Origin of the sequence: Devosia sp., from assembly GCF_024707125.1 — a bacterium.
GTDB lineage: Bacteria > Pseudomonadota > Alphaproteobacteria > Rhizobiales > Devosiaceae > Devosia.
On the sequence record NZ_JANQAH010000002.1, the window covers coordinates 55,886 to 99,779 of the forward strand.

Genomic DNA, 43,894 nt, shown 5'->3' on the forward strand with positions numbered 1-43,894 from the left:
GATCGACGCGGCTGACGGCATGGTGCGGCGACCAGATCTTGTTCTGCACGCGATCGACAGCCGCCTCGAGCTCCGCCGCAGCCGAAGCCTGCACTGGCCGGGCCGAGAGGAACTGCACCTTGCCGCGATGGATGGCGACGAGGCAGGCCATGTGCCGCCCGGCCTTGGCATCGAGCAGCGAAATCAGCGAGCCGATGGATTCGGGCAGGCGCGGCAAAGCAGCACCGTTGAGCGGCGCCGGCCCCAACGCGCCCGTCGCCGCATTGCGGGTCAGAAACTGCTCAAGCTCACCCTCTGCCGTCGCCTGAATCAGCACGATCTGCCGGGCGCGGTCATCTTCGCCGCGGAAATTCGCCCAACCACCCTGCGAAAAACCATAGCTTTCAAAGGCCTGCTTGATGGCCTTGGCCAGCGGCCTTGTCGGGTCGACGGAATCCTCGGGCGCCGTCGGCGCGGCTATGCCGGTGCGCGCCGGCTGCAACCCGCTATTGTGGCTGGCGGCCGACGTGCGCACAACTAGCATGGGCGCCTTGCCATCCTTGGCCACGAGCTTGAAGAGGCAAGCGATCCAATGGGTCCGCAGTCGCGCATCGAGCCGGGTCCGCTCGGCCTGCAGTGCCTCCCAGGCGGCACGCGTGATCGCGATGGTCGGAACCGTCGGAAAACCGGCCTCGCCGACGCGGAAAATCCAGCGGGCCTTGCCGGCCAGCAGCTTCAATTGGGCGGCGGTGAGGTTTGCCTTCCCCTCGGCAGGGGCAATCGCAAACATTTCCTGCGCAAGACTCACCGTAAAACCGTCCCTGACATCATTGTGACCTCATACTGCCTCAGGCTTCGGTGCGGCTGCAACAGCACTTGACTTGGCCCGAAGCGGAAAGCATCTGATCTCTCATGGAAAAACGGCCACACCTCGACATTCTGTTATGCGCGCCGCGCGGATTCTGCGCAGGCGTCGATCGCGCCATCCAGATCGTGGAGCTGGCGCTGCAGAAATACGGCGCTCCCGTCTATGTGCGCCATGCCATCGTGCATAATAAATACGTGGTGGAAGGGCTTAAGGCCAAGGGCGCGGTCTTTGTCGAAGAGCTCGACGAGATCCCCGAGACCGAAGCCCCGGTGGTGTTTTCGGCCCATGGCGTGCCCAAAAGCGTGCCGGCCGATGCCAAATCGCGAAATATGTTCTTCCTCGATGCCACCTGCCCGCTCGTGAGCAAGGTGCATGTGGAAGCCTCGCGCCACTTCGACGAAGGCCACGAAATCGTTCTTATTGGTCATGCCGGTCACCCCGAAGTGATCGGCACGATGGGCCAGTTGCCCGAAGGCGCCGTCACGCTCATCGAGACCGTGGCCGACGCCAATGTCTTCACGCCCAAAAAACCCGAGACGCTCGCTTTCGTGACGCAGACAACGCTCAGCGTCGATGACACGCGCGAAATCGTCGCGGCGCTGCGTGCGCGCTTCCCGTCCATCAACGGACCGCACAAGGAAGACATCTGCTACGCCACCACCAATCGCCAGGAATCGATCAAGGCCGTGGCGCCGCTGGTGGACGCGATGATCGTTGTCGGTTCGCCGCATTCGTCCAATTCGCAGCGCCTTGTCGAAGTGGCCCTCCGCAGCGGCTGCAAGGTCGCGACCCTCGTCGACCGCGCCAGCGAAATCGACTGGTCGCTCTATGGCGATATCAAGTCCCTCGGCGTCAGCGCCGGTGCCTCGGCGCCGGAAAGCCTCGTCGAAGAAGTGATCGACGCCTTTGCCGCACGTTATGACGTTGCGGTCGAGACCAAGACCACGGCCGAAGAAAACATCGCCTTCAACATCCCCAAAGTGCTGCGCAATCTCGAAGTGGCCTCGGGGCGATGATCCCACTCCACGCGCTGGAGACTGACCGGCTGCGGCTCGTGCCCTGGCGCGACGACCTTGTCGATCCGCTCTGGGCCATGCATGCCAATCCCGAGGTCGCGCGCTATCTCGATGCGCAGGGCCGCGTCTATGACAGAGCCAAGGCCGTCGAGCGTATCGCCGGCTGGCGCCTCGAATATGCCGATCACGGCATCGGCAAGTTTGCCATCGAGCGAAAGAGCGACGGCGCCTTTATCGGGCGCGCCGGCTTTTCGCCCTTCGAAGGCGAGCCGGAAATCGGCTATTCGCTGGCCCCAGAGCACTGGAACCAGGGCTATGCCAGCGAGATCGCGCTGGGCCTCCGCAACTGGTTCTTCGCCAATCGCCCCGAAAACCATTTCATCGGTTTTGCCCATATGCAAAACGCTGCCTCGCGGCGCGTGCTTGAAAAGATCGGCATGATCGAGACACATCAGGGAAACGTGGCCGACATGCCGCATCAGTTCTACATCCTGCGCCGGGGGCCAAGCGCATGAGCACTTCCGTCATCATCCACACCGACGGCGCCTGTTCGGGCAATCCCGGCCCCGGCGGCTGGGGCGCCATTTTGCAGTTCGGCCAGCACCGCAAGGAGCTCAAGGGCGGCGAGGCGCTGACCACGAACAACAAGATGGAGCTGACCGCCGCCATCGAGGCGCTCAACGCCCTCTCCCGCCCCTGCGCGGTCGAACTTCACACCGACAGCCAATATGTGAAGAACGGCGTCCAGAGCTGGATTCACGGCTGGAAGAAAAACGGCTGGAAAACAGCCGACAAGAAGCCGGTGAAAAATGTCGAACTCTGGCAGGCGCTCGACGAAGCCACCAAGCGCCACCAGATTTCCTGGCACTGGGTCAAGGGCCACGCCGGCGACGAACTTAACGAACGCGCCGACGAACTGGCCCGCGAAGGCATGGCGCCCTTCAAGCAGAAGAAGGCGCCCGAGAGCTTTGCGCCGCCGTTCTGACGGCCACACCCGCCTCAAAAGCTCGATGTCATCCCCGCGAAAGCGGGGATCTCTGTTTCGGGCGCATGAAGAGAGATTCCCGCTTTCGCGGGAATGACGTCGTGACTGGCGAGACGCCTAAGCCCGCTTCGGCAGCAAGCCCTTGATCGCCTTCAAGCTCGGCGCAATGACATAGCCCGCCACCGGGATCAGCAGCGCGCCGAGGATCAGGCCGATAAAGAAGTCCACGAAGGCCGTCGCGAACCAGCCGGCAAACCCGGCAATGGCCGGGAAAGTGTGCTCAGCCCAATGAGCCGCCGTTTCGATGACGATTTCCGGTCCGGTAAAGCCGAACTCATAGAGACCATGCGCCACGATTGAGCCACCAACCCAGGTCATCGCCGCGGTACCGACAATGCTCAACACCTGCATGAAATAGGGCATGCCGACCACAAGTCCGCGGCCAAAGCCACGACCGACCGGCGTGCGGCCATTGCGGGCCATGAACACCCCGAAATCGTCGCCTTTGACGATCAGCGCCACGGCCCCATAGACGATCACCGTGATACCGACACCGGCCACCGCCAAAATGGCGGCGCGGGTCCAGAAATCGGGCACTTCGATGGCCGCAAGGATAATGGTCATGATCTCGGCCGAAAGAATAAAATCGGTCTGGATCGCGCCGGCGACCTTCTTGTCCTCAAGGCTCTGCGGATTGAGCGCAGCCGGCTCCAACGAGGCCTCATGATGCTCGGCTTCATGCGGGGCGAGCATATGGAAAATCTTCTCGGCGCCTTCATAGCAAAGGTAGGCACCGCCGATCATCAGCAGCGGCGTGATCAGCCAGGGCGCAAAAAAGCTCAGCAGCAGCGCCGCCGGCAGCAGGAACAGCAGCTTGTTCTTGACCGAGCCCCAGGCAATCTTGCCCACGATGGGCAATTCGCGATCGGCGGTAAAACCCTGCACGTAGTTCGGGGTCACCGCCGCATCGTCGATGACAGCCCCAGCCGCCTTGACCCCGGCCTTGGCCGCCTGTCCGGCCACGTCATCCAGCGACGCGGCCGCGACCTTCACGAGGCCGGCCACATCATCAAGCAAAGCAAGAAGGCCGACGCTCATCTTTTGTTTCCTTAACCGGCGACTTTGCCGAAATCGGCCACGAGATGCATGGTGTCGCGCAGCCGCGCGAGCAGGTTCAGGCGATTGGTACGCACGGCCGGATCGGCATCGTTGACGAGCACGGCCGTAAAGAACGCATCCACCGGCGCGCGGAGCGTGGCCAACTCGCCCATGGCGCCCTTGTAGTCGTCCTTGCCAACGTGGCTCGCGACAGAAGCGTGGACAGCATCAACGGCAAATGCCAACGCCTCTTCCTCGGCCAGCTTCAGCGCCGCCTGATCGACCGCGCCGGCATAGGATTTTCCATCCTTCTTCTCTTCGGCCGCCAGGATATTGGCAGCACGGCGATAGCCGGCGAGAAGGTTCTTGCCATCGTCGCTCGACAGCAGGCTAGACAGCGCCTCGGCCCGCTGGGTGATCTGCAGGATGTCATTGCTCTCGGCGGAGATAACGGCATCGACCAGATCATGCCGCGCACCAGCATCGCGCAGCGACACCTTTAAGCGGTCATGGAAGAAAGCGAGAAGGCCACTGCAAATAGATACTGTTGAAACAAAAGTGCCAATGACATCGGCATCTGCGACGCTGCTCTTGAACCCCACGGTGCCGGACGTATCGTGTTTCTCGTCGTCTCGGACCACATAGAAGTCTGCGGAATCCGGAACGGAGGTTTTGAACCGACCGTCTTCAGTAAAAGCGGCGGTGATGGTCACAAGTCCCACATCCCCGTCGTCAAAATACACGAGAAGATTGCCTCGCTGCATGCCAAGAATAGTCAGATGATATGCTTTGCGCAGTAGATCTGTTAGAGACAAACTGAGCCCGTTCTCGGTGACGATACGGATCACACCAAGCGCCGCACGACGCAGCGCGAAGGGGTCACGCGAGCCGGTCGGCTTTTCGTCGATCGACCAGAAACTCGACAGCACGTTGAGCTTGTCGGCCAGCGCCACGGCGATGGAAACGGGCTCGGTCGGCACGCGGTCCGAGGGACCGACGGGCTTATAGTGCAGCTCCAGCGCATTAGCGATTTCCGCCGGCTCGCCCTGCGCCGTCGCGTAGTAGCGCCCCATCAGCCCCTGCAATTCCGGGAATTCGCCGACCATGCCGGTGACGAGATCGGCCTTGGCGAGCATGGCGGCACGCTTGGTCTTTTCGACATCGGCGCCCACGAGCGGCGCGATTTCGGCCGCGAGTTTCACCAGCCGTTCGACCATGGCGAACTGCGTGCCGAGCTTGGCGTGGAACACCATGTCTTCGAGCTTGGGCAGGCCGTGCTCGAGAGGAATGGCGAGGTCGCCCTGATAGAAGAAGGCGGCGTCCGACAGGCGCGCGCGGATAACACGCTCATTGCCGGCCACAACCACCGCGCCGCCATCAGACGGAATGGTGTTGGCGGTGATGATGAAATTCGGCGCCAGTTTCCCAGAGGCATCGCGCAGGCAGAAACACTTCTGGTTGGCGCGAATGGTGGCAATGATGACTTCTTCGGGAAGCTTCAGGAATTCGGGATCGAACGACCCCACCATCACATTGGGCCACTCGACGAGACCGGCCACCTCTTCCAGCAGGCCCTCGTCATGAATGACGGTCAGCCCCTGCGCGAAGGCAAGCTGGTCGGCATCGCCGCGGATGATGTCCTTGCGGCGATCGATATCGAGCACGACCTTGGCGCGCTCAAGCGCAGTCACATAGTCGTCGAAGCGCTTTACGCGGATGGCAGCGGGCGCCAGGAAGCGATGGCCGAACGTCGTCTGGCCCGCTTCGATCTGGTTGGATGCGAAGGGCACGACGACCGGCTCATCATTGTCGGTGCCAAAAGTCGCGGTGATGGCGCGCAGCGGACGCACCCAGTTGAAATTGCCCGAGCCCCAGCGCATCGACTTGGCCCAGGGGAAATCCGTCAGAATTTTCGGCAGGATGCCCGAAAGCAGTTCCACCGCATCGGCGCCCGGCTTGTTGATCACGGCGACATAAAAGTCGCCCTTCTTGGGATCGCTCTCGACCTTGGCCTCTTCGAGCGAAGAGAGCCCCGCCGAACGCAGGAAGCCATCGATGGCCGGTTGCGGCGCACCAACCTTGGGGCCCTTCTTTTCCTCGCGCGTATCGGGCGAGCGCACCGGCAGGCCCGATACGGTCAGCGCCAGGCGGCGCGGCGTCGCAAAGGCGCGGGCGCCCTCATAGACGAGACCCGCATCGACCAGGGCATTGGTCACGGCTTTCTTGAGGTCTTCGGCAGCGCGCCGCTGGAAGCGGGCGGGAATTTCCTCGGAGAAGAGTTCGAGCAGGAGTTCGGGCATGAGGGGCAACCGGATTTCGAAGGCGTAGGGGTGATTAGCGTGGCGCGGCGGGCCTGTCCACATGGACGAGGCAGAGGAGCGGAAGAATTGGCACTACCAGCCGCCGCCACCGCCACCGCCGCCGCCACCGCCCGATGAGCCGCCGCCCGATGAGCCCGAGGAACTCGCCTGCACTGGCTGGGCCGCAACCATGGCCGCGGCCATGCCGGAACTGGCCGCTGCCACGGCCGATGTCAGCGAACCAGACGAAAAACTGCGGCCCGAATACCAGTTGGGACGATAGTCACTACCGACATCGCTGACGGCATTGCGCGCCAGCTCACCTTCAAAATGCTCGGTCCAGGGCTTTTCCACGCCCATGGCGATGGCATAGGGCAGAATGCGCTCAAAGCGCTCCACCGTCATCGGCGGCTCGCCCGACATGTTGAGCCGGTTCTTCTCCGCCGTTTCGAGATAGAGCTTGAACCCTTCGATCTCGTCCATGACTTTGCGGCCCTGAATGGTCGGCGCCCGCATCAGCGCGGCAAAGATCAGGCTGATCAGGATCAGCGAACCCGCTGCGACGGCGGCGGAGTTGATGGTGACCGAGGAAAAGCTCTCGATCAGCCCGCCGCCCATGTTGAAGGCGATGATGCCGCCCCACAATATCACCAGGAAAAGCCGCATCCCGCCCTGGTTCAGGAAGCTGAAGACCACCGAGCCGATGATGCCGACGACGATGCCCCCAATGAAGGCACCAAAAAGCCAGACGGGCTCAAGCACGTCGAAAAACACCATGGCGCCCATCATGGCAAAGGCCAGGAAAAAGCTCAGGATCACATAGCCCGCATTGTGGTTGAACCAGACCTTTCGGTTCTCCCGCTCGATAGCCGAGGTGAATTCGCCACGCTTGGTCGCCAGCGTCGGCCCGGTCGACTTGTTGACCGTTACCCTGCCCTTCTCTGCGAAATAACGATAAAGCACTTCCTCGCCGACCGGCAGCTTTTCCTCGACCGGCTTGCCCGTCACGCTCACAGCCAGCGTATCGGCAATATTGCTGATCTTGACGAGGCCACGCACGCCCAGATTGAAGATCGCGGCGGTAAAGGCCTGCCAGCCGGATTGGGAAAAACCCCAGTTCTGCACATAGTGCGTCAGGCCCGGCGAAAAATCCTTGGGCGGGTGGAAGAGCGGAATAATCGTACCCTTGGGCGGATCGCGCCCCACGCGCCACCAGGCCGAGAGATTGTAGGCAAGCAGCAGCAGCACCGAGAGCACCGGCAGCCAGACCTCGCGCAGGTCCGACGCCGATTGCATCAGCGCATCAAACCCGGCGGGATAGGCGATGAGGCCCTTCTGGAACGAGACCGCAAAGGTCATGCCCTCCCCGGCCCCCAGCGCGCGCTGCGTCCTGAAGGTCGCTTCGGTGTCGGAATTGCGCGTGATGGTCACCGCCTGTTCGGTGGAACCGGCGACACCGGTATAGGCGGAAAGATCAGAGATCACCGCGCCGTCGGGCAAGGTCACCCGCGCCACCGATTTCAGGATCGGAAAGTCCCAATAATTGCCGGTGGCATTCCAATAGAGCTCGTCATGGTCGGCAAAGCTGCGCGCCATGCGTTCCATCACATAGGTAATCACATAGCGATGCTCGCCCACGGCAATGAGCCGCTCGGAATTGCCGATCCAGATGCGCTGGAAATTGCCCATGCGCTCGACGCGAAAATCCTCGGCCGCCCCCTGCCGCGTCACCGACTCGACCTCGAGCCCCACCCTGATCTTGTTGCCCGAAGGCCCCAGCATGACGATGGGAATATCGCGATAAATCCCGCGCCGGATCTGGTTGCCCTCGGCACGAATATCCACGGTCTCGATCACCCGCACCGACCCGTCCGTGCGCAGCGTCACGTCCGAAGCAAAGGCGCGAATTTCCTCGCGCGCCGCCGCTGGCAAGGCCAGGGCGAGCACGCAGGCAAGGGCGAGAAGCAGTCTGCCGAGGGCCTTCATGGCTATTAGAACTTTACGTTCGGAACCTGCCGGTCGGCCTCGTTCTCAAGCTCGAAGTACTGCGCCTTGATGAACTTGAAGGCATTGGCGATGAAGTTCGAGGGGAAGGATTCGACCTGGATATTGAGGTTGCGCACCGCGCCATTGTAGTAGCGGCGCGACATCTGGATTTCGTCTTCCACCGTCTGCAGCGCTTCCTGAAACTCAAGAAACGTCGTGTTCGCCTTGAGGTCGGGATAGGCCTCGGCCGTCGCAATCAGGCGACCGAGCGCGGACGACAGCTGGCCTTCGGCCGCGGCGCGTTGCTCTGGCGTGCCATTGGCAGCGGCGGTCGCCGCAGCACGGGCGTTGGTGACGGCCTCGAGCGTCTCGCGCTCGTGGGTCATATAGCCCTTAACGGTTTCGAGCATATTGGGGATAAGGTCGGTGCGGCGCTTTAATTGCACGTCGATGCCCGACCATCCCTCCTCAACCATCTGCCGGTTCTTCACCAGTCCGTTGTAGATAGCAATGGCATAGCCGGCGGCACCAACCACCAGCGCAAGAATGACCCATTCCATAGGCGCGTCCCTCAAAGCGTTCCGGCCGGACACTGGCAGTTTGCTCAAAGCCTTGCAATGGGCGCGGACAAGCCGGGCTTGACTTCCCCGGCGCAATCCCTAGCTTTGTGTTATGAGCAAATCGCGCCACATCCATAGCTGCACTATCCTTCTCGCAGAATAGACACCCTAGGCATGCGCGCGCCGGAGCCTGCTTAGGGTTCAGGCACTTTCGCCACCCGGCTCCCTCTTCTCCACATTGAACAGCGCTTCGGCTGCCGCGTCTTCACGCCGGCCGGAGCCCATCAGGACACTTACTATGAACGATATTCGCAGAGATCTTGCGCCCGCCATCACCCTTGGCCAGGCCGATCATGCCAAACTCAACGCGCTCGCCATGGCCGGCCTCGCGCGCATGCCCGATCTTGCCGACCGCCTGCTCGAAGAGCTTGAACGCGCCAAGGTGATTGCCGACGAAAAACTGCCCGAAGGCGTCGTCCGCATGGGCTCGTCGATCACCTATGTCACTAATGCTGACAAGGAACAGACGGTCACGCTGGTTTACCCAGCCGACGCCGACATCGAGGCTGGCCGCATTTCGGTGATGACGCCGATCGGCACCGCATTGATCGGCCTCAAGGCCGGCCAGTCCATCACCTGGCGCGACCGCGCCGACAAGCGCCACAAGCTGACGGTGGTCTCCGTGCTGGCGCCGCAGCCGGCATAGGCCAGGGCACGCCTCCCGTTGTTCCCACCGCGTCATTCCCGCGAAAGCGGGAATCTCCTTGCGCAGAAACAGAGATTCCCGCTTTCGCGGGAATAACACCGTGTGTTTTGAAGCGACCTGGAAGTCCGAACTGACCTATTCCGCGCCGCCGCCTGCGGTCTGCAGCCAGGCTTCGCCGCAGGCCTTGGCCAGCTCGCGAATGCGCAGGATATAGCTCTGGCGCTCGGTGACCGAGATCACGCCGCGCGCATCGAGCATGTTGAAATTGTGCGAGGCCTTGACGACCTGCTCATAGGCCGGGATGGCCATGGTCTGGCGATTGCCCTCTGCACCCTTGGCAAGGATCGCGCGGCATTCCTTTTCCGCGTCCTCGAAGTGGCGGAACAGGATTTCGGTGTCCGAAGCCTCGAAATTGTACTTCGACTGTTCCTGCTCGTTCTGCAGGAAGACGTCGCCATAGGTGACCTTCTCGTCGCCTTCACGGCCATTGAAGTTGAGGTCGTAGACGTTCTCGACGCCCTGCACATACATGGCGAGGCGTTCGAGCCCATAGGTGATTTCCCCCGGCACCGGCGAGCATTCAAAGCCGGCCACCTGCTGGAAATAGGTGAACTGGGAAACTTCCATGCCGTCGCACCAGCATTCCCAGCCCAGACCCCAGGCGCCCAGCGTCGGGCTTTCCCAATCGTCTTCGACGAAGCGGATATCGTGCAGCGAGGCATCGAGCCCGATCGCGGCCAGCGAGTCCAAATAGAGCTGCTGGATATTGTCCGGCGAGGGCTTCAGGATCACCTGGAACTGATAATAGTGCTGCAGGCGGTTGGGGTTCTCGCCATAGCGTCCGTCCTTGGGGCGGCGCGAAGGCTGCACATAGGCGGCCTTCCAGGGTTTTGGCCCAAGCGCACGCAAAGTCGTCGCGGTATGGAAGGTACCGGCGCCCATCTGCATGTCATAGGGCTGGAGAATGACACAACCCTGCTCGGCCCAGAAATTCTGGAGCGTCAGGATCAGACCCTGGAAGGAATTCTTCGGGTCCATGTGAGCGGGGCGAGAGGTCATGTCAGCGGTCCTGCAAATCTGCGGGACAAACCTCTAGTTTGACCTCTCTGCACGGTCAATGGCGCTTGGCACTCAGCGCATGCGGTAGCCGCGCATCAACTCGTCCAGCCAGCGATAGTTTTTGGCCTCTGGCCGGCCGATATCTACCCGCTGCCGAGCATCGAGACCGCTTAGCTGCCATTCCCGCCTGACGCCCATTCGCCAGAGGCGATAGTGCGCGATGAGGCGCTTTTGCCAGCGCGGGCGAACACTAGGATGGTGAGTGGGGATGGATACGAAGAGCGTTTCAACGGCCATGATAGCCTCCCGACAAATCGAACGCCGGGATGCTATGTCCATGGCTGGAAAAAGGCTGTGCCCGGATCGTGCGACATGGCGCTGTCGCCCGATCGGGTGACTAGGCGGGAATGCCGACGGAGAGCAGAACCCGCATCAGCGCGGGCTGGGTGTGTACGCCCGTCTTGTCGTAGATGCGCTGCAGGTGCGTTTTTGCCGTGTTGGCGGAAATATCCATCTCCCGGGCGGCATCGGGTAATGTCTGACCATCGGCAATGAGTCCAGCCAGACGCCGCTGGCCCGCAGACAGCCCATAGATGGCAGCTGCCAGATCAAGACGGGTTTCGGTGAGCCCCTGGCCTTCCATCAGGAAATAGATGGTGCCACCCTGGACCTGCACCCACCAGACCCGGGTCGGCAGGCCCTCGCCGGTCTCATGCACGATCGGCAAGCTGCCCCGGCCAGAATTGTAGCCACTATCCACATTGCTGGCCCAAGAAAGCGCCGCCGTCAGGCGGCGCTGACAAGCCGTGTCCCGCACCCGGAGCCGGCCATTGCGGATGACCAGATCGTCGTCCTCCTCGAGCCGTCGCACAGCCTCTGCGCTGGCCCAACGGACCGTGCCCTCGGCATTCAACTCAAGGATGGCCGCGCCATCGTGGAAGCCGTCATTGCCCATATGCCCGAGGACAGCGATCTTCCACCGCCCCTCGTGGCGCTCGAAGACGCGGAGTTCATGGGTCAGGCCCGAGCCCCTGAAGCCGGGATGGCCGCTCGGTGGATATTGCTGGTCGAACGCTGCCCAGGCCATATCCCCGTAGATGCGCAGGGTCAGGTTCTCGACCGTGGTCTTGTGGGCAAAGTCTGCGTCATAGGGCATCTCGTCGCCGGAGAACACCGACACGGCGCGACGCGCCAACTCCTCCCAGGAGCGGCGCACAAATGGTCCGCCCTGAACGTTATAGCCCCAGCGCGTGATATAGGGGGCATGAACGAAACAGGATGACCAGAGGTCGTAATTCTTGGTCCAAATGCCGATGCGATTGGCGTGGATCAGCGCCACTATCTCGGCACGGTCGTCCTCCTCGCTCACAGCGAGACCCTCCCAAGACCGCCGTCTTAAGAAGGATAGAGCGCAGCCTTGGCCCACGCAATCTCAATTGCTGCGGCCGTTATCCCTGTCGTTTGGCCGAAAAGTGCCGTCGTCACCGCGCTTGAGATCGATCACATCGGGCCGCTTGCGCTCTGCCAGGTCACGCTCGTGGCGGAGGCGTTTTTCCTCTTTGGCGTCATTGTCGAATTTTTGCGACCAATCCTTCCAGATGCGGCGGATGCCGAAATAGACCATCAGGGCCAAGACGGTGAATATCAGGATACGCAAAAGCATGGCGGTCTCAGAGGCCCAGGCGCGCCCAGAGCGCGCGATCATCAATAGTGGTCGTCACATCATCTACCACGCCCGCCGCTGAAAAGCCGAGACGGGGCAGCGCAAAGAAGGGGCGCTTGGGTGCAATGGGTTTGAGCACGATGTCGCGCCCATAGCGTTCGCGCAGGGTAGAATGCAGTTCGCCGATGCTGTCCACCAGCCCCAGTTCGACGCCGCGCATGCCCGGCCACCATTCGCCGGTAAAGAGCACGTCGTCCTCAGCCTTGAGCCTGCCGGTGCGATGGCGCTTCACGTGGTCGATAAACACCTGATGGATATCGAGTTCAAAACGCTTGATGCGCTCCACGTCCTCGGCCTTTTCCGGCAGGAAGGGATCGAGCGTCGACTTGTTCCGGCCGGCCGTATGCACGCGCCGCTCGACGCCGAGCTTTTCGAGTGCACCGACAAAGCCGAACGTCGCCATGATCACGCCGATGGAGCCGACAATGGACGAGGGATCGACGATGATTTCGTCGCCGGCCACGGCAATGAAATAGCCGCCCGAAGCGGCCGCATCCTCGACGAAGACCAGCACGGGCTTGCCCGTTTCGTCGGCCAGTTGCCTTATGCGGTTGGAAATCAGCCGGCTCTGCACCGGCGAGCCGCCGGGCGAATTGACGACGATGGCCACAACGGGAGCCGAGCGCATGTCAAAGGCGCGTTTGAGCAGCGGCTCGACGGATTCGATGTTGAGCCGGCCCGGACGCAGCTCGGCGGCGATCACGCCGTGGAGGCGTACAACCGGAATGATGGTAGGGCGGCGAATGAGACGAACGAACCAGTTCGGCTTGCGGGCAGGTGTTCCAGCCATGTCCCCTCCATGATTTTTCAGTGATTTAGGCATGGCCGCTGCGGATTACCAGTCGAGCGCCGCTTCCCCGCGAAAAATGGCGTCGAATTCCGGCGCAAAACCGCGCCCGCTTTCGCCATGCAGTGCCCTGCCGGCAAGCAGGGTCAGCGGCGCGCGCGAGCCCTTGGTGCCGCGCACCAGAATGCGCGTTGCCGGCTGCCCCGCCCGCGGCGAGATCGGCAATAGCGCGATGGCGCCGAATCGCGGGGTCAGTGCCGCGAGCAGCGAAGTCAGTCCTTGCGCAGGATAGACGATGATCACTTCGCCGCCCCCGGCAGCGCAGCCGGCAGCACACCGGACCCAGGCCTCAAGCCCGTCCTGCGCCATATGGCGCGCATCGGCCCGGCTCGCTTCCGGCGCCCGCGTCCCCTGCCCCGCCTCGAAAAAAGGCGGGTTGGCGATCACAGTCTCGAAATGATTGGCCCCGAGCCCGGCAGCATTTCGCACCGAGCCCGGCGCCAGGATGTCGAGCGCCAACACTTCAGCCCGCTCGGCAAAGCCATTGGCCACCACATTTTCGCGCGCCAGGGCCAGGGTCTCAGCGTGCCGCTCCACCAAAACGGCACGCTGCGCGCGCTCCAGCGCCAGTGCCACGAGCCCCGCCGTGCCCACGCCCGCGCCAAGGTCGAGCAGGTCTGCCGTACCCGCGCGCACGGACGCCCCCAGGAGCACGCTGTCGAACCCGGCACGAAACCCGTTGCGGGGTTGCGACAGAGTGATCCGGCCTGCCAAAAAGGCATCGCGCGTTGTGGTTTGGTGTTTTACAAAGTCAGTCGGCTGGTCTAGGGACATCGCACCCTGAAAGCTGGTTCTGCGCGAGTTTACATGCGCTGATATGGCGGGCTCAACCGATTTGCCGCCGGCGGCAAACGAGGACGGTAATGGCGGTCTCAGTTCTGACCCAGAAGAAAAACGTGCCGACAGGCAATCCGGTCGACAAACTGCTTGTGGCGACCGCCGATGAGATGGCCAAGGTCAATACACTGATCCTGAGCCGTGCGGAATCGCATGTCGACATGGTCCCCGAACTTGCCCGCTATCTCATCGAGAGCGGCGGCAAGCGCCTGCGTCCGATGCTGACCGTCGCCGCCGCCCTGCTGTTCGGCAAGGGCAAAGGCAACGAGGTCAACTTCGCCGCCGCTGTCGAGTTCATGCACAACGCCACCCTGCTCCACGACGATGTCGTCGACGAGAGCGACATGCGCCGCGGCAAGCCAGCTGCGCGCATGGTCTGGGGCAACAAGGCGTCCATCCTCGTCGGTGATTTCCTCCTCGGCCAGGCCTTCATGATGATGGTCGAAACCGGCGATATCGGGTCGCTCGGCGTGCTCTCGGCCGCCTCTGCGGTGATGGCCGAAGGCGAAGTGTTCCAGCTCGCCAAGACCGGCGATCTGACGACGACCGAAGCCGACTATGCCGAAGTGATCCGCGCCAAGACCGCCGTGCTTTTCAAGGCCGCCTGCGAAGTCGGCGCCATTTCGGGCGGCGCCGATGAAGCCGGCCGCGCGGCTCTCGCCCAATATGGTCTGGAATTGGGCAATGCCTTCCAGCTCGTCGACGACGCGCTCGATTATGGTGGGCAGTCTGGCGCCTTGGGCAAGAATGTCGGCGACGATCTTCGCGAAGGCAAGATGACCCTGCCGGTTATCCTGGCGCTCGCCGAAGGCAGCGAAGCCGAACGCGCCATCATCGCCGGCGCACTCGGCAAGGCCGATGCTTCGGAACTCGAAGTCAGCCAGGTCGTCGCGATCTTCAATCGCCACAACACGTTGGCCCGCACGCTCGAAAAGGCCCGCGCCCACGCTGCTGCCGCAGTAGAAGCGCTTGCAGACCTGCCCGAAAGCGAGATGAAGACTCTCCTCGGCGAAGTCGTCCTGCACAGCGTCAGCCGCGCGTCCTGATCACGGAACGATCAGCGGCGCTGCGGCGACCCAGTGATCGGGATTGCGCTCGCGCATCACCTGTGCGGCCTGATGCGCCTGCCCTTCGGACCCAAAAAGCCCGAATACTGTCGCGCCCGACCCCGACATGCGCGACAGGATGCAGCCCTGCGTCTGGGCCAGGTCATCAACAATAAAACCGATCTCCGGCACCAGCTTTACCGCCGGCGGCTGCAGGTCGTTTCGCGTTTCCGCGAGCCACAGGCCCAATTGCGCCGGGCGCGTCAGCGGCTCGGGTAAAGCTGGAAGCGGATAATTGTCATGCGCCCGCAGGCGCCTGAACACATCCGCCGTCGCCACCGGCACCAGCGGATTGACCAGCACGATATGCGTGGTGGGAAAGGCGGACAGGGGCGAAAGGATCTCGCCAACGCCCCGCGCTACCAGCGGCCGGCTCAAGAGACACGCCGGAACATCGGCGCCGAGCGTCGCGGCAAGATCCGCCAGATCGGCAAGCGGCACCGGCTCGCGCGCCATGCGCACCAAAATACGCAGCGCCGCCGCGGCGTCGGCCGAGCCGCCGCCAATGCCCGCCGCAACCGGGAGGTGCTTTACGAGGTGCATAGCAAGGCCGTCGGGTACGATCCCCGGCCAGCGCTGCCGAAAGGCGCCAAGCGCCCGCATGACAAGATTGGTGCCGCCCGTACCGAGCGCCGCCGCAAACGGCCCCGAGATTGCAAGGCTATCCGCTGCCGCCTCAACCGCCTCCAGTTCATCCGCGACATCGGCAAAGACGATCAGGCTTTCGAGGTCGTGATAGCCGTCCTCGCGCCGACGCGTGACATGCAGCGCCAGGTTGATCTTGGCCGGCGCTGCTTCAACAAAGGTTTCCGTCATGCTGGCGGACTATTCCGTCGCGGTCGCCGGGGTCAGGCCATCCTCGAGCTTCGGCCCGACGCGCTCGGCAACATTGCCGACCTCGTCCACCGACTTGGCGACCTTCCACTGGAACTGGGCTTCAAGACGCCGCCCGGCTTTCCAGTAGGCATCGCCCAGATGGTCGTTGATCTCAGCATCATTGGGCCGCAGCATCACGGCGCGTTCCAGCGTCTCGACGGCCTCATCGATACGACCAAGCTTGTAAAAAGCCCAGCCGAGCGAATCAACAACATAGCCATCCTGGGGCTGCGCCTCGACGGCCTTCTCGATCATGCCCAGAGCCTCATCGAGGTTCATGTCCATGTCGATCCAGGAATAGCCGAGATAGTTGAGCACCGATGGCTGATCGGGATTGAGCTCCAGCGCCTTGAGGAAATCGGCCTCGGCCTGCGGCCAGTGCTTGGCGCGCTCATTGGCAATGCCGCGCACATAGTAGAAGCGCCAATCGGCCGGCGCTTCGCCCCCGGTGATTTCCAGGGCCTTGGTATAGGCCTCCGCTGCGTCCTCATATTGCTCGTCATAGCGCAGGAGATCGCCGAGCACGGAAACCGCATCGAGATCGCCGGGGCGGGTCGCAACGATATTGCGCAGGCGTCGCAGCGCTTCGGCGCGATCGCCCATGGCATCGAGGTTTTGTGCGATGCGCACGACAGCCGTCGGCTTCATCGGCGAAGACGAGCCTACCGCATCATAAATCTCATTGGCCGCGTCGTGCTGGCCTTCGGAGTCGAGCAACAGGCCGGCGGCAAGGCCGATCACGTCAGCATTAGGGTCGAGATAGTGACCGAGGCGCAGGAAGACCAGCGCCAGGTCCTTGCTGCCATCGCGCGATAGCGCAACGCCGATACCATGGAACATTTCGGCGGCGCCAAGCTGCACATTGGTGGCAAAAACGCCAGGCCGCCGCTTGGCGTCCACCGCTTCCTTGACCACGGTGACCAGAGGATGGGTCAGCCCCTGGTCCTCAAAGGTCGCGATCACCTCGGCCGCTTCATCGAAGCGACCTTCATTGGCGAGCATGCGCGAATAGACTTCCACCATGCGCGCGACATAGGGCTCGTTCTCAAACGCCTGAGCGGCAAGCTCCAGTGCCTTGGCCTTCTCGCCGGCAACTTCCGCCATCAGGGCGCGGTGGAAAACCAGAAAATCCTCGAGCCCGGTATCGCCAAGCTTGGCGAGGATCGCGTCGGCCTCGTCATAGCGCTTTTCGCCAACCAGGGCCCAGGCACGCAAAATCCCCGCCGTGATCCCGGTAAAAGTGTCCTGCGAAATTGTCTCCAGCGCATTGCCGGCCGCGCCATAGCGGCGCTCCTTCAACGCCTCGGTGGCGATAACCAGTTCGGCAAGCTCGTTCTGGCCGACGAGTTCCTTCAGGCGCTTGGCGACCTGGGCCGATTGCCCGATCTGTCCATTGGCGGCAAAGGCAATGAAGGAGCGCTCGACCAGCACCGGATTGTCCCAGTCGCTCTGCGCTGCTTCGTTGAAATAGCGAGCGGCTTCACTGGTGCGCAATTCTTCGAGCGCCTGGCGGCCGGCAAGATAGGAGCCGGTGGCGCTGGGGCGGAACAGCTGCAGCATGTCGAGCAGGTTCGAAGAACTGCTCTGGGCCGAGGCCGCAGGCACCAGCGCCAGCGCGAGGATCGTCGCCAGAATGGGCCGGGCCAGTCGGTTCGAAAGCAAGGTCACGTGCAGAATTCTCCATATGCCGCCAAGGGCACGCTTTGGCCGTAAAGATTGTCCGTTTTGCGACTGCGCCGCAAGGCCGCGCGGCTTATGCGCGGTCACATTCCGCTGTAGTTGGGCCCGCTACCGCCCTCTGGCGGCACCCAGGTGATGTTCTGGGCCGGGTCCTTGATATCGCAGGTCTTGCAATGGACGCAGTTGGCCGCGTGGATGCGGAACACCGGCTCGCCGTTCTCGCTGGCCATTTCATAGACACCGGCGGGGCAGTAAAGCGGCGCCGGCTCGCCATAAAGCGGCAGGTTTTCGCGCACCGGGATCGTCGGATCTTTCAGCCTGAGATGAACCGGCTGGTCCTCATCATGCGCCAGATTGGCGAGGAAAACCGAGGAAGCGCGATCAAAGGTCAGCTTGCCATCCGGGCGCGCATAGTTGCGCCCCTGGACCGCGGCCCGCTTCTTCAACTTTGCGAAATCCGGCGCGCCATGCGAGCGCAGGTTGAGCAGCGACCGTCCGAAAATGGCCGAAAACCAGAGGTCGGCGCCAATGGCCAGCGAGCCGACAATCGTGCCCAGCCGCGACCAGAGCGGCTTGGCATTGGCAACACCCTTCAATTCCTTCTCGATGCCCGTGCGCAGCACGCTCTGGGCAAAGTCTTCCACGAGGTCGTGCTGCCGCCCGGCGACAACCGCAGTTCCCACCGCATCGGCCGCGCCAATGCCGGAGAGAATGGCATTATGGATAGCCTTCAGCCGCGGCGCATTCATAAAGCCGGCCGAACAGCCAATAAGCCCGCCGCCGGGGAATGCGAGGCTAGGCACCGACTGCCAGCCCCCCGCCGTCACCGCGCGAGCGCCATAGCTCACGCGCGTACCGCCTTCGAGCATTTTGGCCACTGAGGGATGCGACTTGAAGCGCTGGAACTCATCGAAGGGCGAGAGGGTCGGATCGGCATAGTCGAGATAGGTGACAAGCCCGACATAAAGCTTCCTGTCCTCGGCGTGATAGACAAAGCCACCGCCCGCCGTCGAATTGTCGAGCGGGAAACCGAGATAGTGATCCACCTGCCCCGCATGGTGCTTCTCGGCCGGAATCTCCCAGACTTCCTTGATCCCAAGCCCATATTTCTGCGGTTCACGGCCCAGATCGAAATTGCCGATGATCTGCTTGGCCAGCGATCCCCGCGCACCCTCGGCAATCAGCGTATATTTGGCTTCGAGCGCGATGCCCTCGGCAAAGCCCGATTTCGGATTGCCCTCGGCATCGCGGCCAAGGTCGCCGGTAATGACCCCGCGCACCGGACCGTCCCCCGAGCGCAGCATATCCACCGCCGCCGTCATCGGGAAAATATCAACACCCAGTTCCGTGGCTTGCTCGCCCAGCCACTGCACCAGTCGTCCGAGGCTGACGATCACCGCACCTGGCGTCTTGAGCTGCGGCGGCACCAGGATGTCGGGCAAAACGAAGTCGCCCTTGGCCGTCAGATAGTGAAATGTGTCATGGGTGACATCGGGCCCAACCGGCGCGCCCTTGAGGCGCCAGTCCGGCAACAGGGCATCGAGCCCGATCGGGTCCATCACGGCGCCCGACAGGATGTGTCCGCCGATCTCGGCCGACTTTTCCACCACTGTCACGCTCAGTTCGGGATGGCGCTGTTTCAGCCGAATGGCCGCCGCAAGGCCCGAAGGACCGGCACCGACAATAAGAATGTCGGTTGAAATTGTCTCTCGATTGCCAGCTTCGGCCATAGTCCAACCCTCAACGTCGGCAGGCGACTGGTCGCCTCGAATGCGGTGTGACATAACGGGCCCCATGTCTCAAGGTCGAGAACTCAACAAGGCCGAACTGCTTGCCGTGCTGGACTGGTATCGTGCCGCCGGCGTGGATCTGGCCGTCGGCGAGGACCCGGTCGACCGCTTCGCCCAGCCAGCCCCCACGCCCTCCCCGGCCCAGGCCTTGCGCCAGGCCGCCGCTGCCCCCGCCCAGCCCCCGCCGCCGGCCACCGCAGCCATAACCGGCGACCCATCCGAAGCGCGAAAACTCGCTGCATCGGCCGGTACGCTCGACGAGTTGCAAAAGATTCTCGAAGTTTACGATGGTTGCAGCCTGAAATTCCGGGCCACACAGCTCGTCTTTGCCGACGGCAATCCCGAAGCCAAGATCATGCTGATCGGCGAAGCCCCGGGCGCCGAAGAGGATCGGCAGGGAAAACCCTTTGTCGGCCGCTCCGGCCAATTGCTCGACCGCATGCTCGGCGCCATCGGCCTCGACCGCACCAAGGTTTTCATCGTCAACACCGTCCCCTGGCGCCCGCCCGGCAATCGCACACCGACGCCCGAAGAGATGGAACTGTGCCTGCCCTTCCTCAACCGTCAGGTTGAGCTGGTGGCGCCAAAGCTGGTCCTGACGCTCGGCGGCCCGGCCATGCAGACCGTATTCAAGACATCAGCCGGCATCATCAAGATGCGCGGCCGCTGGCAGGATGTTGCGATTGGCAACCATCAGGTCGACGCGCTGCCGACGCTCCATCCGGCCTATCTCCTGCGCAACCCGGCCGCCAAGCAGCAGGCCTGGGCGGATTTGCTGAGCTTGAAAATGAAGATGGACAGCCTGGGGCTGAGCTGAAGGTCATCGCCTGCCACTGGCCGTCATCCTCGGGCTTGACCCGAGGACACTTCACTTAATGACAACGCGGCAAGTGCAGGGCCCTCGGGTCAAGCCCGAGGGTGACGAACTCCGATAGCCACCCAACTTTTTCCCCCGCCTCCCCATTTCCGCCCTATCGCTCATTCTATGTCGCGCTATGGTCACCATTCGGTGATTTGCAACGTTTCGCAGCCTTTATTCTCAGAGCGCCATGGCTTCCGTCATCAAAATCTATGCCCTGTTCCTCGGCTCGGCCCTGTTGATGTTCGGAGGTGGCCTGCAAGGCCTCCTGCTCTCGGTGCGTGGCGCGGAGGAAGAGTTTTCCCTCCTCGCGCTCGGCCTTATCGGCACCGGCTGGTCAGTCGGCTTCGTCGCCGGCTCCATCATGGTCCCCATGATCGTGCGAAAAGTCGGCCATATCCGCGCCTATTCGGTCATGGCCGCCATCGGCACCATCACGATCCTGCTCAACCTGTTGTGGATCAACGACATCGGCTGGATCGTGCTGCGTGCCCTCTCCGGGTTCTGCTTTGCCGGCGCCGCCATGATCGTTGAAAGCTGGCTCAACGAAGTCGCCGACAACAAGAGCCGCGGCACCATCTTTTCGATCTATGTGACCATCAATCTCGCCGCCTCGACGGTCGGCCAGATTGCCATGTCGATCACCGGCACCGCCGGCTACCTACCCTTCGTCATCGGCGCCATCAGCTTCATCTGCGCGCTGCTGCCCACCGCCCTCACATCGAGCCCGCAGCCGCGCCCGCTGGCCTCCGCCAAACTCGACCTGCCGCTTCTGATCAAGACCTCGCCTGTCGCCGCTGTCGCCGCCTTCTGCTGCGGCATGGCCAATGGCTCCTTCGGCACGCTGGCTCCGGTCTATGGCTATGAACAAGGCCTCGACGCATCAGGCATTGCGCTCCTGTTCTCCATCGCCGCCATTGCCGGCGCGGTCGCGCAAATCCCCTTCGGCCGCCTTTCCGACCGTATCGACCGCCGCCAGGTCATGATCGGCCTTGGCGCGGGCTCTGCCGTCGTCGGCCTTCTCATTGTCGTCATCAATCCCAGCGCCGGCTGGCTGATGTATGTGCTCTTCGGCCTTTATGGCCTTGCCGCCAACCCGCTCTACCCAATCGCCGTGGCCCATGCGAACGACTTTGCCAAAGATGGCGACTTCGCCAAGATCGCCGGCGGCATGCTGCTCATTCTCGGCGTCGGCCTCGCCATCGGCCCAGCCATTGCCTCGGTGCTGATGAGTTCCATCGCGCCCATGGCGCTCTTCATCATCACCGCCATTTTCCATGCCGCCGTCGCCGGCTTCGCCTTCCTCCGCATGCGCGTCCGCAAGAGCGTTGATGCCGCTGACCGCGCGCCGTTCCAGCCCATGGATCGTCAGGTGACGCCGGAATCTATTGTGCTCGATCCGCGGGCTGATAGTGATGCCGAGGACGAGGTGATCGTGCGGCACGAGTCGGCGGCCCCCGAAGAGCTGATCGAAACCGTGGAGCCCAAGCGCGATGTTCAAGACGGAACGGTTTGAGGACCGGGCGTTCAAGCCCCTCTCCATCGCAGTCATCGCCGTTTCCGATACGCGGACGCTCGAAACCGATACCGGCGGCGCACTCCTGAAGTCTTTGCTCGAAGCCGATGGCCACACCTGCTTCGAGCGCCAGGTCGTTCGTGACGACATCCAGCTCATCCGCGCCGCCGTTCAGGCCTATGTCGCCAATCCCAAGGTCGACGTTGTTCTGACCACCGGCGGCACCGGCTTTTCCGGTCGCGACGTCACGCCCGAAGCTGTCGAACCGCTCTTCGACAAGCGCATGGAAGGCTTTTCCGTCCTCTTCCACCAATATTCAGGCACCACAGTCGGCACGAGTTCGATGCAGTCGCGCGCCACTGCTGGCCTCATCGGCACCACTTTCGTCTTCTCCCTCCCCGGTTCACGTGGCGCCTGCCGCGATGCCTGGGAAGGCATTTTGACCCAGCAACTCGATTACCGGCACAAGCCGTGCAATCTGGTGGAACTGATGCCGCGCCTCGAAGAGCGCTGACTTTCTCATTTTCCCGAACAACACGTTCGGCATCGTTCGCTTTACGGAGCCGATCGTAAAGCGCATTTGAATGGGCAGAGAGCGCGGACAGTCCGCGCCAAGGAATCTTAGCCCATGTCCGCAACGGCCCCCATGCAGATCGGCCTGGTGACGCTCAATGTGCGCCAGGTAGACACGGTTTCCGACTATTATCGCCACCTGCTCGGTCTCGAAGTGATCGACCGGGACGGCTCCACCTTGCGCCTCGGCGTGGGCAAGACGCCGCTGCTCGAACTGCGCGGCAACACCGACTTCGCTCAGCGCAATCCGCGCTCGCCCGGTCTCTTCCACACCGCTTTCCTGATGCCCAGCCGCACCGACCTCGCCGCCTGGCTGCGCTATGTCGCCAAGGAACGCATCGGCGTCGGCGGCGCCTCGGACCACCTCGTCAGCGAGGCCTTCTATCTCAACGACCCCGAAGGCAATGGCATCGAGGTCTATGGCGATCGCCCGCGCGCCGATTGGCCGAACGACAATGGCCTCATCCAGATGGCGTCGGATCCGCTCGATATCGCCGATCTCCTGCATTTCGACGAGGCCACCACCTGGTCCGGCGCGCCTGCCGACATGATCGTCGGCCACATGCACCTTCAGGTGGGTGATCTCCCCACCGCCGAGCCCTTCTATTCCGGCGTCCTCGGCACCGACATCACCTGCCACTATCCCGGCGCCACCTTCTACGGCGCCGGCGGCTATCACCATCAGCTCGCGACCAATACCTGGTCGAGCCGCGGCGCTGGTCCGATTGATCCCAAGACCACCGGCCTCGTCGGCTTCGAACTCATCCTCGACACCAATGCACAGCACGACGCCATCACCGCCCGCGCCGCTACAAGCGGCAACACGCTCACCGACCCGTGGGGCCTAGCCCTCACGCTCAGCACCAAGGAGGCCTGAACATGCTCGTCAACGGAAAGTGGACCGCCAATTGGCAGCCGGTGCAGGGCGTTGATGCCAAGGGCGGCTTCGTGCGCCAGACCTCGTCCTTCCGCAACTGGATCACGCCCGATGGCAGCGCCGGCCCGACCGGTAGCGCCGGCTTCAAGGCCGAAGCCGGCCGCTACCATCTCTATGTCGCGCTGATCTGCCCCTGGGCCTCGCGCACCATTATCGGCCGCAGCCTAAAAGGCCTCAATGACGTCATCTCCATGTCCGTCGTCGAACCCGAACTGACCGACGAAGGCTGGCGCTTTGCAACGCCCGACCCGATCAACGGCGCCACCTATATGCACGAGATCTATGCCGCAGCCGACCCAACCGTCAGCGGCCGCGCCACCGTGCCTGTGCTCTGGGACAAAAAGCAAAACACCATCGTCAACAATGAGAGCGCCGATATCCTGCGCATGCTCAATTCCGGCTTTGGCGACCTCGCCTCGGACGAATACGACCTCTACCCGGAAGCCCTGCGCGCCGAGATCGACGCGCTCAACGACTACATCTATCCGCGCCTCAACAACGGCGTCTATCGCGCCGGTTTCGCCACCACCCAGCTCGCCTATGACGAAGCCTATGCCGATGTCTTCGCAGCGCTCGACACGCTCGAAGCCCGCCTCGAAGGCAAAAGCTTCCTCTTCGGCGACACGCTGACCGAAACCGATATCCGCGCCTTCGTGACCCTGGTTCGGTTCGACGCCGCTTATCACGGTCTCTTCAAGACCAATTATAGGCGTATCGCCGACTACGCGAATCTGCAGGCCTATATGTTCCGCGTGCTCGACATTCCGGGCATCCGCGAGACCGTAAACATCGACCACATCAAGCGCGGCTACTATTCCATCAAGTCGCTCAACCCCAATGGCATCGTGCCCCGTGGCCCCAACATCCCGGGCCTTTATGAGGTGACATTATGAGCGACAGTCTCGTCATTCTCCTCCACGGCGTCGGCAGCTCTGGCGCCGATATCGGTGGCCTCGCTCCGGCCCTCGCCCCGGCCCTGCCGAACACAAAATTCGTCAGCCCCGACGGCCCCGGCCGCTTCAACGCCGGCCACCAGTGGTTCTGCGTTACCGGCGTCACCACCGAAAACCGCCCCGCCCGCGTCGCCGCCGCGCGCCCGTCCTTCGATGCCATCCTCTCCGATATCATCGGCCGCGAAGGCTTTGCCGGGCGCCTCGACCGCGTCGCGTTGGTCGGCTTCTCGCAGGGTTCGATCATGGCCCTCGACGCCATAGCATCCGGCCGCTGGCCGGTCGCCGGCGTCGTCGCCTTCTCCGGCCGTCTTGCCTCGCCCGAGCCGCTGGAACCGATAAAAGGCTCAAAACTGCTGCTGGTTCACGGCACCGAAGATCACATGATGCCGGTTTCCGAAGTCGCCAATGCCGAGGCAAAGCTCTCGCCGCTCGGCGTAGCCACCAGCCGCTTCATCCAGCCGGGCCTCGGCCATTCAGTCTCCGCCGAAGGCGTGGCCGAAGCAGCGAAATTTTTGGGCGGTCTATTCGCCTGAATCTTTCCTCTCCCACGGTGTCATTCCCGCGAAAGCGGGAACCTCTGTTTCGAAACGGAGGTCCCCGCCTTCGCGGGGATGACATCGAGCATGGAAACAAAAAGGCTGGGCAATCGCCCGGCCTTTTCTCATGTCATCAGTGACCCATTGCCGGGCCACCATGCCCGCCTTCCGGCCGCTTCACGAAGAACGCGGCCACGATCATCAGCAGCGACACGATGGCGCCGCAGAGGAACCCGCCGCGAATACCGGCCGCCAATGCATCGACCGCATCGAGCCCAGCCGCAGCACCCGCCGCCGTCTGCAAGCTCATCACCGCCACAAAGAGCGCGATACCGGCCGCACCGGCCACCTGCTGCACGGAGCCCAGAATGGCGCTGGCATGCGAGTAGAACTTTGGCGGCACCGAGCTCATCGACGAGGTAAAGAGCGGGGTGAAGGTGAAGGCGAGGCCAACGCTGAGCACGATGTGACCGGCAACCACGGCCCAGACCGGAGTATGCTGACTAACCAGCGTCAGCGCCCACATCACGGCCGAAACCGCAATGACACCCGGCACCAGCAGCGGCTTGGGACCAAAGCGGTCATAGAGACGACCAACCACCGGACCAAGCACGCCCATGAGCAGGCCACCCGGCAGCAGCAGCATGCCGGTCTGCAAGGTATCAAGACCCAGCACCTTCTGCGTATAGATCGGCAGCAGGATCGAGCTACCCAGCAGCGCCACCATGGCCACGGCCATGGTGATCAGCGCAAAGGTATAGTTCTTGTGCTGCAGCGTACGCAGGTCGAGCAGCGCCTTGTCCTCGTTCTGGAGACCAAACTGGCGCCAGACGAAAGCCGCCATGGAAACCAGACCCAGGGCAATCGGCGCCCAGGCCGGAATGGCCGAACCATGCTCGGCGCCTTCACCCAAGCTCGACAGACCATAGACGAGACCGCCGAAGGCAAAGGCCGAAAGAATGACCGACAGCACATCGAGCGGCGCATAACGCGGCGTCGAGACATTGCGGATGCGGCTTGCACCGATGACCAGCGCCAGGATGGCGATGGGCAGGGTGAAATAGAACATGAAGCGCCAATCGAAATGGGCAAGGATAAACCCGCCGATCGTCGGGCCGATGGCCGGAGCCACGGACATGACGATGGAAATATTGCCCATGACCTTGCCCCGCCCTTCCGGCGGCACCAGCGACATCACCGTGGTCATCAGCAGCGGCATCATGATGGCCGTGCCAACGGCCTGCACGACGCGACCAACGATCAGCAGCTCAATACCCGGCGAAACGGCGCAGATCAGCGTGCCGGCCGTAAAGACCGACATGGCGATCATGTAGATCGGCCGCGTATTGAGGCGCTGCAACAGGAAGCCGGTGATCGGAATCACCACGGCCATGGTCAGAAGAAAGGCGGTGGTCAGCCATTGCGCCAGGCTCGCGGTCACGCCGAGATCGGTCATCAGGTGCGGGATGGCCACGCTCATGATGGTTTCGTTGAGGAACACCACAAAGGTGGACACGAGCAGAAGCCCGATGACCAACCGGTTGCGCGCCGCATTGTCAGGATGATGGGGAGCGCTTTGTTCAAGCGCGTCGAATGTTGCTGTGTCTGTCGTCATGTCCATACCCTCACTAAAGCGCGTGACACCCTTGCGACGCATGGCATCGCCGGAGTTCGACAGCGCTTTCCAATTTTCCTGCGACAAGGCCTGTCAGCAGCCATCAGTTTAGACTGCGCTTAACTAATCCCCGGAGGGATTGGCGGTCAATGCTAAATTTTAGACTTAACTAATGCGCCCCATTTTCGGGGGCGCCTTCACTACTCCCGCGGGGTTGTTCCGTCCAGTCCAAATTCGCGCAGGGCTGCATTGCGACGCGAAAAATTGAGAACAAAAACTAAACATCGTTCTTGTTGTGTTCTCATTCGATTGCTAGATTTGGAACGCGCCGACGAGGTCGATTCCAACCGGGGCGGAAGCAGCAGGAGATATGCCATGGCCCTTTATCAGGCCCCAAGCTTCGAAGCGCTGGAACGTCTCAGCCAGAGCCGTGACGCCGATCTGGCGCGGCGCGAGCTGCTCAATTCCGACCGCATCCGCGGTCGCGGCGCCCAGTCGAACCATACCGGCCGCTTCGAAACGCATTCGCGCGAAAATTTCGATGATGGCTGGGGTGTCGTCGAAGCCCTGCCCATGACCGAGACGGTCGAGCATGCCGAACGGGCCAAGACGATCATCACCACCAATGACAGCCCTGATATCGGCTTCGAGCGCTCGATCAATGCCTATCGCGGCTGCGAGCATGGCTGCTCCTATTGCTACGCCCGCCCCACCCATGCCTATCTCGGCCATTCGGCCGGCGTCGATTTCGAGCGCGAGATCTACGTCAAGACCAATGCGGTGGAAGCCCTGCGCAACGAACTCGGCGCAAAATCCTATCGCCCAAAGCCCATTGCCATGGGCACCAATACCGACCCCTACCAGCCCTCCGAGCGTAAGCACCAGCTCACCCGCGGCATTCTGGAGGTCATGCTCGAAACGCGCCATCCGGTGATGATCACCACCAAGTCGGCGCTGATCCTGCGCGATCTAGATCTGCTCTCGGAATTGGCCAAGCTCGGCCTCGCCAAGGTCGCGATTTCCGTGACCTCCATGGATCACAAGCTCAGCCGCAAGATGGAGCCCCGCGCCTCCTCGCCCGCAAGGCGCCTCGAAGCCATCCGCGCCCTCAGCGAAGCCGGCGTCCCGACCGCCATATTTGCTTCGCCGATGATCCCGGCCATCAACGACATGGAGCTCGAGCGCATCCTCGACGCCGGCAAGGCCCAGGGCGCGCTGGCCGCGTCGATGATCCTCCTCCGCCTCCCCGGCGAAGTGCGCGACGTTTTCCGCGAGTGGCTTCTGCGCCACTTCCCCGACCGCGTCCGCCACGTCCTCGCCCTCGTCCGCGACACCCGCGGGGGCGGGACTATGACTCGCGCTTCGGCACCAGAATGACCGGCGAAGGCCCCTACGCCACCCTGCTCCGCCAGCGTTTCGACAAAGCGCGCGAACGCTACGGGCTCGACACGAAGCTGCCGGGTCTCCGCACCGACCTCTTCGTCCCGCCTACGCTGGAGAGCAAGCAGATGAGTTTGTTCTGAAGCTCTCCCTCATCCGGCGCTACGCGCCACCTTCTCCCCGAGGGGGAGAAGAACAGGACGGTTCCCATAGATGTATCGGTGACCCCTTCTATTCCTCTCCCCCTCGGGGAGAGGGTGGATCGCGCATAGCGCGAGACGGGTGAGGGTGCTTGCCTAGAAGTACAACCTCCCATCCTGCGTCACCACCGGGCTTGTCCCGGTGGTCCATGCCTCCGCGAGAGACTTCCGGACCAAGCCCGGCAATGAAGCCAACTACGCGCTCAGCGCCTCGCTCGCCCCAACGCGCTCGGCAATAAAACGCAACATCTGCCGATCGGTGTAATCCCGCGCCGCCAGTGTCGCGCCCGCTTCCAGCAACTGCGCCAGTTCCAGCCCCGTCGCCATCCCAACCGTCGCAATCCCCGCCGAAGTCGCCGACTTCAACCCGGTCCGCGAATCCTCGAAAGCCACGCAGTTCTTGGCATCGGCCCCGAGTATCTTCAGCCCCTCCAGATAAGGCAGCGGATGCGGCTTCCCAAACTCCAGTTCATCCCCAATCACCAGCCCCTTGAACCGGTGACGCGCCCCGATGCTATTAAGAAGCTGCTCGGCATTGTCCCGCGGCGCATTGGTCACCGCCACCGCCGGCAACCCGATCGCATCGGCCCAATCAAGCAGCGCAAAAAGCCCATGCACCGGCTCGACGCCCTCCGCCGCCAGCGAGCGGAACAGGGCTTCCTTTTCCATCATGATTTCCCACTGCCGCTCCGGCGTCTCATGCGGCAGGAACTGCGCGCCGATCGCCTCATTGGCGAGGCCCTGCAACTCCCGCCCAAAGCGTTCGCGGTCGAAATGGTGCCCATAAGGCGCAAAGGCCCGATTAAAAGCTTCGAGATGCAGCGGATCGCTCTCGACCAGCGTTCCATCGATGTCAAAAAGGAGTCCGGCGCCGGGCTTGAGAGTCATGGTCATTCCGTCGATAAATCGAGGGTGAGACCGCCACGAAATTTCTGCATCGTCAACGAGGCAAATTGTGCCAGAAATTCCCGCCCACATGTCTCTCGAGCGCCTGCGCGAACTGGCCGTCGCCGGCCACCCCCAATTTGCCGGCGCCCGCTTCACGATTCTGGCCGATGGCTGGGATAGCGTCGCCCTCGATATCGACGATCGCTACATCATAAAATTCCCGCGCCACGAGGTGGCCGAACAGTCCCTCCGCCGCGAAGTGCTGCTGCTCTCCGTCATCGGCCCACGTGTCCTGATGCCCGTGCCGCGCATGGATCTCCACGACATCCCCGTCACCCACACGATCCACACCAAACTGCCCGGCAGCGCGCTCGACCCCGCCGCCTATGCCAAGGTGCCCGAGAGCATGCGCGCCGAAATCGGCGAACGCCTCGGTCAGTTTTATGCCCATCTCCACGCCATCCACCCGGACCTCCTCGCCCATGCCGGCGCCGGCCCGGTGCAGGAATGGCTCGATGCCGACACGATCCGTAGGCGTATCGAGCCCCATCTGCCCCCCGCCCTCGCGCCCTGGGCCGAAGAGGCGTTGGAAAAGCTGGTCGGACTTGGACCCGATCCCCACGGCATCACCTATGGGCTCTTTGACGGCCATGGCTGGAACATGGCCCATGACGTCGCCCAAAACCGGTTCGGCGGCATCTTCGATTTCGGCGATTCCGGCTTTGGGCCGCTGCATCAGGAATTCATCTATTCCAACCTGACCTCGCCCGATCTCACGGCTCGGATCATCGACAGCTACGAGCGCCACACCGGTCGCACGCTCGACCGCGACCGCATCACCCTCCTCACCGATATCCACCGCCTCTGGGAACTTGCCGAGGAACATGAAAATGCCGAAGGCACGGCCGAAAAGATCGAAGCCGCCCACGCCTGGGTCGGCATGCGCCCCTAGTACTGTTCCACTTTCCGCGCGTAAGTAGACATGAAATCGAGCGAGGCCATCACGCCCTGCAGCGACAGCCAGATATCGGCCGGCTGTTCCGCGCCCGTCATCGGCACGATGAGTTTGAGCGAAGCCCGCTCCTTCATCCGCTCGATCAGTTGCGCCTCAAGATCGGCATCGGCTACAAAATACTGATTGGTGACGTTGAACCGCGTCTCCAGTTCCTCACCCATGGCCAGCATCACCGGCCCGTCCCCGGCAAACAGCAGCCGCATCGGCCGGCTCTCGTCATAAGAGCCCTCATCCACCGCCACGGTGATGGCAAGATCAAGCTCGCCATCAAGCCGATTGCGGATCAGCGTAAGCTTATAGGCCGGCAGACTGGCGCTGTTCTGCATCTGGCTACCGGTGCTGGCAAAGCACGAATAGCCATAATAATCGGCCGAATCTTCCACGATGGCGTCCGGGCAAGCCGCCAGCCAATCGCGAAAATACTCGCGCCACTCGCCATAAGAATGATGAAAAGGTTCGGCTACTGCGGGCACGGTGAGCAGCAGCAGGGCGGCAAGGCGTGCACAAGCGCGCATCAAAACACTCTCGTCTTTGCCCCCCGGCCAGACTCTTATATCAGTGACCCCAGAAAAATGACCAGAGGACGACAGGCGTGGCCATCGAGAAGATAAACGGCCTCAATGTGATGCTGCTCGACGATACCGGGCCACGACTCGGTTCCGAGCAGGACGCGCTCGACGTCATCGGCGCCACCTATGGGCTCGAAGTCGACGCCGTTGCCATTCCCGTTGCACGCCTCGATCCCGACTTTTTCATCCTCAGCAACAGACAAGCCGGGCACTTCATCCAAAAACTGCAGAACTATTCCATGCGCCTCGTCATCCTCGGCGACATCTCTGCCGCCATGGCGAGCAGCAAGGCCCTCACCGATTTCGTCGGCGAAACCAATCGCATCGGCCACCATTTCTTTGCCGCCGATCGCGCCGCCATGGAGGCCGGCTTCGGCCGGGTCCACTGATGGCCCGCAAGACCACCGTCACGATCGAATCCACCGCCGAACTCTTCGCGCCGGAAGCCGACTTCCCCGATTTCAGCCACGAGCAAATGGCCTATGACCGCGGCGCGCGCTGTGTCGTCGGCGTCGACGAAGCCGGCCGCGGCCCGCTCGCCGGCCCCGTCGTCGTCTCCGCCGTTCGACTCGACCCCAATCGCATCCCAACAGGCCTCAACGATTCCAAAAAACTGACGCCCGAGCGCCGCTCCGAACTCTTCGAAGAAATTTTGGCCGTCGCCGATGTCGCCATCGTCAGCGCCCCGCCCTCGGACATTCTCAATCTCAACATCCGTGGTGCTACCCTTGCCGCCATGGCCCGAGCCGTCCGCGCCCTTCCCTGCACCGCCGATTGCGTCCTCGTCGATGGCCGCGACGTCCCCCCCGGTCTCCCTTGCCCCGGCATTGCGCTGATCGGTGGCGATGGCCGCAGCGTCTCCATCGCCGCCGCCTCCATCGTCGCCAAAGTCATGCGCGACCGCATGTGCGCCATCATGGATTGCGACGCGCCCGATTTCGGCTTTGCCGGCCACAAGGGCTATGGCACCGCCGCGCACCTGAAGGCTCTGAACCTCCATGGCCCCAGCCGCCACCACCGCTCGGCCTTTGCTCCGGTCGCTGCGCTGCTGCTCCAAAAGGCAACTGTCACAATCGAGGGTTAACCCCTCGCTAACCCCTTACAAACGCTCCATTAACCCTGACGAAGTACAAAGGCATGGTTAGTACTGCGTTAGGGATAGTTGCATGTTGCGTACCGCGCGTACGGCCCAGTCGGCCGATGCGGAGGAGGCTTCCCGCCTTCCGATCGACACCATTCTCGTGGGCGATTGCATCGACCACATGAATGCCTTGCCGGCCGGCTCCGTCGATCTCATCTTTGCCGATCCGCCCTATAACCTGCAGCTGGAGCAAGGCCTTACCCGCCCCGACCAGTCAAAGGTCGATGCGGTCGACGACGATTGGGACAAGTTTGACTCGTTTGCCCACTATGACGCGTTCACCCGCGGCTGGCTGAAAGCTGCCCGCCGCGTCCTGAAGCCCGATGGCGCCATCTGGGTCATCGGCTCCTATCACAATATTTTCCGCGTCGGCACGGCGCTCCAGGATCTCGATTTCTGGATGCTCAACGACGTCATCTGGCGCAAGGCCAACCCGATGCCGAATTTCCGTGGCACCCGGTTCACCAATGCGCATGAGACCCTGATCTGGGCTTCGAAAAGCCAGAAGAGCCGCGTGACCTTCAACTATGAAGCCATGAAGCTCGCGAACGACGACACGCAGATGCGGAGCGATTGGCTCTTCCCCATCTGCACCGGCGCCGAACGCCTCAAGAATGAAGACGACGACAAGGTCCATCCGACCCAGAAGCCGGAAGCCCTGTTGTTCCGCATTCTCAATGCGACGACCAAGCCAGGCGATATCGTCCTCGACCCCTTCTTCGGCACCGGCACCACCGGCGCCGTCGCCCGAAAGCTCGGCCGCCACTTCATCGGCATCGAGCGCGAAGAAACCTATGTTGCCGCGGCCCGCAATCGCATCGCCTCGATCCGTCCCGCGGTCTTCGACGCGCTGCAGTCGGTCACGCCAAAGCGCAAGGAAACTCGCATTCCCTTCGGATCGCTGGTCGAACAGGGGCTGATCGAACCGGGCGCGCAACTTTTCGACTTAACGAAACGTTACTCCGCCATGGTTCGTGCAGACGGCTCACTCGTCTCGGGTCCGCACCAGGGGTCGATCCACAAGGTCGGCGCTTTGGTTCAGGGCGCCGAGGCATGCAACGGGTGGACCTTCTGGCACCACGACTATCTTGGCGTCGCCGAGCCCATTGATGTCCTCAGGGCCAGCGTTCGTCAAAAACTTGATTTGCTTTCTGCCTGATCCTGACCTCCAATCATTATTCAGGCTCTATAACTGGCCGCCGGTTTGCCCCGGCGGCCTTTTTGTTTGTGCGGACAGGAAACATAGTATAAGAACATAACGAGTACATGCAAAAAGGTCGTGCAATTGAGCGAAGACGATAAGGCAAATGATCAAAATGACGCCAGAACTAATTCTTCGGCAGAGAAGATCAAACGGCCAAAGTCTCCTCGTCCCTTCCCATCGGCTACCTTGGAGAAGTCTCTTTCCATAGCGTTGGCGATTAAGGAAAAGAATGCCGGTAATCCTTGGCAGCCTACCCAAGTAGCCAAGGCCCTGAATATGGGGGCGAAATCGAGCGCGCTAGATACATATGCGCGGGCGTCGCAACTGTATGGACTTACCAGCGGATCGCGCCAATCACCCGCATTTTCTCTAGAGAAGCTTGGGCGCGAAATTGTGTACGCCCCAAGTCCCGACGCGCTAATTGGGGCACGGCGTCGTGCATTTTTGAACGTCGAACTATTCGCAAAGGTTCTGCAGTACTACAAAGGCAACAACCTACCAGAATTCGAATACCTGTCTAACACCCTAAATTTGGAGTTCGGCCTCCCCGCTGAGTGGCACCAAGAATTCAGGGACATCTTCATAGAGAACTGCCGGTATTGTGAGATTGGCAATCAATGGACCGGGCTGGAATCTACACCGGTTCAACAACAACGCACCCCAACAGCGGCTACATCACCAGTCATAAGCTCCTTCGCCGCATCAGAAAATCGCGAAGGCAAACGATGTTTTGTTATTATGCCGTTCACGGAGCGTATTCCTAACAGGAGTGCCGGATTTTTTGCCGAGGTCTTCGACAGCCTGATAAAACCGGCAGCTGAAGCAGCTGGATTTGATGTATCCACCGCAAATACCGATGGCAGCGAGGTGATTCAGTCCACCATAATAAATGAGCTGATGGATGCGGATCTGGTGGTTGCAGACTTAACCGATCATAACCCGAATGTTCTTTTCGAACTCGGCCTAAGGATGTCTCAGGAGAAGCCTGTGGCGATCATAAAAACATCGGATACGGGCAGAATATTTGATGTGGACAACATGCTGAGGGTTTTTGAATACAACGAGAATATGTGGCCAAGCACAATCAAGACCGACATCCCTTCTCTAGAGGGGCATATCCGCGCCACCTGGGACAAAAGGGACACCAATAGAACCTACATGTCTATACTGCGCGCGAATGGCCTAAACAATCACTGATGGCCCATTCTGGGCATGATCCAAGTGTATTCTGGCCGTAGTCAGTTGCGCCACTAGGACAGATACAACTGGGTGGGCGGTCATCGCCTTCTCCATCGTCATTGCCGGGCTTGTCCCGGCAATCCATCTCACCTCCGCGTGGGCCACCGATAAGTCGCAACGCGTTTCGGCAATCGAAATCGACTCGCTTATTCTAACCCCGCCTGCGCCAGCACTTTTCTGAACAGCGTCGGCAGCGCCTCGCCCTTCAGCGCCGATGGAGGGCTCCACCAGCCTTGCTCAAAACCATCCGGTGGCACCAGCGAGGACCACACTTCCAGCTCCAGTCGGAAATGGGTGAAGACATGCACCACCTGCCCGCGATGGCGCCACTGGCCGGCGACTGGATAGGCAACCTCCGACAGGTCTGAAACCCAATCCGAGGTCGGTACTTCTGTCATGCCGCCCAGCAGCCCCTTGCTCGGCCGCGATTGCAGGTAAACATCGCCACCGGCGTCGGTCATGACAAAGGCATGGCCGCGCCGCACCGGGCGCTCGGCTTTCACCGGCTTGATGGGATAAAGCGTCGGCTCGCCCTCCCGCGTCGCGCGGCAATCGGGCTGCAACGGACAGATCAGGCAAGAGGCAGCCCTTGGCGCGCAGATCGTCGCGCCAAGATCCATCATGGCCTGCGCAAAATCGCCTGACCGCTGCGGCACATTTTGCTGCAATGCATCCCGCAATTCGTCCTTCGCCTCGCGCACCGGCACATCAAGCGCATAGTAGCGTGCGAGGACGCGATCGAGATTGCCGTCGAGCACCGCAATCCGCTCATCAAAGCAGATCGCCGCAATAGCCGCACTGGTATAGGCGCCGATCCCCGGCAAGGTCTGCAAGCCTTCCGAGGTTTTTGGAAAGACGCCGCCATGCTCGTCAACCACCGCCTTGGCGCAAGCGTGCAGATTTCGCGCCCGCGCATAATAGCCAAGCCCCGCCCATTCACGCAGCACCGCGTCGAGCGGCGCCGCTGCAAGATCAAAAACGGTCGGCCAGAGATGAGTAAAGCGCAGAAAATACTTCTGCACCGCCGCCACCGTCGTCTGCTGCAGCATCACCTCGCTGAGCCAGACCCGATAGGGATCGGCATGCACGCCCTTCGCGCGATCCGAAGGCGAAACGCGCCAGGGCAGATCGCGGGCATGACGATCATACCAGGCGAGCACGGCTTCGGCGTCGATTGGGTGGGGCGCAATGAGGGGCATGGCGGATGGATATAGTTTTTGGGGTATGGGCTTCAAGAAGAATACCCCCAACCTCGGCATGCCATCTTCGGGCCTGACCCGAGGACACTTCACTTGGCGATGGCGGCGCAAGTGTAGAGCCCTCGGGTCAAGCCCGAGGGTGACGACCGCGGGATGGGAGGGTGACGGTCTGATGATACGCGCGGGGCCGCACGCGCCGCTTGCGTGTTATTCTCCCCAGCGCTACTCCCACCCCATGGCCGAAAAAGAACCGCCCGAACCCAAGCGCAGGAACAAGACACTCAGCGTTGCTGACGTGCTTTCGGGCGCGCTCGATCCGGTGCTGAAAAAGCGCGGCTTTGCGACCAAGGACATCATCACCCATTGGCGCGTCATCGCCCCGACGCCCTATGACCAGACTACCATTCCCGACAAACTGGTCTGGCCGCGCAGCGCCGCCTAAAGCCACGAAGGCGCGGTGCTTTATCTCCGCTGTGGCCCCGGCCAGGCCCTCTTCGTGCAACACGCCGCGCCCGATATCGCCATGGCGGTAAACCGCTATTTTGGCTACCTGCTCGTCAACGAGGTCTGCCTCTCCGCCGAGCTATTCACCCCCGGTTCAGGCGCCAAGGCGCAAAAGAACAGGCAACCGAGCCAGAGCGAAATCGCAAAGGTCGGCGCCACGGTCGAAAAGATCGAGGATACGGATCTGCGGGAAGCGTTGCGGGCATTGGGCCTGGCGCTCTCCGGCAGATCGGAGCCAAAGGGCAGATAGACCGTTCACCCCCAAGTGATAATCATGCCCACTTGCCGACACCAAGCCCATGTGTAGTGTCGCGCAGAACAATAATCAGGAGCCTGACACGTGAAGTTCAACCGTCGCGAGACCCTCATCCTTGCCGCCTCTGCGTCGGCGCTCAGCCTTTGCGGCCTCAGCGCGGCCCAGGCCGCCGAAGGCGACGTTGTCGACCAGGCCAAGCTTCTCGCCCCCGCCGGCAATATCCCCGACAAGATCCAGGGCAATGCCGACGCCCCGGTCACGGTCATCGAATATGCGTCGCCGACCTGCCCGCATTGCGCCACCTTCCACAACACGGTCTATGAGCCGTTCAAGGCCGAATATGTCGATACCGGCAAGGTAAAATTCATCCTGCGCCCCTTCGTGCGCAACGTGCTCGACGCCGCCATCTTCATGCTGGCCGAAGCCGCTGGCGAGACCAACTACCACAACGTCATCTCGACCTATTTCAAGACCCAGGGCGAATGGGGCGTTTCCGAAACCCCGCGCGATGCGATCTACACCATCGCGACCCAGCTCGGTTTTACCAAGGAAAGCTTCGATGCTGCCTTGACGAATCAGGACCTGTTCACTGGCATGGAAGCCATGCGCGAACAGGCGCTGAACGAATTCGGGCTCCAGGGCACGCCGACCTTCTATGTCAATGGCAAGACGCTTTCCGGTGACAAGACGCTCGAGCAGCTCGCTGCCGAGATCGATCCCCTTGTGCCCGCCGATTTCGTCGCTCCTGCTGCCGGTGCAGCTGCGACTCCTGCCCCGGCAACCGATGCAATGGCACCGGCCGCCGACGCCATGGCGCCCGCTGCTGACGCAATGGCTCCGGCTCCGGGCGCTGACGCAATGGCTCCGGCCGCTCCTGCGCAATAAGCTCAGCCTACTCGATTGGCACCTCTCCCTTGATGGGGGAGGTTGGGAAGGGGTGTTGACTGGCTCAACACCCCGTCTCCTTTTCAGGCGGCTGGACGCATGAAGTTCTCCCGCCTCAAACTCCACGGCTTCAAAAGCTTCTCCGACGAGACCACCCTCGTCATGGAACCGGGCCTGACCGGCATTGTCGGCCCCAACGGCTGCGGCAAGTCCAACCTTGTCGAAGCCATGCGCTGGGTCATGGGTGAAAACTCATACAAGGCCATGCGCGCCTCCGGCATGGACGACGTCATCTTCTCCGGCTCCGGCAATCGGCCCGGCCGCAATTCGGCCGAGGTGACGCTGGTCCTCGACAATGCCGACCGCACCGCCCCTGCCGCCCTCAACACCGCCGACATTCTGGAAGTCACCCGCCGCATCGAGCGCGAGGCCGGCTCCGTCTATCGCGTCAACGGCAAGGAAGTGCGCGCCCGCGACGTGCAGTTGCTCTTTGCCGATGCGTCCACGGGCGCCCATTCCCCCGCCATGGTCCGCCAGGGCCAGATCGGCGAACTCATCGCCGCCAAACCCACGGCCCGCCGCGCCCTTCTCGAAGAAGCCGCCGGCATTTCCGGCCTCCATTCCCGCCGCCACGAGGCCGAACTGCGCCTCCGTGCTGCCGAGAGCAATCTCGAGCGCGTCGACGACATCATCGGCCAGATCGGCAGCCAGCTCGAAACGCTAAAACGCCAGGCCCGCCTCGCCATCCGCTATCGCGGCCTCTCCGGCGACATCCGCCGCGCTGAAGCCACCCTCTTCCACATCCGCTGGGTCGCCACCCGCGCCGCCGAAAAGGAAGGCGAAGCCGCGCAAGCCGTCCTCATTAGAAAACTCGCCGATGCCACCCATGCCGAGCGCATGGCGCAAAAGAATGTCGAGGAAGCCGAAGCCGCCCTCGCGCCCCTCCGCGAGCGCGAGGCCGTCACCTCGGCCATTCTCCAGCGCTACAAAATCCTCTTCGAGCAATTGAGCGAAGAATCACGCCGCCTGCAGCAACGCCGCACCGAACTCGAAGAGCGCCTAAGACAGATTTCACAGGACGGCAGCCGCGAACGCGAACTGGTCAGCGAAAGCGAAGCGAGCCTTGCCGCCTATGCCGAGGAACAAGAACGCATCGAGGCCGAAGAAGAAGAGGCCATAGAAGGCCTAGAAGCCGCCCGCCGGCAAGCCGACGAAGCCCGCGCTGCCGCAGCCTCTGCTGAAACCGAATCCCGTCTTCTCAGTGATCGTCTCGCCCAGATGCGCGTGCGCCGCGGCCAGGCCCAGCGCGCCGTCGCCGATGCCGATCTCCGCCTCGAACGCCTGACCCGCGAAATCGCCGGCGTCGAAACCGACATGGCCAAAATTGCCGAAACCATTGCCGGCGACGAAACCCTGATGCGGCACCAAGACGCGCTCGAAGCCGCCCACGAAGAAGCAGAGATCGCCGAAAGCGCCGCCCTCACCGCCGAGGAAGAGGCCGCCGCAGCCCAGCAAAAGCTCGACGAAATGCGCCCGCGCCTCGCCGAACTCGACGCTCTGGTAACCGGCCTCGAAGCCGAAGCCTCGACTCTGGGCAAAATGCTCAATGTCGGCTCCAGCCTCTGGCCCGCCATTGTCGATGAGCTAAAAGTCGAGCCCGGCTACGAAACCGCCCTCGGCGCCGCTCTAGGCGACGATCTCGATGCCTCGTCGGACGCCGGCGCCCCGCTCCATTGGTCCATCGCCATCGAAGGCTATGACGATCCGCCGCTACCACAAGGCGCCGAGCCGCTCTCGCGCTATGTCACCGGCACGCCGCTCCTCAAACGCCGCCTCGACCAGATCGGCCTTATCAGTGACATTGTCGGCCCCGGCCTCATGCCCGCGCTCTGGCCCGGCCAGCGCCTCGTCACCGTCGAAGGCGCCATGTGGCGCTGGGATGGTTTTGTCGCAGCCGCCGACGCCCCAACGGCCGCGGCCCTCCGCCTCTCGCAGCGCAATCGCCTTGCCGAACTCGACGAAGAAGTTCTGCGCGCCAAGGCTGAACGCAATGCCTTCCGTCGCGACATCGACACGCAAACTTCTGCCCTCGACCTCGCCCGCCAGGCCGAACGCGCCCGCCGCGAAGACTGGCGCAAGGCCCGGCACGCCATCAGCCTCGCCCAGACCGAACTCGATCGTGCCCTCCGCGCCCAGGGCGAATTGGCCTCGCGCCGCTCCGCCCTCGAAGAAGCGCATATCCGTCTCCAGGCAAACCTCAGCGAAGCCGAAGCCGTCCGTGAAGAGGCCGCCATCATCCTCGAAGAAGCCGGCGAAGAAGACGATCTCGTAAATCGCCTCGAAGAAGAGCACGAACGCCTCGCGGCCCTCCGCGAACGTGCCGATCAGGCCCGCCTCAAACTCGGCAGCTTCGAAAGTACCGCCCGCATGCGCGCTTCCCGGCTCGATCAACTGGCCCGCGACCGCGCTTCCGGCAACGCCGGTTCGACGGCGCCGCGGCCCAACTCGCAACGCTCGACCAGCGCACTGCCGCCGTACAAGCCCAGCTCGACGAACTCGACGCCGCCCCCGAAGGCTTTGCCGATCGTCGCGCCCAGCTCGAAGACCAGATCGAAGACGCCTCGCTCGACCACCAGGAAGCCAGCGACCGCTTCAACGCCGCCCAGACCGCCTGGCGCGATCACGAAAGATCCCTGCGCGCCGCCGCCGAATCCCTCTCCGAAGTCCGCATCGACCTCACCCGCATCGAAGAGCGCTTGAAAGGCTCCATGGCCCAGCGCCAGCAGATCGAGCGCCAGGTCGAAGAAAGCCTCGGCATCCCCGCCAGCCGCACTTTGGAAGCCTCGGGCATCCGCCCCGAAGAGGCCCTGCCCCCCGAAACCGCAACCGAGCAAAAGCTCGAACGCCTCAAAGCCGAGCGTGAACGCCTCGGCGGGGTCAATCTCTCGGCCGAGAAGGAAGCCGAAGAGGTTCAGGAAAAGCTCGATACCATGGTCGCCGACCGCGACGACCTGATCGAAGCCATTGCCAAACTGCGCGGCGGCATTGCCGCGCTCAACCGCGAAGGTCGCGCCCGCCTTTCCGAGGCCTTTGGCAAGGTGAACGCCTATTTCCAGGAACTCTTCACCACCCTGTTCGGCGGCGGCACGGCCGAACTGACCTTCGTCGAAAGCGACGACCCGCTAGAAGCCGGCCTCGAAATCATCGCCCGCCCACCAGGCAAAAAGCCGCAGACCATGACCCTGCTCTCAGGCGGCGAACAGGCGCTCACCGCCATGAGCCTGATCTTTGCCGTCTTCCTCACCAATCCCGCGCCCATTTGCGTCCTCGACGAAGTCGATGCCCCGCTCGACGACGCCAATGTCGAACGCTTCTGCAATCTCCTCGACAGCATGCGCCAGCGCACCAATACCCGCTTCATGGTCATCACCCACAACCCGATCACCATGAGCCGCGTCGACCGCCTCTTCGGCGTCACCATGGCCGAGCGCGGCGTTTCCCAGCTCGTCTCCGTCGACCTGCAAACCGCCGAAAGCTTCCGCGAAGTCGTCTGACCTGCCCCAGAAGCGCCCAGGGAATCCCCTTCCCAGCCACGACTCCACCACAATTGAGCTGTGGACAGCATGCCGCACCCTTGGATTTCGTAAAAATCACACGGCAAATCAAAGACTTACCAGATCGTTACGCGCCTTGACACTATTTGGGGCCACCACTATGTTGCGCCCGACCTGAATAGGCACCCGGACCAATCTGGGAAAAGGCAGGCCAAGGGGGAGTAAGCGGATGGAAAAACCGCCCAAAATCCAGGGCCAGTCTGAAAATGCCAACGAGGCGACGCGTGATCTTGCATCGCGCATTGCTTCAGCCAAGCAGGAACGGCACCTTGAGGACAATAGATCCGCGGGGACCGATCCTGGGCAGATGAGCGGGATGGCGCGCGGCATGCGCATCGGTACCGAGTTCATCGCCGCGATTCTGGTGGGGACCGGCTTCGGCTACCTCATCGATCTTGGCCTGGGAACCAGCCCCTGGGGCTTGCTCATCATGTTCTTGGTGGGCTTTGCCGCTGGAATACTCAATGTCACCCGTGTGGTGGCGCAAATGAACGCCGCTTCGCCTCTCCCGCCCGCACAGGCCGGGAAAGACGAAACAGAAAAATGATGACGTTTAGAGGGCTCTATCTTGGCCGGTACTGATCCGATCCACCAGTTCGTCATCCAGGACATGTTCCCCATTCACCTTGGTGGTGATGGCACTGCAGGCAGTGGCCTGAATTTCTCCTTTACCAACTCTTCGCTGTTCATGGTGGCGACGGTCGCGGTTATTTCGCTGTACCTGATCCTGACCACTTCGGCGAAAAGTGTCATTCCGGGCCGCGCCCAGCTCGTCAGCGAGCTGCTTTATGGGTTCGTGGCCAATATGGTGAAAAGTGCCGCGGGCACTGCGGGCATGAAGTTCTTCCCGCTGGTGTTCTCGCTCTTCACCTTCATCTTCGTGGCCAACATGTTCGGCATGGTGCCGTACTTCTTCACCGTCACCAGCCACATCATCGTCACCTTCGCCCTCTCGATGCTGGTCTTCCTGACCGTCGTCATCTACGGCTTCGTCAAGAACGGTCCGAAGTTCCTGAAACTCTTCGTTCCCTCGGGCGTGCCGGGCTATATCCTTCCCATCGTGGCGCCGATCGAGTTCATCTCGTTCATGAGCCGCCCGATTTCGCTCTCTGTGCGTCTGTTCGGCAATATCCTGGCCGGTCACATCACGCTCAAAGTCTTCACCGGCTTCATCGTCACCATGAGCTCGCTGGGTTTCCTCGGCATTCTCGGTTCGGCGCTGCCGCTGATCATGGCCATTGCTCTTACTGGCCTCGAATTTCTCGTCGGTGCAGTCCAGGCGTATGTCTTCGCCGTCCTGACCTGCATGTATCTCAACGACGCGATCCATCCGTCTCACTAATCACTAGTCACGGCGGGCTGTTCCGCCAGAACCCCCGCTAAAGTCGCTTGAAAGGACTATAAAATGGAAGCTGAAGCCGCAAAGTTCATCGGTGCCGGCATTGCTTGTTTCGGTATGGCTGGCGCCGCCATCGGCGTGGCCAACATCTTCGGCAACTTCCTGTCGGGCGCCCTGCGCAACCCGTCTGCTGCCCCGAGCCAGTTCTCGAACCTGATCTTCGGCTTCGCCGTGACCGAAGCTCTGGGCATCTTCTCGTTCCTGGTTGCCCTGATCCTGCTGTTCGTCGCCTAATTCTGGCGCGACCGAATTATACGCAGCCGGGGCTATTCCCGGCTGCGCGTTCTTGTCCGGCCACGGCCGGTTGACCGGATTTTACGGGACCTCACCTGATGGTAACGCAAGTTTACGCCCAGGAAGCGGCTGCACCGGCCGAAGAGCATGTGGAAGACGCCGCGCACGGCGCGACCGATACCCATGCCGATCCGACCGCTGACACCCATGCCACCACCGAAGCCCATGGTGGCGAGCACGATTCAGGCGTTTTCCCGCCCTTCGACCCCGCGACCTTCCCCAGCCAGCTGCTCTGGCTCGCCATCACCTTTGGCGCGCTCTATGTGCTGATGAGCAAGGTTGCCCTGCCGCGCATCGGCAACATTCTTGAAAATCGCAAGAGCATTGTCGACGCAGACCTCGCTGCCGCCGATGCTTCCCGCCAGAAGACCGACGCTGCCATCGCCGCCTACGAAACGGCCCTGGCTGACGCGCGCTCAAAGGCCCAGGGTATTGCCAACGAGACCCGCGAAAAGATCCAGTCCGACCTCGCTTCCAAGCGCAGCGCCGTCGAAGCCGATCTGACCGCCAAGGTTACCGAAGCCGAGACCCGTATCGCCGCTACCAAGCGCGATGCCCTGACCCATGTCGACGAGATCGCCACCGAAACGGCCCAGACCGTCGTCGGCCAGATCATCGGCGATGTGTCGGCCGACAGCGTCCGCGCTGCCGTCGCCAAGGCCAGCAAGGAGTAAGCGACAATGGAACTCGACAACTCGTTCTACGCCCTTGTCGCCCTCGTCATCTTCATCGCGATGGCGCTGTACTTCGGCATCCCCCGCATCGTGGGCAAGATGCTCGACGGCCAGATCCAGAAGATCGCCGACGAACTGGCCCAGGCCAAGAAGCTGCGCGAAGAAGCTGCCGCCCTGCTCGTTGAATACGAACAGAAGCGCGTCGCTGCCGAAGCCGAAGCCCAGGGCATCATCGCTGCCGCCCAGGACGAAGCCACCCGCCTTGCTTCCGAAGCCCAGGCATCGCTGGCTGATCTCGTGACCCGCCGCACCAAGGCTGTGGAAGACAAGATCGCCCAGGCCGAAGCCCAGGCCGTAGCCGAAGTTCGCGCCCGCTCGGCCGACCTCGCCGTGGAAGCTGCCCGTCTCGTCCTCACCGACGAAATGAACAAGAAGGGTGGCCAAGTCGTCGACAAGGCCATCGCCGACGTAGCCGGTCGCCTGAACTAAGTTTTGTAATTTTGCAGAATTGAAAGGCGGGTCTTCGGGCCCGCCTTTTTTGTTTGTACCGTGAACGGCCGGCATGGCGTCGCCCCGCCCCTTTCTCCCTCCACTCCATCGTCATTGCCGGGCTTGTCCCGGCAATCCATCTCGCCTCCGGGCCGCCATCCTGCGGATGGCTTGGGACCACCGGGACAAGCCCGGTGGTGAGGACCAAGGATAAAGCTCGGCCAACCCAAACGCCCCAGTAGCCCTCATCCTGAGGTGCGGAGCGAAGCGAAGCCTCGAAGGGTTCTGACTGGCCGCAATCGCTCCGGTGGAGCGATTGCAAGGAAGAACGCCCAGAGCGCTATGCGCGTCGGGCTCTGGGCGTGCCCCGAATCCTCCCTTGCCACACCCTCCTGGTTCGAGACTACGCTCCGCTTCGCACCTCACCATGAGGGTTACTGCAAGGCTCAGCCGCCCTCCTCCCGTGAACATCCCCACACTCCGCGTTGACGCCACCACAATTTTTCCCCATGGTGCCCTCGACTGCGGGAGAGACTGGC

General features: G+C 62.3%; 44 protein-coding genes and 1 pseudogene (1 of these 45 only partly in view). 27 read left to right on the top strand and 18 right to left on the bottom strand.

Features of this window, described 5'->3' with window-relative positions; genetic code table 11:
- Positions 1-787, bottom strand: the start of a protein-coding gene (locus NVV77_RS00795) for a putative PEP-binding protein (RefSeq protein WP_295409759.1). Its footprint begins 1,502 nt before the window's first position; only the first 787 of its 2,289 coding nucleotides appear in the window; the start codon lies at positions 785-787; its stop codon lies off the left edge, out of view.
- Positions 788-891: 104 nt separating this feature from the next.
- Here NVV77_RS00795 and ispH point away from each other — a divergent pair, with 104 nt between their 5' ends.
- The 3 genes from ispH to rnhA are packed head-to-tail and all read left to right on the top strand — an operon-like array spanning position 892 to position 2,848.
- The gene (ispH, locus tag NVV77_RS00800) at positions 892-1,863 is read left to right on the top strand and encodes a 4-hydroxy-3-methylbut-2-enyl diphosphate reductase (RefSeq protein WP_295409761.1); all 972 of its coding nucleotides are present in this window, start codon (positions 892-894) and stop codon (positions 1,861-1,863) included.
- Entirely contained in the window at positions 1,860-2,378 is a 519-nt protein-coding gene (locus NVV77_RS00805; RefSeq protein ID WP_295409763.1) for a GNAT family N-acetyltransferase, read from the top strand. The genes ispH and NVV77_RS00805 overlap by 4 nt, the downstream gene beginning before the upstream one ends.
- On the top strand, positions 2,375-2,848 hold the full coding sequence (gene rnhA / locus NVV77_RS00810; protein WP_295409764.1) for a ribonuclease HI: 474 nt from the start codon (positions 2,375-2,377) through the stop codon (positions 2,846-2,848). Before NVV77_RS00805 ends, rnhA begins: the two co-directional genes overlap by 4 nt.
- 117 nt (positions 2,849-2,965) lie before the next feature.
- On the opposite strand, the gene NVV77_RS00815 is transcribed toward rnhA, so the two are convergent.
- The 4 genes from NVV77_RS00815 to NVV77_RS00830 all read right to left on the bottom strand — a co-directional run bounded on the left by NVV77_RS00815 (position 2,966) and on the right by NVV77_RS00830 (position 8,792).
- Complete coding sequence (locus tag NVV77_RS00815; RefSeq protein ID WP_295409766.1) at positions 2,966-3,946, bottom strand: DUF808 domain-containing protein; 981 nt, start codon at positions 3,944-3,946, stop codon at positions 2,966-2,968.
- Positions 3,947-3,957: 11 nt separating this feature from the next.
- Positions 3,958-6,246 (bottom strand): glycine--tRNA ligase subunit beta, encoded by a 2,289-nt coding sequence (gene glyS / locus NVV77_RS00820; protein WP_295409768.1) that lies wholly within the window; start codon positions 6,244-6,246, stop codon positions 3,958-3,960.
- A gap of 93 nt (positions 6,247-6,339) precedes the next feature.
- Positions 6,340-8,232: a DUF2207 domain-containing protein gene (locus tag NVV77_RS00825; RefSeq protein ID WP_295409770.1), complete on the bottom strand. Its 1,893-nt coding sequence runs from the start codon at positions 8,230-8,232 to the stop codon at positions 6,340-6,342.
- A 5-nt stretch (positions 8,233-8,237) separates the two neighbouring features.
- Entirely contained in the window at positions 8,238-8,792 is a 555-nt protein-coding gene (locus NVV77_RS00830; protein WP_295409772.1) for a LemA family protein, read from the bottom strand.
- A gap of 298 nt (positions 8,793-9,090) precedes the next feature.
- Here NVV77_RS00830 and rnk point away from each other — a divergent pair, with 298 nt between their 5' ends.
- The gene (gene rnk / locus NVV77_RS00835; RefSeq protein ID WP_295409774.1) at positions 9,091-9,498 is read left to right on the top strand and encodes a nucleoside diphosphate kinase regulator; all 408 of its coding nucleotides are present in this window, start codon (positions 9,091-9,093) and stop codon (positions 9,496-9,498) included.
- 135 nt (positions 9,499-9,633) lie between these two features.
- Here rnk and NVV77_RS00840 read toward each other — a convergent pair whose 3' ends face one another.
- The 6 genes from NVV77_RS00840 to NVV77_RS00865 all read right to left on the bottom strand — a co-directional run bounded on the left by NVV77_RS00840 (position 9,634) and on the right by NVV77_RS00865 (position 13,763).
- Positions 9,634-10,536, bottom strand: coding sequence for a glycine--tRNA ligase subunit alpha (locus NVV77_RS00840; protein ID WP_295409850.1), 903 nt, complete (start codon positions 10,534-10,536; stop codon positions 9,634-9,636).
- A 93-nt stretch (positions 10,537-10,629) separates the two neighbouring features.
- The gene (locus NVV77_RS00845) at positions 10,630-10,854 is read right to left on the bottom strand and encodes a hypothetical protein (protein WP_295409776.1); all 225 of its coding nucleotides are present in this window, start codon (positions 10,852-10,854) and stop codon (positions 10,630-10,632) included.
- A gap of 100 nt (positions 10,855-10,954) precedes the next feature.
- Positions 10,955-11,926: a helix-turn-helix transcriptional regulator gene (locus tag NVV77_RS00850; protein ID WP_295409779.1), complete on the bottom strand. Its 972-nt coding sequence runs from the start codon at positions 11,924-11,926 to the stop codon at positions 10,955-10,957.
- Positions 11,927-11,989: 63 nt separating this feature from the next.
- On the bottom strand, positions 11,990-12,220 hold the full coding sequence (locus NVV77_RS00855; protein ID WP_295409781.1) for a hypothetical protein: 231 nt from the start codon (positions 12,218-12,220) through the stop codon (positions 11,990-11,992).
- A 7-nt stretch (positions 12,221-12,227) separates the two neighbouring features.
- The gene (locus NVV77_RS00860; RefSeq protein WP_295409783.1) at positions 12,228-13,070 is read right to left on the bottom strand and encodes a S49 family peptidase; all 843 of its coding nucleotides are present in this window, start codon (positions 13,068-13,070) and stop codon (positions 12,228-12,230) included.
- Positions 13,071-13,115: 45 nt separating this feature from the next.
- On the bottom strand, positions 13,116-13,763 hold the full coding sequence (locus NVV77_RS00865; protein ID WP_295409785.1) for a methyltransferase: 648 nt from the start codon (positions 13,761-13,763) through the stop codon (positions 13,116-13,118).
- A 227-nt stretch (positions 13,764-13,990) separates the two neighbouring features.
- Between NVV77_RS00865 and NVV77_RS00870 the strand changes: the two genes are divergently transcribed.
- A complete protein-coding gene (locus NVV77_RS00870; protein ID WP_295409787.1) occupies positions 13,991-15,010 on the top strand; it encodes a polyprenyl synthetase family protein in 1,020 nt (339 codons plus the stop codon).
- Here NVV77_RS00870 and NVV77_RS00875 read toward each other — a convergent pair whose 3' ends face one another.
- The 3 genes from NVV77_RS00875 to NVV77_RS00885 form a co-directional block, all read right to left on the bottom strand.
- Positions 15,011-15,886 carry a 4-(cytidine 5'-diphospho)-2-C-methyl-D-erythritol kinase gene (locus NVV77_RS00875; RefSeq protein WP_295409789.1) on the bottom strand — a complete coding sequence of 292 codons (876 nt, stop codon included), beginning with the start codon at positions 15,884-15,886 and terminating at the stop codon, positions 15,011-15,013.
- A 9-nt stretch (positions 15,887-15,895) separates the two neighbouring features.
- Positions 15,896-17,614: a tetratricopeptide repeat protein gene (locus NVV77_RS00880; protein WP_295409791.1), complete on the bottom strand. Its 1,719-nt coding sequence runs from the start codon at positions 17,612-17,614 to the stop codon at positions 15,896-15,898.
- A 95-nt stretch (positions 17,615-17,709) separates the two neighbouring features.
- Positions 17,710-19,410: an electron transfer flavoprotein-ubiquinone oxidoreductase gene (locus NVV77_RS00885; protein ID WP_367178572.1), complete on the bottom strand. Its 1,701-nt coding sequence runs from the start codon at positions 19,408-19,410 to the stop codon at positions 17,710-17,712.
- Between the two features lie 10 nt (positions 19,411-19,420).
- Here NVV77_RS00885 and NVV77_RS00890 point away from each other — a divergent pair, with 10 nt between their 5' ends.
- From NVV77_RS00890 to NVV77_RS00915, 6 genes are all read left to right on the top strand, one after another.
- Positions 19,421-20,233 carry a uracil-DNA glycosylase gene (locus NVV77_RS00890; protein WP_295409793.1) on the top strand — a complete coding sequence of 271 codons (813 nt, stop codon included), beginning with the start codon at positions 19,421-19,423 and terminating at the stop codon, positions 20,231-20,233.
- Positions 20,234-20,465: 232 nt separating this feature from the next.
- Positions 20,466-21,791: an MFS transporter gene (locus NVV77_RS00895; protein WP_295409795.1), complete on the top strand. Its 1,326-nt coding sequence runs from the start codon at positions 20,466-20,468 to the stop codon at positions 21,789-21,791.
- Positions 21,769-22,305, top strand: a complete 537-nt coding sequence (gene moaB / locus NVV77_RS00900) for a molybdenum cofactor biosynthesis protein B (protein WP_295409797.1) — start codon at positions 21,769-21,771, stop codon at positions 22,303-22,305. The genes NVV77_RS00895 and moaB overlap by 23 nt, the downstream gene beginning before the upstream one ends.
- A 114-nt stretch (positions 22,306-22,419) precedes the next feature.
- Positions 22,420-23,241 (top strand): VOC family protein, encoded by an 822-nt coding sequence (locus NVV77_RS00905; RefSeq protein WP_295409799.1) that lies wholly within the window; start codon positions 22,420-22,422, stop codon positions 23,239-23,241.
- A 2-nt stretch (positions 23,242-23,243) separates the two neighbouring features.
- On the top strand, positions 23,244-24,194 hold the full coding sequence (locus NVV77_RS00910) for a glutathione S-transferase family protein (protein ID WP_295409801.1): 951 nt from the start codon (positions 23,244-23,246) through the stop codon (positions 24,192-24,194).
- Entirely contained in the window at positions 24,191-24,787 is a 597-nt protein-coding gene (locus tag NVV77_RS00915; protein ID WP_295409803.1) for a dienelactone hydrolase family protein, read from the top strand. Before NVV77_RS00910 ends, NVV77_RS00915 begins: the two co-directional genes overlap by 4 nt.
- Positions 24,788-24,923: 136 nt before the next feature.
- Here the strand turns inward: NVV77_RS00915 and NVV77_RS00920 are convergent, their stop codons facing one another.
- The gene (locus tag NVV77_RS00920; RefSeq protein ID WP_295409805.1) at positions 24,924-26,405 is read right to left on the bottom strand and encodes an MDR family MFS transporter; all 1,482 of its coding nucleotides are present in this window, start codon (positions 26,403-26,405) and stop codon (positions 24,924-24,926) included.
- A 375-nt stretch (positions 26,406-26,780) separates the two neighbouring features.
- Here NVV77_RS00920 and NVV77_RS00925 point away from each other — a divergent pair, with 375 nt between their 5' ends.
- Together NVV77_RS00925 and NVV77_RS00930 are read left to right on the top strand one after the other, a co-directional pair.
- Complete coding sequence (locus NVV77_RS00925) at positions 26,781-27,782, top strand: PA0069 family radical SAM protein (protein WP_295409807.1); 1,002 nt, start codon at positions 26,781-26,783, stop codon at positions 27,780-27,782.
- Positions 27,779-27,928, top strand: coding sequence for a hypothetical protein (locus tag NVV77_RS00930; RefSeq protein ID WP_295409809.1), 150 nt, complete (start codon positions 27,779-27,781; stop codon positions 27,926-27,928). The genes NVV77_RS00925 and NVV77_RS00930 overlap by 4 nt, the downstream gene beginning before the upstream one ends.
- A 252-nt stretch (positions 27,929-28,180) precedes the next feature.
- On the opposite strand, the gene NVV77_RS00935 is transcribed toward NVV77_RS00930, so the two are convergent.
- On the bottom strand, positions 28,181-28,873 hold the full coding sequence (locus NVV77_RS00935; RefSeq protein WP_295409811.1) for an HAD-IA family hydrolase: 693 nt from the start codon (positions 28,871-28,873) through the stop codon (positions 28,181-28,183).
- Positions 28,874-28,961: 88 nt separating this feature from the next.
- On the opposite strand from NVV77_RS00935, the gene NVV77_RS00940 reads away from it, so the two are divergent.
- Positions 28,962-29,825: an aminoglycoside phosphotransferase family protein gene (locus NVV77_RS00940; RefSeq protein WP_295409813.1), complete on the top strand. Its 864-nt coding sequence runs from the start codon at positions 28,962-28,964 to the stop codon at positions 29,823-29,825.
- Here the strand turns inward: NVV77_RS00940 and NVV77_RS00945 are convergent.
- Positions 29,822-30,403 (bottom strand): hypothetical protein, encoded by a 582-nt coding sequence (locus NVV77_RS00945; protein WP_295409814.1) that lies wholly within the window; start codon positions 30,401-30,403, stop codon positions 29,822-29,824. The genes NVV77_RS00940 and NVV77_RS00945 overlap by 4 nt on opposite strands.
- A 77-nt stretch (positions 30,404-30,480) precedes the next feature.
- Between NVV77_RS00945 and NVV77_RS00950 the strand changes: the two genes are divergently transcribed.
- The 4 genes from NVV77_RS00950 to NVV77_RS00965 all read left to right on the top strand — a co-directional run bounded on the left by NVV77_RS00950 (position 30,481) and on the right by NVV77_RS00965 (position 33,999).
- Entirely contained in the window at positions 30,481-30,846 is a 366-nt protein-coding gene (locus NVV77_RS00950) for a DUF4180 domain-containing protein (protein ID WP_295409816.1), read from the top strand.
- Positions 30,846-31,541, top strand: coding sequence for a ribonuclease HII (locus tag NVV77_RS00955; protein WP_295409818.1), 696 nt, complete (start codon positions 30,846-30,848; stop codon positions 31,539-31,541). Before NVV77_RS00950 ends, NVV77_RS00955 begins: the two co-directional genes overlap by 1 nt.
- Before the next feature lie 82 nt (positions 31,542-31,623).
- Positions 31,624-32,757 carry a site-specific DNA-methyltransferase gene (locus NVV77_RS00960; RefSeq protein WP_295409820.1) on the top strand — a complete coding sequence of 378 codons (1,134 nt, stop codon included), beginning with the start codon at positions 31,624-31,626 and terminating at the stop codon, positions 32,755-32,757.
- Positions 32,758-32,883: 126 nt separating this feature from the next.
- Positions 32,884-33,999 (top strand): hypothetical protein, encoded by a 1,116-nt coding sequence (locus tag NVV77_RS00965; protein WP_295409822.1) that lies wholly within the window; start codon positions 32,884-32,886, stop codon positions 33,997-33,999.
- 188 nt (positions 34,000-34,187) lie between these two features.
- On the opposite strand, the gene mutY is transcribed toward NVV77_RS00965, so the two are convergent.
- Positions 34,188-35,240 (bottom strand): A/G-specific adenine glycosylase, encoded by a 1,053-nt coding sequence (gene mutY, locus NVV77_RS00970; protein ID WP_295409824.1) that lies wholly within the window; start codon positions 35,238-35,240, stop codon positions 34,188-34,190.
- Positions 35,241-35,475: 235 nt separating this feature from the next.
- On the opposite strand from mutY, the gene NVV77_RS00975 reads away from it, so the two are divergent.
- From NVV77_RS00975 to NVV77_RS01015, 9 genes and pseudogenes are all read left to right on the top strand, one after another.
- Positions 35,476-35,682, top strand: a complete 207-nt coding sequence (locus NVV77_RS00975) for a hypothetical protein (protein WP_295409827.1) — start codon at positions 35,476-35,478, stop codon at positions 35,680-35,682.
- Between the two features lie 15 nt (positions 35,683-35,697).
- Complete coding sequence (locus NVV77_RS00980; protein WP_295409830.1) at positions 35,698-35,994, top strand: hypothetical protein; 297 nt, start codon at positions 35,698-35,700, stop codon at positions 35,992-35,994.
- A 90-nt stretch (positions 35,995-36,084) separates the two neighbouring features.
- Positions 36,085-36,885 (top strand): DsbA family protein, encoded by an 801-nt coding sequence (locus NVV77_RS00985; RefSeq protein WP_295409833.1) that lies wholly within the window; start codon positions 36,085-36,087, stop codon positions 36,883-36,885.
- 99 nt (positions 36,886-36,984) lie between these two features.
- Positions 36,985-40,439, top strand: a pseudogene (locus tag NVV77_RS00990) (chromosome segregation SMC family protein).
- A 229-nt stretch (positions 40,440-40,668) separates the two neighbouring features.
- Entirely contained in the window at positions 40,669-41,046 is a 378-nt protein-coding gene (locus tag NVV77_RS00995) for an AtpZ/AtpI family protein (RefSeq protein WP_295409835.1), read from the top strand.
- A gap of 21 nt (positions 41,047-41,067) precedes the next feature.
- Positions 41,068-41,841 (top strand): F0F1 ATP synthase subunit A, encoded by a 774-nt coding sequence (locus NVV77_RS01000; protein WP_295409838.1) that lies wholly within the window; start codon positions 41,068-41,070, stop codon positions 41,839-41,841.
- Between the two features lie 63 nt (positions 41,842-41,904).
- Entirely contained in the window at positions 41,905-42,132 is a 228-nt protein-coding gene (locus tag NVV77_RS01005; protein ID WP_035087599.1) for a F0F1 ATP synthase subunit C, read from the top strand.
- Positions 42,133-42,230: 98 nt separating this feature from the next.
- Positions 42,231-42,866 (top strand): F0F1 ATP synthase subunit B, encoded by a 636-nt coding sequence (locus NVV77_RS01010; protein ID WP_295409843.1) that lies wholly within the window; start codon positions 42,231-42,233, stop codon positions 42,864-42,866.
- A gap of 6 nt (positions 42,867-42,872) precedes the next feature.
- Positions 42,873-43,355 (top strand): ATP F0F1 synthase subunit B, encoded by a 483-nt coding sequence (locus NVV77_RS01015; protein WP_295409845.1) that lies wholly within the window; start codon positions 42,873-42,875, stop codon positions 43,353-43,355.
- Positions 43,356-43,894 lie beyond the last annotated feature (539 nt).

What these genes read in the sequence shown, in the direction of transcription:
- NVV77_RS00930 (WP_295409809.1), top strand. Translation starts at nt 27,779, where the DNA reads ATGACCGGCGAAGGCCCCTACGCCACCCTGCTCCGCCAGCGTTTCGAC.
- NVV77_RS00925 (WP_295409807.1), top strand. Translation starts at nt 26,781, where the DNA reads ATGGCCCTTTATCAGGCCCCAAGCTTCGAAGCGCTGGAACGTCTCAGC.
- NVV77_RS00845 (WP_295409776.1), bottom strand. Translation starts at nt 10,854, where the DNA reads ATGGCCGTTGAAACGCTCTTCGTATCCATCCCCACTCACCATCCTAGT.
- mutY (WP_295409824.1), bottom strand. Translation starts at nt 35,240, where the DNA reads ATGCCCCTCATTGCGCCCCACCCAATCGACGCCGAAGCCGTGCTCGCC.
- NVV77_RS01005 (WP_035087599.1), top strand. Translation starts at nt 41,905, where the DNA reads ATGGAAGCTGAAGCCGCAAAGTTCATCGGTGCCGGCATTGCTTGTTTC.
- NVV77_RS00855 (WP_295409781.1), bottom strand. Translation starts at nt 12,220, where the DNA reads ATGCTTTTGCGTATCCTGATATTCACCGTCTTGGCCCTGATGGTCTAT.
- NVV77_RS01010 (WP_295409843.1), top strand. Translation starts at nt 42,231, where the DNA reads ATGGTAACGCAAGTTTACGCCCAGGAAGCGGCTGCACCGGCCGAAGAG.
- NVV77_RS00995 (WP_295409835.1), top strand. Translation starts at nt 40,669, where the DNA reads ATGGAAAAACCGCCCAAAATCCAGGGCCAGTCTGAAAATGCCAACGAG.
- NVV77_RS00975 (WP_295409827.1), top strand. Translation starts at nt 35,476, where the DNA reads ATGGCCGAAAAAGAACCGCCCGAACCCAAGCGCAGGAACAAGACACTC.
- NVV77_RS00910 (WP_295409801.1), top strand. Translation starts at nt 23,244, where the DNA reads ATGCTCGTCAACGGAAAGTGGACCGCCAATTGGCAGCCGGTGCAGGGC.
- rnhA (WP_295409764.1), top strand. Translation starts at nt 2,375, where the DNA reads ATGAGCACTTCCGTCATCATCCACACCGACGGCGCCTGTTCGGGCAAT.
- NVV77_RS00840 (WP_295409850.1), bottom strand. Translation starts at nt 10,536, where the DNA reads ATGGACCCGAAGAATTCCTTCCAGGGTCTGATCCTGACGCTCCAGAAT.
- glyS (WP_295409768.1), bottom strand. Translation starts at nt 6,246, where the DNA reads ATGCCCGAACTCCTGCTCGAACTCTTCTCCGAGGAAATTCCCGCCCGC.
- NVV77_RS00960 (WP_295409820.1), top strand. Translation starts at nt 31,624, where the DNA reads ATGTTGCGTACCGCGCGTACGGCCCAGTCGGCCGATGCGGAGGAGGCT.
- NVV77_RS00955 (WP_295409818.1), top strand. Translation starts at nt 30,846, where the DNA reads ATGGCCCGCAAGACCACCGTCACGATCGAATCCACCGCCGAACTCTTC.
- NVV77_RS00895 (WP_295409795.1), top strand. Translation starts at nt 20,466, where the DNA reads ATGGCTTCCGTCATCAAAATCTATGCCCTGTTCCTCGGCTCGGCCCTG.
- NVV77_RS00890 (WP_295409793.1), top strand. Translation starts at nt 19,421, where the DNA reads ATGTCTCAAGGTCGAGAACTCAACAAGGCCGAACTGCTTGCCGTGCTG.
- moaB (WP_295409797.1), top strand. Translation starts at nt 21,769, where the DNA reads ATGTTCAAGACGGAACGGTTTGAGGACCGGGCGTTCAAGCCCCTCTCC.
- NVV77_RS00920 (WP_295409805.1), bottom strand. Translation starts at nt 26,405, where the DNA reads ATGACGACAGACACAGCAACATTCGACGCGCTTGAACAAAGCGCTCCC.
- rnk (WP_295409774.1), top strand. Translation starts at nt 9,091, where the DNA reads ATGAACGATATTCGCAGAGATCTTGCGCCCGCCATCACCCTTGGCCAG.
- NVV77_RS00915 (WP_295409803.1), top strand. Translation starts at nt 24,191, where the DNA reads ATGAGCGACAGTCTCGTCATTCTCCTCCACGGCGTCGGCAGCTCTGGC.
- NVV77_RS00905 (WP_295409799.1), top strand. Translation starts at nt 22,420, where the DNA reads ATGTCCGCAACGGCCCCCATGCAGATCGGCCTGGTGACGCTCAATGTG.
- NVV77_RS00885 (WP_367178572.1), bottom strand. Translation starts at nt 19,410, where the DNA reads ATGTCACACCGCATTCGAGGCGACCAGTCGCCTGCCGACGTTGAGGGT.
- NVV77_RS00875 (WP_295409789.1), bottom strand. Translation starts at nt 15,886, where the DNA reads ATGACGGAAACCTTTGTTGAAGCAGCGCCGGCCAAGATCAACCTGGCG.
- NVV77_RS00830 (WP_295409772.1), bottom strand. Translation starts at nt 8,792, where the DNA reads ATGGAATGGGTCATTCTTGCGCTGGTGGTTGGTGCCGCCGGCTATGCC.
- NVV77_RS01015 (WP_295409845.1), top strand. Translation starts at nt 42,873, where the DNA reads ATGGAACTCGACAACTCGTTCTACGCCCTTGTCGCCCTCGTCATCTTC.
- NVV77_RS00940 (WP_295409813.1), top strand. Translation starts at nt 28,962, where the DNA reads ATGTCTCTCGAGCGCCTGCGCGAACTGGCCGTCGCCGGCCACCCCCAA.
- NVV77_RS00935 (WP_295409811.1), bottom strand. Translation starts at nt 28,873, where the DNA reads ATGACTCTCAAGCCCGGCGCCGGACTCCTTTTTGACATCGATGGAACG.
- NVV77_RS00870 (WP_295409787.1), top strand. Translation starts at nt 13,991, where the DNA reads ATGGCGGTCTCAGTTCTGACCCAGAAGAAAAACGTGCCGACAGGCAAT.
- NVV77_RS00945 (WP_295409814.1), bottom strand. Translation starts at nt 30,403, where the DNA reads ATGCGCGCTTGTGCACGCCTTGCCGCCCTGCTGCTGCTCACCGTGCCC.
- NVV77_RS00805 (WP_295409763.1), top strand. Translation starts at nt 1,860, where the DNA reads ATGATCCCACTCCACGCGCTGGAGACTGACCGGCTGCGGCTCGTGCCC.
- ispH (WP_295409761.1), top strand. Translation starts at nt 892, where the DNA reads ATGGAAAAACGGCCACACCTCGACATTCTGTTATGCGCGCCGCGCGGA.
- NVV77_RS00860 (WP_295409783.1), bottom strand. Translation starts at nt 13,070, where the DNA reads ATGGCTGGAACACCTGCCCGCAAGCCGAACTGGTTCGTTCGTCTCATT.
- NVV77_RS00825 (WP_295409770.1), bottom strand. Translation starts at nt 8,232, where the DNA reads ATGAAGGCCCTCGGCAGACTGCTTCTCGCCCTTGCCTGCGTGCTCGCC.
- NVV77_RS00815 (WP_295409766.1), bottom strand. Translation starts at nt 3,946, where the DNA reads ATGAGCGTCGGCCTTCTTGCTTTGCTTGATGATGTGGCCGGCCTCGTG.